A 55644-nucleotide genomic window follows, 5' to 3' on the forward strand; every position below is an offset into this window, starting at 1 on the left:
CGTACTGAATCGACAAACCCCATTCCAGACCCAACCCCTCGGGGGTTGAGTCCGGATAGGAGAGACGGTATCTACCGAAAACGATATGCGCATGGCGTATCAGGTAGCGGTAGGAGCGACTTTAGTCGCGATAACCGACCCCTAAAACAACGCCGCCGCCTTGGCGATGGCGATGTACAGGCCGATCAGGAAGGGCACGCCCACCCCCAGCCAGCACAGCACGCCGCCCAGCCCGAAGCTGCCCCGGGCGGCGGTCTCCGCGTTGGCGGCCACGCCGCTGTCGTGCTGCAGAGCCCGCTCGCGGGCCACTTCCTCCTCGTCCATGTGGTGGTCGTCGTGCACCGGTCGCACCAGGGCGTTGCAGATCAGCCCCACGAACAGCAGCCCGGCCATGATGTACAGGGTGCGGTCATAGACCAGCGCCTGGTCCACGCCGGCTTCCAGCTGGGCGTCGCGCAGGGCGCCGATGATCAGCGGCCCCACCAGGCCGGCGGCGCTCCAGGCGGTCAGCAGCCGGCCATGGATGGCGCCCACCATCTGGGTGCCGAAGATGTCCGCCAGATAGGCGGGCACGGTGGAGAAGCCACCGCCGTACATGCTCAGGATCACGCAGATGGAAATCACGAACAGCCCGGCCATGCCGAGGTGGCCCCAGGTGGGCAGCAGGCTGTAGACGACGATGCCGATCACGAAGAAGCAGAAGTAGGTGTTCTTGCGGCCGATCTTGTCCGACAGCGACGCCCAGAACAGCCGGCCCAGGCTGTTGAACAGGCTGATCAGGCCCACCAGGCCCGCCGCCGCGGCGGCCACCGCCGCCAGTTGCGCCTCGGTGAGCGTGGCGTTGGGGTCGTCCACGCCCACCAGGATGCCGCCGAACACTTCCTGCAGCATCGGGCTGGCCATGGAGATCACCGCGATGCCGGCGGTCACGTTGAGGAACAGCACCGCCCAGATCAGCCAGAACTGTTTGGTCTTCCAGGCTTTGTTCAGGTGCACATGGCCCTGGGTGATCATGGCGTTGCCGTCTTCTTCCTTGGGCTGCCAGCCCTCGGGCTTCCAGCCGTTGGGCGGCACCCGGAAACCGAACGCCCCGCAGCTCATGACGATGGCGTAGATCACGCCCATGGTCATCAGCGTGGGCGCCACGCCGGTGCCGCCGTCGGCGCTGAAGCGCGCCATCAGCCACACCGCCAGGGGCGCGCCGATCATGGCGCCGCCGCCGTAGCCCATGATGGCGAAGCCGGTGGCCATGCCGCGCCGGTCCGGGAACCATTTGATCAGGGTGGAGACCGGGGTGATGTAGCCCAGGCCCTGGCCCACGCCGCCGAGCACGCCGGCGCCCAGATACACCAGCCACAGCTGATGCACCATCACGCCCACGCCGCCGAGGATCATGCCGCCACCCCAGCACAGGGCGGCGATGAAGCCGGCCTTGCGGGGGCCGGCGTGTTCCAGCCAGGCACCCCAGATCGCCGCCGACACACCGAGCATGGCGATGAAGATGCCGAAGGTGTAGGTCACCTGGGTAACGGTCCAGTTGCAGGTGGTGGTGGTGAGCGCCTGCATCAGGCCGATGTCGCCGCAGCTCGCCGGCGGGTTGGCGATCTCGTGGCTCATCGGCAGCCAGAACACCGAAAAGCCGTAGGCCATGCCAATACACAGGTGAATGGCCAGCGCGGCGGTGGGTACCAGCCAGCGGTTGAATTGAGGTCCCGCGATGGTGCGTTCGCGGCTGAGGAATCCGGGTCGGGAAGCGCCGCTGGCGCGTGAGCCTTCTTCGGTAATGCCGTCCATATAACCCTCCTGCTGTTGTTCGTCTTATTTTGGGCCCGAGGGCCACTTATGAATAGGTGAACCTATTTGTTCCGCGTTGCTTCATCGGGGTTTATACCGAACAAAGAAGGCAAGATGAATCACCAGCCGTTGGCAACGCTCCGAAAGTCTTATGACTTCGTCTTCATAAGCTGTCCCGCCCGTTGAGTCGCGCTGACTTATTGTTGTGCACGGGCGTCCTCAAAGCGGCTAACGGTTGTTCTCGCGGTGTTGCCGGGCGGCACGCAACGCTGCAATTCTTCACCCTGTTTTTACAAAGTTTATGTTTCCCATCGGCTGACGGTTTTTCACAATCGAAGCTTGAGCAGTACAAGACGGTTGCCCCGCCGACGCCGCCAATGGCGCGGCTCAGACCGCACGCCGCGCCGTCCGGCGAAGGCCGGGAAGGCCCGGAACGATACTTAACTATTAGCTTATTAAAGCGGCATCAGTAAAAGGTTTTGACTACCGGAAGTGGTTAACAAAAGTGCACCAAACGTTGCAGTCGGTGGTGTTTAGTACGATTTCGGTAGCCCATACTTCGCCGCCCTGATGTGAACGCCTGTACCGGGGCGAATTCGATAATAAAGTGCCGTTGCTCCCGACGGCCTAACGGAGATGTCCAGCATGAAAAACAACAAGATCGTCCAGGGCGCGGCCCTGGCGCTTGTCATGGGAACCGCCGGCAACGCCTTCGCGAGCATGGGGAACATCGGCACCACCTATGGTGTGCTGCCCACCGACGTGGCCTCCGCGCAGGCGCTGTCCATGTTCAACACCAAGGTCTCCTCGGTGTATTACAACCCGGCCTACCTGGCCAAGGACCCGCGGGGTGAGCTCACCATGGGTCTGTTGCACGCCGAGCACGAACTGCGCGTGGACAGCCTGGGCGGCGCGGCGGCACCGATCCGGCGCGGCGACGTGCTACAGGATTCCCCTTCCCAGCACACCCTGATCGGCCTTAAGTCGAACCTCTCCAACCTCACCCGCTTCAACCATCCGCTCTACCTGGGCGTGATGATCGGCATCGAAAAATACGGCGAGGAGATGCTCGCCTTCGAATCGGAAACGTCCCGGGAGGGCCAGTTCTTCGAGTACGGTCGCCAGCCTCTGTTTCTGAGCCTGGGCGGTGCTACCCAGCTGTGGCGGGGCATCGACGTGGGCGCCTCCGCGCGTATCACCCTGCAGTCCGACGCGGAGCTGCGTGCCTACACCAACCTGGCCGGCGAAACCGAATACGAAAAACTGGATGTCTCCGCCAAACCGGAAATCCGGCCCACCCTGAGTGTCACCATGGACCTGGGCGAGACCTTCTGTCCTGACGGCGAGTGCTGGTACGACGGCTTCGAGACCGCGTTCGCGTTCCGTGGCTACTCCAACACCAACACCACCGTGGACGCCAACACCGTGATCCCCGGCGTCATCGACGAACCGGGCCTGTCCCTGGCGGTGACCACCCTGGATTCCTACCAGCCCAATATCTATTCCGCCGGCGTGCTCTACGACACCGGCCGCCTGCGCGTGGGCGCCAGCGTGGAAATGCAGCAGTGGTCCGATCTCGCCGACGAGTTCGACGGTGACACCATCAAGGACCAGGCGGTGGCCAACGACGATGGCGTCGGCATCCTGGAATTTCAGGACATCGTCATCCCGCGCGTCGGCGCCGAATACCAGATCAACAAGAATTTCGCGGTCACCGGCGGTGTCGCCTACAGCGAATCGCCGCTGAAATCCAACGCTTCCCTGAACGTGAACTACCTGGACACCGACAAATGGATCGTCGGCCTGGGGCTGACCGCCAAGTACGAACGCACCCGTTTCTTCTCCTTCCCGGTGCGCTTCGACATCGCCTATCAATACCAGAAGCTGGAGCCGCGTAAGTTCGATCTCTACGACACCCGCTCCTCCAGCTACCCTCAGCCCTATGAAACCGTGGAAGCGGACGGTGATGTGAACGTCATCACCGGCGCCGTGACCCTGAAATTCTGAGGAGGCGGGACATGATCACAAAAAAACTCCTGCTCGCCGGCATGGCACTGACACTGGCAGCCTGCGGCGGCGGTGGCGGCAGCGAACAGAGCGTGGACTTCGACACCTGGGTGGAAGCCGAGGTGTTCTACACCTACCCCTATGAAGGGCAACGCGACGTGGCGCCCCGCGCCCCGGTGGTGGTGCGCTTCTCCGAGCCGGTGGAAGTGGACGCCGGCAACTTTACCCTGGAAGGCCCGGACGGGCCGGTATCGTTCAGCGTGGCCAGCGTCGACGGCGGGCTCAGCGCCGTGCTCACCCCGGATCAACCGCTGGCGCTGAAGAGCGACTACACGTTGACGCTTAACGACATCCGCACCGACAACGGCGAGCCTTCGCTGCCCGGTGACGCACTCAACTTCACCACCCGCCCGGCCCTGCAGGGCCCGTTCGAGTTGCGCAGCAGCGAGGACAGCTTCGAGGTGGTGAGCGTTAACCCGGACGACGCCGAGGTACCTTTCCTGGACTTCTCCTCGGTGAACCTGCGGCTCTCGCAACCGGTGGACCCGGACTCGCTGGTATACGGCCAGACCATTTCCCTGACCCAGAATGGTGAGGTGATTCCCGCCACGCTGCTGGTGGATGGCCGCTACATCACCATCGACCCCACACCACAAAGCGAAGGTGGCGAGGACCCGGTGGAGCCGGTTCAGGCCGGCACTACCCTGACCCTGACGCTGACCAACCAGGTCCGCAACATCAAAGGCCAGGCGCTGCCCGCCTACACCCGGGAGTTCATGCCCCGGGACACCACGCCGCGTTCCATGCTGGCCCAGAAGGCCGACCCGGCGGACACTCAGCTGGGTTGCCTGGACGATGGCGTGCGCACCTCGCCGATCACCGGCGACGCCATCAACTGCGTGCCCCTGGTGGCCAAGCTGCTGGGTGACAACACCGTCTCCAAACAGCAGGGCGATGTGTACGCGGAGCTGGCGTTCGCGCCCAATTTCCCGGACAAGACGCCGCTGCGCATCCCGCGCGGCTCACTGCTCAGCGGCGACCCGCTGGACGTGAACATCGGCGGCGCGGTACCCGCTGGTTTTGATTCCGGCGATGTCACCGTCACCTTTCTGTCCGATGCCAACGGTTACCTGCTGCCGAATCCCTATTCCGATGACGCCGGCGCGCCCAAGCAACTGCGCCTGACCATGGACGTGGCGTTCGACACCAAGACCCAGAAAGCCAACGGCGCCTTCAACCAGAACCTGCTGCAAGTGGAACTGGTGGGCTATGCCTTCACCGACCTGGAAAAAGGCAGCCTGGTGGTGGACGCCGTGGGCATGGTCGAGCCGCGCGTGCTGGGCGTCGAGAACGCCTACGGCATGCTCAGCTTCCACATGGAATCCTACCCGGACCAGGAAAGCGCGCCGGAGCAGCCGCGTAACCTGGATGCGCCGCAGATCGCCACCTGGATGCCCGGTGACGAGCTCGGCAAGCAGCGCCCCGGCGACCCCATCATCCTGACCTTTGATGAACCGCTGGACCCGATGTCCGTGGCGCCGGGTACCGACCTCACGCTCACCGCCGGCGGCGTGGCGGTGCCGTTCGATTATTACCTGGATGGCGTTTCCATCGTCATCAAGCCGGAGCAGCCGCTGGCCTACGGCACCAGCTATGAAATCGGCGTCACCGACGGCATCACCGACACCGCCGGCAATCCGACTCAGCCGTTCACCCGCACCTTCACCATGCCCACCTATGAAGGCAGCGGCCACCCGGCCATCGCCACCACCACCTACCCGGGCTTCCCCTGCGCGGCGGACAAAACCACCTGGGACATCGCCGCCGGCGACCACGGCCAGTGCCGGGGCGGCGAGGGCGACGACGATCACATGCCGGTGATGCCCATGCCCGGCCAGCGGCCCATCGTGGTGCAGTTCTCCCAGACCATGCTGGAAGACAGCATCCAGGTGGGTGAAACCTGCGACACCGGCAGCTTCCGCGTGGAGAAAATCGCCGAGCCCGGCCAGGCCCCCCAGGGCACCGTGGACGGCAACAGCCGCACCCAGTACACCTGCCTGGACACCGTGCCCGGTGAACTGGAATACGCCGGTCGCAAGATCACCTTCACCCCGGACCAGCCCTGGGAAGACGGCGCCACCTACCGCTACGTGCTGATGTCCGAGAACCAGGACTTCAGCGTCGACGACTGCACCAGCGGCGCGGCCATCTGCACCGAGGACAACGGCCCCCTGCAAACCGCCGTGCTGGAAGCCCCGGACGACGATATGGGCGGCCCCAACCTGGAGCTCTACTTCACCGGCGCCCCGGCGGACGACAACGTCTTCCAGGAACTGCGCAACCTGCCGGTGAACGACACCAACCACGACTTCGTGCACCAGGACAGCGAGCCCCAGGCCCAGGAAAACCCGGCCGGCTCCGGCGAATTTCCGCCGCCAGCGAACAGCACCGAACTGTTCGTGAAGGACACCGGCGGGCTGCTGCTACAGGCGCGGGTCGGTTGCGACTACAGCGATGACGATTGCCCGGCGGACAAGTTCATCCACGTCACCGCCGACCTGGACGTGCAGGTGCTCGGCTACGACGCGGACGAGGACGCGGTGAAGGTGAACATCTACCCGACGCTGCTCAAGACCTCCACCGTGGACGTCTACGCGCAGATCCTGCTGGCGATTATCCCGATCAAGGAAACCATCGCCACGGGGCCGCAGATCATGCGTATCCGCTATGAGGACGACGGCAACGGCAACCGCACCCAGCCGGTCACGGGCTGGATTCGCGAAACCCCGGACGGTCCGATTTTCGAGACCAACCTGGACATTTACCTGTCGGCGCCGTACCTGCAGCCCACGGCCGCCGGCTTGCCGCTCTCCCACGACCTCTACAGCTATCCGCTGAGCCTGCATCTGGTCGGTGACGTCACCTTCCTGGAAGACGGCCGCCTGCAGATCGAGCAACGCAATCAGGTCGAGCAGGACGTGGAAGTGGGCATCAGCCTGGACGACGCCGGTGTGCTGCGGGCCGCCAGCATGACCCTCGGCATCCCCGAAGGCGGGGTGTTCCTCAACTACGTCTCCGCGCCGATCAAGAACTGATCGGCCCGGCATCGCGGCTAAAGCCGCTCCTACTTGAGCATGGCACCTTGTAGGAGCGGCTTCAGCCGCGATCATCGCCGGCACCACGCCAACCCACCTTAGGAACCACTTCAGCCGCGACCACTCAGCGCCGCTTCAGGCTCCATCCCCATCCGGCCAGCAGTATCACGGTCAGCACCACCCACCCCAGCACCACCGCCATCACACCGCTTTGCAACGACGGAAAACCACCATACTCAAGACGCACCTGGTGGATCGCCAGCGGCACCGACGCCACCACCACCAGCAACGACACCACCACCGCCGCCCCGGTACCCCGCCAGCGGTGCTTTTCCCGGGCCCGCTCGGAGCGCGCCAGGCGACGCGCATGCATCCAGGTGCCGGTAAGGATCAAACCGCACAGCAGCAGCCCGAACACAAACCACAGCAGCTTCACCGGCAGCCCGGCGAAGTCGCCGAAGTGCAGCGGGTCGGCGGTCTCCGACCAGCGCCAGTAGGCGGGCAGATCGCCGGCGTCCTGGCTGTACAGCGGCGCGCCGCTGCGCGCGTCCAGATAGATCAGGTTGGCGCGCGGCCGCACCAGCAGGTCATCGGCCTCGCCCTCGGCGTAGAAACGGTCCGGCCCGGGGATCACCGTGGTCAGGCGCAGAGCCGGGCGCAGTGCCCGTGCCCGGTCCACCAGCGCCGCCACCGACAGCGGCGGCCGTGACGGATCGCTGTCGGGTTCGGCAATACGGTGGGCCGCCATTGCCGTGGGCCCGGCGTAGGCGAACAGACCGTCGCCCATATCCAGGCGCGCCCGCTCCACGCCATACCACAGGCCGGTGACGCCGATGATCAGCACGAACCACAGGCTCCACAGCCCCACGAATTTGTGCAGCTCGCTCCACAGGCCCGGCCCGCGCCGCCAGCGCAACGAAAAGAAGCGCCGCCACCAGCGCCGGTAGAACAGCAGCCCGGCCACCAGCGACACCAGCAGCGTCACCGCCAGCGCCGCCACCAGATAGGTGCCCCATTGCGTGGGAATATAGAAGCTGCGGTGAAACTCCCGGAAGAAGCGCTGCACCGTGAACGGGCTCGCCTCGCCCTGCACCTGGCCGGTGGCCGGCGTGATGAACAGCAGGCGCCGTCCGCCATCGGGCCGCTGGATCATCGCCTGGGCGGCGCGGTGGTCATTGAGCGGCGCGCGCAGCCCCAGCAGCCGGGTGTCCGGGGCGTGGGCGTGCACGCCGGCCTCCCAGGCCGCCCAGTTGTCGGGACCCGGCGCCGGCTGCGCCCGGGCGGCGGGCGTGGCCAGCCAGTCCAGTTCATGGGCGATCACCGCGAAGGTGCCGCTCCAGCACAGTATGAATAGCAGTAAACCGGTGATCACGCCGGTGAAGCTGTGCACCCGGAATGCTGTTCGCGCCAGGGAAGCCACCGATCAGAATTCCAGTTTGACCCCGCCGAACACGGTGCGCGGGTTGCCCACCGAGATCCGGTAGGAGCCGCCGGAGGCACTGTAGTATTCCTCGTCGGCGAGGTTCTTCACGCCCACATCAAAGCGCAGCCGTTCCCGCTGGCTGAGCGGCAGGTAATACCAGGCGCCCACATCCAGCACCGTGTAGCCGTCCATCTCGAAGCTGCCGGCGCTGTCGCCATAGCGATCGCCGGCGTAGGAGACGCCGCCGCCCAGGCCCAGCCCCCGCAGCGGTCGCGCGGCGGTCTGGAATTCGTAGCTGGCCCACAGGCTGGCGGTGGTGGTGGGCACATTGGCCGGGCGGTTGCCGTCATCGTCGTCATTGGTGACCTGCTCGGCGTCCACCACGCCCACGGCGGCGCGCAGGTTGAAGCCGTCCACCGGGTTGGACACCAGCGAGACCTCCGCGCCCTGGGAGGTCTGGCCGCCGTTCAGCACCGGCTCGCCATTCTCGAACTGCACCACGTTGTCTTCTTCCAGATCGAACAGCGACACGGTCAGGAAGTGGCGGTCATCGAGCAGGTGCCACTTGGCGCCCACTTCGTACTGGCGGCCTTCCCGAGGGTCCGCCTCGGCCACCCGGGTCTGGCCGATAAAGATGCTCTGCGGCTCGAAGGTGTCCGCGTAATTGAAGTACAGATTGAGATCCCGGGTCACCGACCACATCAGCCCCAGCCCCTTGGTGAGCTTGTTCTGGTCGCCGGATCGGGCGTCGGTGACGCCGCCGGCGAGCAGATCACGGCGGTGAAAGTCGGTTTCGAACACCTCGTAACGCAGCCCCAGGGTGGCGGTGAGCGAGGGCAGCAGGGCCACATCCGCCAGCGCGAACACGCCTTGGGATTGCACCTCGGTATCGAAATAGAGGCCGTTTTGCGGGGTGCCGATGTCGTTGACCAGATCGAAGGAATCGGGATCGTTCACCGTGCCCCCGGTTTGCAGCGCGCCGGTGTAGTTCTCCCACTCATGGGTTTCGCGGCGGTATTCCACCCCGGCGGCCAGGTCCACCGGCAGGGTGGTGGGCAGCGAGCCGATCAGCTGCGAGCGCAGAAACACGGAACGCCGCTCCCGGTTCTCGTTGCTGCCCATGCGCCGGGTCAGCACGCCGCTGTCGGACACGTTGACCACCTCGGCGCGCACATCGTCACCGCCCTCGCGGGAATAAAACAGGGTGCTGTCCAGATCCCAGCCGCTGCCACCCAGCGGCAGCAGGTTGTCGATCTGCACCAGCTGGTAGTGCTCGTCACGCTCGTTTTTCACGTTGCCGTCGTAGCGGGCGTCCCGGTCCACGTCGGCCACCCGCCGGCGGTCGCCACCGACCGGCACCGTCACCAGGCCCCGGTCGATCTCGCGCTGGTCCTCGGAATACTCATGGTTCACCGACAGGCGGAAGCCGGACGGCGTTTGCCACAGCAACGAGGACGACAGGAATTTGCGGTCCACATTGGTATCTCGGAAGGTCTCGCTGTCTTCCAGTGAGCCGGTAACGCGGTAGGCAAAGGTGTCGCTGCCGGCCACCGGGCCGGTGGTGTCGGCGGTGAAGCGGCGCTGGCCGTGCTCGTCGAAGGCGGTGGAGAGCGAACCCTGACGCTGGAACGAGGGCTGCTTGGTCTGGATGTTGATCAGCCCGCTGGGCGCCATGCGGCCGATGTCCGCCACCGGGCCCTTGAGAATCTGGATGCTGTCCACGGTGGCCGGGTCGATGCGGCTGTCGGTGACGAACGGCACGCCGTTGCGGTAGAAGTTGTCGTTGCGCGCGAAACCGCGCACCACGGCGTGCTCCCGGGTGCCGCCGTAGCCGTCGCTGACGGTCACGTTGGGGGCCAGGCGGAACACCTCGGCCAGCTCCCGGGACTGCTGGTCCAGCAGCAACTGCTCGGGAATCACGTCCAGGCTGCGCGGCACGTCCGCCACGTCCTTGGGCAGACGCAGGGCGCTGTCCGCGTAGCGGCTTTCGTAGCGGCTCTGGGCGGTGCCGGTCACCGCCACCGGCGCCAGGGTGTGGCCCTCGCCCACGGGCTCCAGGGTGAGCCCGCCGTCGTCGGTGAGCCGGTAGCGCAGGCCGCTGCCTTCAAGCAGTTGCTCCAGGCCCGCCGGCACCGTGTAGCGGCCGCGCAGGCCGGGGCTTTGCTTGCCCCGGGTCAGTTCGCCGTCGGCGGACAGCAGCAGCCCGGCCTCGCCGGCGAAGCGGGACAATACCGTGCTCAGCGGCCCCGCCTCGATGGCGTAATCACGGGCCTGGGTTTGCGGGGCCGAGGTTTGCGCGGCGGCGGTCTGCGCCTGCAACGGCGAGGCAAGCAGCAAGGCACCCAGCAGGGGCCAGGAGCGGGACAATGGACGTAGCGCCATGGGGCGATCCTTTTTTCCGGATTCGTATGAAAGGGTTCAAGGACCCAGCCCCGTGAAACCAAAAAAGGGGAACCACAACACCAACATTTATTTGTAGGAGCGACCGGGCGGCGTACCGCTTCAGTCGCGATCCCCCATTATCCAGCCGTCAGCCGGCCCGGGACACCGACACCCACCAGGGCGTCAGAAAGGCCACGTCCACCGGCAGCGCCTCCGGCAGGGAGCGCAGCACCCGGTCGGTGTCCGCCAGGGGGAAGCTGCCCACCAGGCGCAGATCGGCGGCGTCCGGGTCGCAATGAATGACACCGCGCCGGTAGCGGGACAGTTCCTCCAGAAATTCCCCCAGGGGCCGGTCGTCGGCGATCAGCATGCCGCGCTCCCAGCCGGCGCCGCCGTGGCCGGCCAGTGGCGTGGCCGCCGCGCAATGCCGGGCGTCGAAGTGGCGCTGCTGGCCGGCGGCCACCACGGCACCGCGCCCCGGCGCGTCGGCGGGGGCCAGGGCCACCCGACCGGACCACACCGCCACCCGGGTGCCGGTGTCGGTGAGGCGCACGCCGAAACGGGTGCCCAGGGGACGCGCCGCCCCGGCGGCGGTGAGCACCGTGAACGGGCGCGGGTCGGCGGCGGTTTCGATCAGCACCTCCCCGGCCAGCAGGCGCAGGCGGCGGTGGTCGGCGCTGTAATCCAGGTCCACGGCGGTGTCCGTGTTGAGCCACAGGCGGCCGCCATCCGGCAGGGGCTGCTCGCGGATCTCGCCCACGGTGGTGCGCAGATCCGCCCGCCAGAGCGGCGCCCGGGACCAGGCCAGGCCACCGCTGGCGGCGAGCACCGCCAGCCCGGCGCCGCCCTTGAGAAAGCGGCGCCGGCTCCGGCCCGCCGCCGACAATGCACGGCGGGCGGGCGCGGCGGGCAGGGCGCCCAGGCGCCGGTCCAGATCCGCCAGACGCCGCCAGGCGCGCCGGTGGCTCTCGCTGGCCGCCAACCAGGCCCGCCAGCGCTGGCGCTCGGCCTCGGACACCGGCTCGTCGCCGAGGGTGGCGAACCACTCCGCCGCCTCGGCCAGTACCTCGTCGGGCAGGGCCGGGTCGCTCCCGCTCACCGCCCGTCGCCCCGGTTGTCCAGGCGCAGATACTGCAGCGTGGCCCGGGCCATGTACTTCTTCACCATGCGCTCGGAGATGCCCAGCCGCTCGCCGATCTCGGCATAGCGCAAACGATCCAGCCGCGACATCAGAAATACCCGCCGGGCCTTGTCCGGCAAAGAGACCAGGAAGGCGTCCACCTCATAGAGGGTTTCCATCACCAGGTGGTGCTCCTCGGGGGACGGCGCCAGCGCTTCCGGCCGCTGGCGCAGCGCCTCCAGGTAAGCCTGTTCGATATCCCGGCGGCGCCAATGGTTGGCCAGCAAGCCCCGGGCAATGCGCCCCAGATAGGCGCGCGGGTGGGTCAGCCCCAACGGATCCTGATCGCGGCTGAGCAGCCGCAGAAAGGTATCCTGGGCCAGGTCGGCGGCGGTTTCGCTGCAACCGGAACGGCTGCGCAACAGATTGTGCAACCAGCGGTGATGGTCCCGGTAAAGGGCATCCAAGGCATCCCGTTGGCGGGATTGGGCGGGCCGCATGGCGTCACGCTCCCGGAGCAGGAAAATAAAGGGCGAACTGTGGCGGCGGGCAGTATAAACGAGAACTATTCGCGAATGAACGCCGGCGCAAGAACAAGCAGGAAACCCGCCGGCGGAGGCGACCGCCCGGTCAGTCCCCGCCTAGGCGCCGTGGCCCGCGTCCGTTATCCTTCACCCCTGACAATCAATGGGTCGGATTCGGCGCCCCGCCGCCCCGGCCCACGGACCTGGAGCCCGCATTCCCATGGGTCATCGCACACCCCTTTATGACGCCCATCTCGCCGCCGGTGCCAAGATGGTGGACTTCGGCGGCTGGGACATGCCCATCCACTATGGCTCCCAGCTCGAAGAGCACCACACCGTGCGCCAGAGCGCCGGTATGTTCGATGTCTCCCACATGACCGTGGTGGACGTGGCCGGCAACGACAGCCGCGCCTACCTGCGCCACCTGCTCGCCAACGACATCGACAAGGTGGGCGAGGGCCGTGCCCTCTACACCTGCATGCTCAACGAGCGCGGCGGCGTGGTGGACGACCTGATCGTCTATAAAGGCGCCGACCAGTTCCGCCTGGTGGTCAACTGCGCCACCCGCGACAAGGACCTGGACTGGATGGAAGGCCAGGCCGGCGGCTACGCCGTGGACATCCGCGAACGCCCGGACCTGGCCATGATCGCCGTGCAGGGCCCCGAGGCCCGCGCCATCCTCGAACAGCAGCTCTGCGACGCCGCCGGCAAGGCGGTCCGCGAGATGCCGTTCTTCGGCTTCGAGACCGTCGGCGAATGGCTGATCGCCCGCACCGGCTACACCGGCGAGGACGGCGCCGAGATCATCCTGCCCGGCGGCAAGGCCCCGGAGCTCTGGCAGCGCCTGCTCGACGCCGGCGTGAGGCCCATCGGCCTGGGCGCCCGCGACACCCTGCGCCTGGAAGCCGGCCTCAACCTCTACGGCAATGACATGGACGACGACATCACCCCCTGGGAAGCCAACCTGGGCTGGACCGTCGCCCTGGACGACGCCGAGCGGGACTTCGTCGGCCGCCGCGCTCTGGAACGGCACAAAGAACGGGACCATCCGGTCATGCGCGGCCTGGTGCTCCAGGACAAAGGCGTGCTGCGCCCCCACCAGACCGTGCACACGCACTCTGATAACGGGGAGGGCAAAGGCGAGACCACCAGCGGCACCTTCTCGCCCACCCTGGGCCAGGCCATCGCGCTGGCGCGCCTGCCCGCCGGCACCACCGGCACCGTGGAGGTGGAGATACGCAACAAGCGATTGGTGGCTCAAGTGGTAAAGCCGCCGTTTGTGAAAAAAGGCCAGAGTTCTTATAAACCCGTGTGAACACGCTTGCACGCACCACGCTTTTGGGCGTGCCAGCGTGAACGTGCCAGCGCGCAAGCGTCTTTAAAGGAGAAAACAATGAGCGAGATTCCTGCCGAACTGCGCTACCGCGATAGCCACGAATGGGTCCGCGTCGAGGACGACGTGGCCGTGGTGGGCATCACCGACCATGCCCAGGACGCCATGGGTGATCTGGTCTTCGTGGAAATGCCCGAAGTGGGCGTGGTGTTCGCCGCCGGCGACGAAGCGGGCGTGGTCGAATCCGTGAAAGCCGCCTCCGACATCTACGCCCCGGTCTCCGGCGAAGTCATCGCCATCAACGAGGCCCTGGAAGACGAGCCCGAGCTGGTCAACAACGAACCCTACGCCGGCGGCTGGCTGTTCAAGATTAAAATGGCCGACAGCGGCGAGCTGAAAGAAATGCTCACCGCCGACCAGTACCAGGAACAGATCGACAGCGAATAGACGCGGCTTGGGCCGCGTCGCCTGACGCTGGACGCCTGACGCCGGACGCAAACACCGCTGTCCTGAGCGTCTGGCGTCCGGCGTCAAGCGTCCGGCCCGTCATTAACCGTCGTGACCATTCCGTTTACCACCTAATCATCCGGTAACGCCTCCCATGCCCTACATCCCCCATACCGAAGACGACGTTCGCGCGATGCTCGACGCCATCGGCGCCGACAGCATCGAGGACCTGTTCGATGAAATCCCCGCCCACCTGAAAGCCGGCCACGGCCTCGACGCCCTGCCCGAAGGGCGCGGCGAAATGGAAGTGACCCGCCTGATGGCCGAGCGCGCCGAACAGGACCGCTTCGCCCTCAGCTTTATCGGCGGCGGCGCCTACGCGCACCACATCCCGGCGGCGGTATGGGAAATCGCGACGCGGGGCGAGTACTACACCGCCTACACGCCGTACCAGGCGGAAGCCAGCCAGGGCACCCTGCAGGTGATCTACGAATACCAGACCCTGATCGCCCGCCTCACCGGCATGGACGTCTCCAACGCCTCGGTCTACGACGGCGCCTCCGGCCTGGCCGAAGCGGTACTCATGAGCCTGCGCGCCAACCGCAAATCCAAGAGCCGCAAAGTGCTGGTGCCGGAGGCGCTTAACCCGCGCTACCGCAGCGCCTGCGACGCCATCGTCCGCAACCAGGACGTGGAGCTGGTGTCCGTGCCGTTCTGCGGCGACGCCGGCCAGACCCTGGTGGACGGCCTCAAGGAACACGAAGGCCAGGACTTTGCCGCCCTGGTGATCAGCCAGCCCAACTACTTCGGCAGCCTGGAAGACGTGGAGGCCCTCACCGACTGGGCCCACGCCAACGGCATGCTGGTGATCGCCGTGGTCAACCCGACTTCCCTGGCGCTGCTCACGCCCCCGGGCGAGTGGGGCGCTGAGGGCGCCGACATCGTGGTCGGCGAAGGCCAGCCCCTGGGCATCCCGCTCAGCTCCGGCGGCCCTTATTTCGGCTTCATGGCCTGCACCCAGAAACACGTGCGCCAAATGCCCGGCCGCATCATCGGCCGCACCATCGACATGGAAGGCAAGCAGGGCTTCACCCTCACCCTGCAAGCCCGCGAGCAGCACATCCGCCGCTCCAAGGCCACCAGTAACATCTGCACCAACCAGGGCCTGGCCATGACCGCCGCCACCATCTACACCTCGCTGCTCGGCCCCGACGGCCTCGCCAGCGTCGCCGGCCACTGCCACGCCAACACCCAGAAACTGGCGGACAAACTCACCGCCATCGACGGCGTCGAACGCGCCTTCACCGCCCCGGTGTTCCACGAAGTGGCCCTCACGCTGCCGCAAGACGCCGACACCGTGCTCGCCCGCCTGGCGGAAAAAGACATCCTCGGCGGCCTCAGCCTCGCCAAGGACTACTCCATGAAGAACGCCATCCTGGTGAACGCCACCGAAGTCCATACGGAAGGCGATCTCGACCTGTTTGCAGCGGCCCTTAAGGAGGTGCTGGCATGAGCAACGAAACCACGCTGATCTTCCAACACTCCCGCCCCGGCCGCAGCGCCACCGCGCAAGCGCCCAAGCCCGTGAGTGAAGACCAACTGTCCGCGATCCCGGCCAGCCTGCGCCGCAAAAACAAACCCGGCCTGCCGGAAGTGGGCGAGCTGGAAGTAGTGCGCCACTACACCAACCTGTCGACCAAGAACTTCGCCATCGACAAGCAGTTCTACCCGCTCGGCTCCTGCACCATGAAATACAACCCGCGCGGCGCCAACCGCGCCGCCATGCTGCCCGGCTTCCTCAACCGGCACCCGCTCGCCCCGGCCAGCCACAGCCAGGGCTACCTGGCCTGCATGTACGAACTGCAGAACTTCCTCAAGGAAGTCACCGGCATGAAAGGCGTGTCGCTGGCCCCCATGGCCGGCGCCCAGGGTGAATTCGCCGGCGTCGCCATGATCCGCGCCTACCACGAAGCGCGCGGCGACGACGCCCGCACCGAAATCCTGATCCCCGAAGCCGCCCACGGCACCAACCCGGCCACCGCCGTCATGTGCGGCTACAAGGTCCGCGAAGTCCCCGTCGGCAAAAACGGCGACGTGGACCTGGAAGCCCTCAAAGAAGCCTGCGGCCCGCAAACCGCCGGCCTGATGATGACCAACCCGTCCACCTGCGGCGTCTTTGAACGGCAAATCGAAGCCATCGCCAAAACCGTCCACGACGCCGGCGGCCTGCTCTACTACGACGGCGCCAACCTCAACGCCATCCTCGGCAAGGTCCGCCCCGGCGACATGGGCTTCGACGTCATCCACATGAACCTGCACAAAACCTTCGCCACCCCCCACGGCGGCGGCGGCCCCGGCGCCGGCCCGGTGGGCGTCTCCCAGCGCCTGCTGGACTACCTGCCCACCCCCATGGCGGGCCAGGACGAAGAAAGTGGTGACTACCACTGGATCGACACCGACACCCTGCCCACCAGCATCGGCCACCTCAGCGCCTTCATGGGCAACGCCGGAGTCCTCCTGCGCGCCTACTTCTACGCCATGGTCCTCGGCCGCGAAGGCATGATCCGCGTCGGCGAATACTCCACCCTCGCCGCCAACTACCTGCTCAAGCGCCTCGAAGCCATCGGCTGCCAGGCCGCCTACCCCGAGCGCCGCGCCAGCCACGAATTCATCCTCACCTTCGCCAAACTGGCCAAGGACCAACACGTCACCGCCCTCGACATCGCCAAACGCCTGCTCGACTACAACCAGCACGCCCCCACCATCTACTTCCCGCTGCTGGTGCCCGAATGCTTCCTGATCGAGCCCACCGAAACCGAAACCAAGGAAGCCATGGACGACTTCGTCGACGCCATGGCCAAAATCCTGGAAGAAGCCAACACCAACCCCGAGACCGTCACCGAAGCCCCGTTCACCCAGCCCGTGCGCCGGCTGGACGATGTGAAAGCGGCGAAGGAGTTGGATTTGGTTTGGAGTGATGACTGACGGTGCTTTAAGCGTTAGTTAGTCGTTACTATTTGAAGGGGGCCTTATCTGGCCCCTTTTTTGTGTTTGCGCGACAAGCTATTGCTTGTAACCCAGGAGTTTGCGCCGCGCTGGCTGTGGCCGTATAACAATAAGCGGCCAAGCATGGCCATACAGCAATTACACCTAACAAGAAGTTAGCTTTGTAGGCTAACTTGGCTTCTGGATACCATAAAAAATCAGGGATCGCCCTATAACAGGCAGCCAAATATGGATGTTGAATTGAGAATTGCCGACAAGACGAAGCAGTCTTTTGTGCTAAAGACCTCGGAGGAGGTGCGCTCATTTCTGGAGGCTGAGCGCCGATTCTGGACTGAAAAAAGAGAACAGCTTGGCAATAAGCTCGACAAGCCGCTGGCATCAGTTCCGGAACAGGTGGCGGCTTTTCTAGATAAAGTAAGCTCCTTAGAAAAGGCGGAGCTCGCAGAGCCTGGGAAGTACAATATCGGCCAGCTCAGGCAGGGGTTTGGGAGAGAAAAGAATGACTTTATAGGCTGGATGGCGCAAAACTGGGTATACCGAGGCGCCGCCTTTGTCGAGGCTATGCTAGCCGCCTACGAATACTCCCAGACATCAGGGAATACCTTTCGTGATTCGATAGTCAGTGATCTCGCTCAAATGAGAGGGAATCCGCCGAGCTTTGATTCCTTCACCGGCCTTCTGATGGCCTACGAATATCGCTTACAAGACCGGTCACATCTGGTAAGGCGCCGTAAAGCAGAGAAGAAGTCGTTTGAGACGCTAAGAAAAGATCTGGAAGAAGAACGCGACAGACTAGTAGTGGAAATAGCGGAATTTCGCAATGAGATTGACAGCTGGCGAAACGGAACAGAGAGTAGCTTTAAAGAGTGGTTCGACCGGATGCAGAAGCAGACTGCCGATTGGTTCACTCATTACAGGGAAGATTCTATAAAGGCTGTAGCAGCGCATTCGGAGCTATTTAAAAGCATGGCTGACTATGCCGTCGAGCGTAACAAGGAGTTGGAGACGCTTTATCGAGAAAAGCTTCGACTGGAAGCTCCTGCTAAGTATTGGGCGGACCGGGCCGGTGCCCTCGGACGCCAAGGTAAAGGCTGGGCCAGGTTGCTAGTACTTTTTTCTCTGCTGCTATCCGTCGCCGCAGGTGCTTTTTTCTGGGAATGGCTAACGAATAAATCCGAAATTCCATTCGGCCTGCACAGTTTGCAAGGCGTCGCTCTGTTCGGGGCCTCCGCTGCGGCAGCCGTTTTCCTGGTCCGCGTCCTCTCCAGATTGACATTCAGCTCCTATCATCTACAGCGTGACGCAGAGGAAAGAGAGCAGCTCTCCCACCTTTATCTGTCCTTAATCAACGAAGGGGCTCTGGATACTAAGTCCAGAGACATCGTTCTCCAGGCTCTTTTCAGCCGCTCAGATTCTGGTCTGCTCGGCGGTGACCATGGGCCCACGATGCCCAGCCCCGCAGATGTCATTGCGGGTGTCTCCAGGGTAAAAAATTGATATTTTTCAGTAAGTTAAATGCCAGCCGCCTCATGCAAGGTTGTCAACTTAAGGTTGACAACCTGTCGTTGATATCGCACCATGTCAAGCACGACTCCCCCCTCGCAGGGTCATTAAGTTGGCTGCTGCTTGGGGCGGGAAAACCGCCTTCTGGGCGGTTTTCTCATTTCTGGGGCACCGAATTTTACCGGAGCCCCGCTGCATGAAAACCATTATCTATGTAGACGGCTACAACCTATTCTACGGCTGCCTAAAACATAGCAAGGATAAATGGCTGGACATTCAGAAGCTGTTATTCGAGCGCATTGTTCGCGTCCAAGACCCCGGCTCCGAGCTTGTTTGCATCAAATATTTTACTGCTAGTATCCGGGCCAAAATTGCCACGCACGGGCAAGACGCCGTGACTGCCCAGCAGTCATACCATCGAGCTTTGGAAGCGCTGTACCCTTCCACAGTGGAAATCATCAAAGGTTATTACAGTCTGGAAAAGGCTTGCCTGCTTGAATATAGGCAGCCACCTGATAAGTCCCGCCGAGTCGCTGTATGGCGTCTTGAGGAAAAGGAAACGGACGTCAATATGGCTTTGGAAGCCTATCGTGACGGCCTCAAAGCTGGCGTTGATCAGCTGGTGTTTGTTTCGAATGACACAGACTTGGCTCCCGTTGTGAAAGCCCTGAAAGAGGACCTCGGCGGACGGCTCCAATTGGGTGTTATTTTTCCTATCAGGGACCCAAAGTCATTCAATGGGCATCGCCCGGGAAATAAGAGCCTCAGCAAGTTTGCAGACTGGACTCGGCATCACATTACCGATGTTGAGCTTTCGCAATCACACCTTCCCGACCAGATACCGACAAGAAAGAAGCCAATCAAGAAGCCGGATTACTGGTAGATCACCCAGTTTGCCAAGCTGCCCATCCGGACCGCCGCACCAGCTACGAATTCATCCTCACCTTCGCCAAACTGGCCAAGGACCAACACGTCACCGCCCTCGACATCGCCAAGCGCCTGCTCGACTACAATCAGCACGCCCCCACCATCTACTTCCTGCTGCTGGTGCCCCAGTGCTTCCTCATTGAGCCCACCGAAACCAAGAAAGTTATGGGCGACTTCGTTGCCGCCATGGCCAAGATCCCGGAAGAGGCCAACACCAACCCGGATACCGTCACCGGAGCGCCGTTCACCCAGCCCGTGCGCCGACTGGACGGTGTGAAGGCGGCGATTTGGTTTGGGGTGAGTGATGGTGGGGTTTTAAGGGTTAGTTAGTCGTTACTATTTAAAAGCGAGCTTATCTGGCCCTTTTTGTGGTTAAGCGACAAGCGAACACAAGTGTTGACTATGATGCCTGACACGTTCTAAAAAGTGGTTGCTGTTCTGTGAAGATATTCGGCACATATCACTAAAATTGGGAGGTTCGACATGGCGGTTAAGCACATATACGAAGAAGGCAAAGTCCACAAAGGGCAAAAGGGCGGAAAGACAGGATGCGGTGAAGACACGACCAAACATCCAAGTCACTGGGTGAATACCGCTGAAAAGGTGAACTGCCAGAAAAATGGGTGCAAGAACTGATGTAACTGAGCTTATGATTTTGGCACATCGTCACGAATGAGGGTGTTGTGTAAACGGAACCAGTTATGGCTAGGAATACGAGAACCACGGGTGGGAAGGCCGCTTCAAGTGCTTCAAAGACATTAACCGGTAAGGGCACAGGCTCGAAATCTAAGACTTCGTCTGGCAGCGCTTTATCGCAAAAAGGCACTCCGAATAGGCAAACCGGTACCAAGGCCGCAAAAGCGGCATCAGCAGTGCTCAGAGATGGGCGTACGTCAAAGGCGACCAAATCGGCGGCAGGCAGCGCACTTTCTCAAACTCCAAGCAAGTCTAAGCCTAAAGGCACTGGGAAAAAATAAATTGGTTACTGCTTTTGTCGGGGCAAGGCGCTGTGAGAGCCAGAATCCGGTAGTTTTGGAGGTGTTGTATGACTTCTTGGGAAGAGGCTGATCATCTTTGTCAAAATTGCAGTTGAGTCGTACCTCTGCTAGAGCTAATCTTGCCCCACTTTAATAATTCGTACCATAGCATAAGAAGCCGCTTCTTCTTCCATAGGCGCGATTGAGTAATAGGCGTGAGCTTGGCTCACGCTATAGGTTATGCAGCACACGGTGCTGGGTTAAATACCTGAAAAGATAAAAAGGTGGGATAATGAAGCGGTTTTTTATAATAATGCTGTCGCTGATGGTCATGTCGGCATGTAGTAGCTCGAACAAACATTCTGATGCTTTAACCCTTGCGTATCTTGACGCAAAGATCTATCCAGGATCAGCTATTAAGTGCCAGGTCAGGTTTGTAAGTGATCAGGAAGTGGTTGGATGTAACGCGATGTCGTTAAAAGAAACGGTAGCCTACATCTTTACCTTTACAACAACGGAACCTTCTACGCCTTGAATGGCATAGCCAGACAGATAGCTGAGGCAAATTTCCACGGTCGCCGAGATATACAGCTGGCCGACTTGCCGTTGCCAAAATCTCTGGATATCCAGGAAATTATGTCTGAATTCGAATCGCGTTTAAACGAGGCGAATTTCAGGTCCCGCGTTTCTGTTTTTTGCAATCACATCACTTGATGTAGCGCGCGCTGGCTCTACGATAGTCCTCGGCCGCCAAGGCATGATCCGCGTCGGCGAATACTCCACCCTCGCCGTCAACTACCTGCTCAAGCGCCTCGAAGCCATCGGCTGCCAGGCCGCCTACCCCGAGCGCCGCGCCAGCCACGAATTCATCCTCACCTTCGCCAAACTGGCCGAGGACCGCCACGTCACCGCGCTCGACATCGCCAAGCGCCTGCTCGACTACAACCAGCACACCCCCACCATCGGCTTCCCTCTGCTGGTGCCCGAATGCTTCCTCATCGAGCCCACCGAAACCAACGAAGCCATGGACGACTTCGTCGGCGCCATGGCCAAGCTAGTGGAAGAGGCCAAGGCCAACCCTGAGACCATCCAGAGGCGCCGGTTACCCAGCCCGTACGCCGACCGAATGAGGTCAAGACGTAGAGGGATTGGATGCAGTTTGAAGCAAGTACTATTGATGGTTTAGGGTCTATTTAGATATTACCTCCTAGCCCCTTGGTGGCTCTTCTTTCTAGGGGCTGATCGGTAAGTATCGTTAGCCATTGAATCGATAAGAAGATAACCTTTAAAATTGTTTTTACGTAATGTCCTGAAAGGGAATCGAGATACTGGGGGTGGGCCATTAGCCGAACAGAAGAGGAAAGACTCGAGTCAAAAAGGATGTTTGATTCGTTGAGGGACGAGTTGCTAAAGAGGGATTTGTCTAACACTGAGAACTACGATAGAGCGATTTTAACGTTGTCCTCCAGCTGTTTGGCGCTATCTATTTCGGCCATTCAATTGATTGTACCGTTAGATGGTGCGCTCCATCTTTGTCTATTGAAGATTAGCTGGATATTGCTAACCATTAGTGTGCTAAGTTCCCTTTTTGCATATTTTATCGGAAATAAAGCTATAAATGCACAGATAAAAAATGCGAGAGAATATTATATAGAAGAAAATGATGGGGCCTTTGATCGCAGAAATGTATATGCAACCATGAATAGTTGGGCCAATGCAATAACTGGATTGGCGTTTTCTTTTTCGATAATATTGATTGTAACCTTCGTCATCCTCAACGTGCAGAGGTAGTGGAAATGAATGATGAAAGCAGTAAAGGAAAGAACGTGTCGGGCGGTCTGATACGTAAGAGTGCCAATGTTCCTTCAATGGAAAGAATTCCGAGAGACATAGGGAAAGCAGGAAATAGCGCTAACATTCCCACAATGGAAAAAGTACCTAAGGCTCCTAGTTCCCCGCCTAAGGAACCGGACAAAAAAGGCTAGCAGGGCAACTATTCTCCGGTCTTTGGGGAATAGCACAATGAACTGAAGTTGTCTTCTACGTGCCTGCTTTTGCACGGTGATGCTCGCCCGTGAATGGGGATACGCGTCGGCGAATACTCCACCCTCGCCGCCAACTACCTGCTCAAGCGCCTCGAAGCCATCGGCTGCCAGGCCGCCTACCCCGGGCGCCGTGCTAGCCACGAATTCATCCTCACCTTCGCCAAACTGGCCAAGGACAACCACGTCACCGCACTCGACATCGCCAAGCGCCTGCTCGACTATAACCAGCACGCCCCAACCATCTACTTCCCGCTGCTGGTGCCCGAATGCTTCCTGATCGAGCCCACCGAAACCAAGGAAGCCATGGACGACTTTGTCGACGCCATGGCCAAAACCCTGGAAGAAGCGAACACCAACCCGGAAACCGTCACCGAAGCGCCGTTCACCGGCCCGCGCGCCAGCTGGATGAGGTGAAGGCGGCGAAGAAGTTGGATTTGATTTGGAGTGAGTGATGGTGCCGCCCTGGCAGTTAGTTAGTCGTTACTATTTGAAGGGGCCTTTTGTGGCCCTTTTTTGTGTTTGCGCGACAAGCGGATACAAATGTTGACTTGTGAAGTCGGTCACGTTTTTATTCGTGATAAAGCCCAGCACACTGAGCTCATTTGGGGTGTGAGAGAAAGGGGGTAAACCGGAAATTTTGTACCAGCTTGATCTGCCGTGATTAAAAAATTGGGAGGGGGTTCAAATTGAAGATAGCATCTGTGCTTTTGGTTATCATTTTTCTGAGCGGCTGCACGACTGTGAAATATAATGGTTCACCGATGGCCGTAAAAAACGTTGATTACCCTCCTGTGGAGCAAGAGGTTACAGCATACGTTGGGGATCATATGGTCGAAAAGGGCGTTATATATGAAGAGCAGGTACTATATGTAAAACAGCGTGTTGACGGCTTCCTTTACGACATCCCCAGCAATAATTACCCACAAGTAGGGTTCGATAGTAAGCAGGATTTCTTTTCAGCGGTCGGCGTCATCAGAGGTGCGCTATCGGACCCTATTGAAGCTTTGGCCATAAAGAAACAAGGCCATAGCAAACTATGTGTTATTACTACATTGGGTAGCCGTGCTTGTTATGATGCTGACTATGAGAGGCATGGGCGAGTTTCGGAAACAAAAAATAGTTTTCAGCAGACACTGATATACAGCGGTCGCGTAGGAAGCAAGATAAATATCGGATACCGAGAGTTTAGCAATAACACCGCTAGGCCCGCATTCAATAACGAGGTTGAGTATGACCTTTCGGCGTCAAGGGTAATAGGCTACAAGGGAGCGCAAATAGAAGTTTTGAATGCTGACAATAGCAGCATTACCTATAAGCTGATAAGAAATTTCCCGAATAGATAACTAAAAATGAAAATTTAAAAAGGGGGCGCCATGAAAACAATATATAACCCAGATATCATACAAGAGTTCGCTGATAGGTTGTATGCCAGAGCTAATAGTGTAACTCGGTCTTACACTGCACTCGGGGTTATATTGCTGGGTTTCGCTGGGTTCGCAACTGGTCAGCTTGTTTTTGCGGCTGTCGGCGGGATTATTGGTGGCGCGGTCGGTTACGCCTATGGGAAAGAAAAGGCCTTCGCGCATAAACTTCAAGCCCAGACAGCGCTTTGCCAAGTGCAGATAGAGAAGAACTTAAGAAAATAAGTCGTTGTGGTGGAAAATGAAAAATCATTGCCCTTTCAGGTTATGGGTAGCCCATCCATTGGAAGATATGCCATATTCTAGTGACCTACACATTAGACGTGCGAGATATAAGATAGAGAGATAAACGTCACATGTCGCAAAGGTCGCCGACCGGAAAGTCGGTGGCAAATGTAAGGCGTCGATACGCGCAGTCTTGCCGCACCGCCTGATCGGAACGGCGCCCGGATATATGTCGGGGGATATACGACAAACGTCGGTGAATAAACTGTTATGCTTTTGGGGAAGAATAGTGGATAACCATGACGAACAAGCCGCTTACGAAGCTCGTCTCCGTCGTCGCTTGGAATTGCTTAAGCAAGAATTAGAAGCGGGGAAGATCAAGTTTGCTGAGGGCTTGGGCGTAGTTGAAAGTCTCCAAAAAATTCGAACAAATCCTGACGGCAGTATTGACCTAGAAACGGTAGATGGAAGTGTTCGTTCACTGGCGCTTGCTGCTGAATTCATGCATGACAGGAAGGAACTAAAAGAAGCGGTTCCTCTCCCTGAAATTCAGGAGGCTTACTTCAGTTTCATAGATCAGAATTTTGGACGCTACTTCCAGGTCATGAAGGAGCGTGATCTGACTCCGCACGATGCGGGGATGGCGCTTTCCCAGAATGCGGAAACGATAGCCGGTTTGATTGAAAATCTGCCTCAGTTTTTGGAGGTTATTGAAGAGTTCTGGTCGCAGTGCGGGGATGCGGCGCACGCCCATATGGAAGACATGCATGGTTGTCTGAAAGGGGTATTCGGAGGTGATCTGTTTCCGTCGCCATACGAAAACCTAGCATCGAAGTGCGGCCTTTATACCGATACTTTGATCCTGCCATGTCCCTTTCTCAGGACCAAATTGATCTTTAGCAGGGCCTCAGATCAGAAAAGGGCCTACTACATGATCAAGCACGCCATGAACTTACTTCAATACAAGGAATTGGCTTGCGCGGATCTGTCGCCGCCCATAGTCGTGGTGCTTCCAGATATGGCCGTTCTTCAAGAGGACGAGCAACGGTTTTTTGCGAAACTTGGGCAACAAGATGCGCTTATTCATTCGTCCAAGATTTTTGGCAGATCCTTTGAATCATTCGAAGAGTTGATGGAGTTCGCTGGTTCGCTGCCGTCGTTTGATTTGGTCGAAAAAGCGGTAGTTGATCCCAGTCGTGTACTATTTGACTCGGAAGTGTCTGGTGGACTCAAAGAACAGCTTTCCAAGGCGTCGGGCGGGTTCTCTGGTCTACTTGGCACAGATCACTGCGGCGCCATCGTTGCATCTAACGCTGCTGGTCGAATGGCTACATGCAACGAATTACTAATCAAAGCAAGACGTTTACAAGGCACTCCGGTTATTGATGCACCTACCTCATGGCAATACTTTGGCTGGAAACTGGAGTATGACGCAGAGCGCGTTGAGGGTAATGATCCGAAAGAAGCCCTTCATGTATTAAGAGGCCTCCAGCATCTCGCTGAAAACGAGATGACCTGGTTGGGAAATGTTCCACCGGAAGCGCTTGTGGCAATTCGCAAAGATGGTGCGCTGGCGGAGATTCGACAAATCATCGGACAAGGTGTGCAGGAACTTGCTGAGGCTAATCCGAATAACTTTCATCGGACAAGTGATCAAATTTTTGAAAACTTCCATGCTGCGTTCGATCTACACAAGAGGAATGTTGATGAATTGCGTAGCAAAGGCTGGAAGTTTGCCGGAAGCGATATTGGGTCTTGGTTTGTGGTGGGTTCCCTCGCGGTCGCCGCAACGGCAACCGGAATTCCCGCTTGGGGTCTTGCCGCCATCGCTGCCGACCAGCTTTTAGATGCGCCGAAGCTCCGAGATATTCCAAAATCCATTAGAGATCTTGCGGAGGAAAACAACAGAGTGAAACGCTCGCCAGTTGGGATGCTTTTTAAGCTTAGTCATGCAAAGGCATAACAACACGTTGCAGGTGACGTTTGACTCGCTGCCCACTTTTGCTGCCGCAAAAGCGGCCATCGTCTCAAACGCACCTGAACGTGGACGTTATGACCTTGCGAGCTACGATCAGAAAGGAGTGTGATTTTGGCTAGAGACTGGGAAAGTTCGTTCTCATTCTGGGCACAGTCGCCCAGCAAAACGGAACAAGAGCGTTGTGAGCGGGTGATTCGAGCCATAACTGCCGCCGTAAATGGTAGTCAGAAGCTACAAGCCAGAAAAATTCTCGTCTTTACCCAAGGCTCGTTTCGCAACCGGGTAAATGTGAGAAAAGAGAGCGATGTAGACGTTGGCGTAATGCTCTACGAATATTTTATTGCCCAGTACCCGGAAGGGAAGAGGGATACAGATTTTGGAAACTACGATGCAGGATACTCATTCTCTCAGTTTAAAGACGAGCTCGAAGGAGCCTTGGTAAATCACTTCGGACGCGCTTCGGTAAAAAGGGGGAATAAAGCATTTGACATTAAGGCCACTCAGTCTCAAGTGGAAGCTGATGCCGTACCACTCTTTGAGTTCCGACAATACTGGAGCAGCGGGGACTATCGTGCAGGGGTTGTACTCTTTCCTGACAAAGGGGGTGGAAGAATTGAGAATTACCCCGAGCGATTGGTTGATTACTGGCCGCCGACACCACTGCACTACGAGAACGGTGTTTCGAAGAACAGCGCCACTGGCCATCGGTACAAAGGCTTGGTGCGGATACTCAAGAAGCTGCGCATCGAGTTGGAGGATGGTGGACATCAAATTGCCACATCTACCCCAGGCTACCTATTGGAGTGCCTTGCTTGGAATTCGCCTGACTGGTGCTTTGCTCACGAGCTTTGGGTCGATCGAGTCCAATCAGTCTTGGGGTTTCTATGGCAGCAGACCAGATCGAAGGAGTTGTCTGATCATTGGTGCGAGGTCGATGGAATAAAATACCTTTTCCACCCTTCGCAACCCTGGACAAGAGAGCAGGCGCATCAACTCATCAATGACATTTGGGATTATGTTGGTGTGAAGCCGCTATGACTATTCAAAGACTGCACATTACCGCCTTTCTAGCTATTGCTGCGGTGATTTGGCTCGCGGTTCTGTGGCTCCAAGGAACTCCAGTTTCTTGGGATCATGCAAGGCCATTTAGCATTGTAGTAAGTGGGCTTGTGGCTGTCGGCCTACTTTTTGAGTTCTGGTTATGGCGGAATCGGCTTTTTCATGGATGGTTCTTTGCACGCCCTGATTTGAGGGGAACATGGAAAGTAGTGATTCAATCTAGCTATGTTCGTCCGGAGACCAATGAGAGAGTTGCACCAATTGAGTGCTACATGGGGGTGACACAAACTTTGTCAAAGCTGAACATGCACCTCATGACGCCAGAGTCAGAGTCGTGGCTCATCGCTGACCATGTGCGTCCTTCTCCGAGCGGCAATGGCTATCAAATCATCGGGGTTTATACCAATGAGCCGAATGTTCATTTACGGCATGAACGAATTAGTGAGATGCATCAGGGCGCAATGATAGTGGAAACACATGGGTCAAGCGTTCAGCCAAGAACGCTAACTGCGAAGTATTGGACTGATCGCAAGACTAACGGAACAATGGAGTTTAACAATAGGAAGCCTGAGGTCTACACGCGGTTTGTAGACGCGGACGATGCTTTCAGTAGCGAGTAGCAATTTCATGTTTCATAGAGACAGATGTCATAACAATCCGAGCCTGAGCGACAAAAGTATATCGTCATGCCTTTTGCAAAAGTCGCAAAAGGCACGCCAACATAATTTCGCGCCGGATCAGGGGCGTTATATGGCAGTTGTGCGCGCGGTGTAAAACGACCCATGGGAAGAGATCTCACCCTTTATCCAGCGGAAGCCACTAAGCAAGATTTGCGAGATCATCTTGTTCAGCTTGGGTTCAAGAAATGTGATCATTGGTGGGATTGGCCCCAGGGTACGTTGAATTTCAGTTGGTTTGATGAGATCGATTTTCGTTCCATTGATGGCGTTTCTGCCGACGTTTATCCAGTGTCGGGAGATGAGTTAGAAATCTGTGGTAATCCCTGGGCGCTGCATGTAAGAAATCTCTACAGCGCAAGTTGGCATGACGTAAAAATGCTCAATGATGTCCTCAGGTCTGCGCGCCGGAAGTTCGGCGGAACCATCAGGGGCGATTACGGCACAAATCGCTATGCCCCTCTATGGGACGATACCAGCACGCCACTTAGTCGCGGTCTCTCTGCTGTCGTTCAGCACGTTGAGCAGAAAATCGCAGCAGTGCGGCACGCATTGCCAGATCCGACATTTAACAACCCAAATGTTGCCAACGGGAAGGCTGGAGAATTCATTGAATTCACCAACAGCCTTGATCCAAGCCGAGTGATCTACAACGGCTTAGTCCCATTTGCGGTGGCGGTCTTCGAGTATTTTTTCTCAAGAGCATTTCAGGTTCTTCTACGCTATGACGACACAGCACAAGCAACGATGCTGTCACATCAACAGAAAATAGCTTTTGAAGACGTTCTCGAAATAAAAAATGGCAGTAAGACAGTCGAGATGCTGATCGCCGAGAGCTATACATTTCAAAACTTAGATCAGCTAAACAAAGCTTATAAAGCTTGGCTTGGTCTTGATGTACGCGCGCTGCTCTACAAGAGGAGGAAGATTGGAGCTTCTATTGGCTACCTCGAGAACCGGGTTGCCGAAATAATTCAATACAGGCACGGGGTAATTCATCATCTTGCCATAGATAGGTCGCTGAAAAAAGCCGACTATCTTCATATTCTGAAGGCCATTGAGTTGGCAATATCAGAATTCATCCGCCACGTAGAGAAACGCTATGGGATCCAGATTGAACGTCGGTGATCTGCCATATAACAAATCGCTGCAGGGGACGTTTGATCCGCCGCCCATTTTTTCTGCTGCAAAAGCGGTCGTCGCCTCAAACGCACCTGAGCCAAACGTTATATCATACCCCGTGTTTATCAAAGCACAGGAGGCCCCGGCCGATGACCGGGGCGCGGTTCTCATCTAGTATGATCCCGAATAATTGATAGCCGACCATTTTCAACGGATACCGACACAGGCGTATCGATGTTGAACCCGGCCTGCTCCAGCCAGGTACCTTTGAGAAGAAGGAAGGGCGTGATGCGGTTGCCGCTATAGGGTTCACTTTTCAGAGTGTAATCCCAGTGACCTTTGCGGACTTTCAGCTTGCGCTGTTTCATGGTGTTGCTCCTTGTGCTTATTTCGAATTAAAAGCAATGGTGGTCAGGAGGTTCGAAACAGCCACAAGAACTGCTCTGGGTATTTCCCGAAGGTGTTGTATTCCCCAGACCTCCCGACCCTTACAGGCCGGTTTTCAGGTACAAAAATACCGCGGTTGGTTCGGGTTGCGGTGAGGCCCGCTTGTGGGAGTTTCGACGCTCCTTGTGCAAAGTGTAGTTCTGTTTGCGCTACTGTCAATATGTCCAGTGCGCAACAGCGGCGATGACGCACTTTTCCTACACACTTTTAATCTATTGCTTACCTGGGCACGGCGATTGGTTTCGTTACGCGCGCAGCTCCTCGCTTTCGCCACCAGACCATCACCCCCGTCACGCTCAACACGATCACCGCCAAGCCCAACACCGTCGCAACAACCCGATATCCCACCCCACCCACCGCCGCGATATGCAGGCTGGTCAGCCAGGTCGTCACCGTATTCCCCGCCGCCTCCCCGGTGGGCAGGTAGTGGCCCAGCAGGGCGCCGTCCGTGGCGTCCACGTATACCCAGGTCTCCCCGAACCGCTCGTTCACGTCGCTGCTGGTGCGCGCCATCAGTTTGAGGGCGTTTTTGTGCGGGGTGTAGGCGAAGCGTTCCAGGGCGTGAATGGTGAGGTCGCGGTCTTTGGCCAGGGCTTCCAGGTGTTGGCGGGCGGCGTGGTAGCCGGGTTCCCAGCCGATGGGCGGTTGTGGGCTGGGGTTGGCCCGGGTGGGTACGGTGGTGAGCGGGTCTTCCTGAAAGCTGAGGAACAAGCCGGTGGTGGGGCGGTAGATTTGGTCGTAGAGGGTGAGGGCGACGCCGCTCCAGGCGAAGACGAGCAGCAGGGCCCAGGGCCAGAGGCCACCGGCGCGGTGCAGGTCGAAGGTGCGTTTGTGGCCGCCGGCGCGCCAGCGGATTTGCCAGGCTTTGGCCCAGCGTTTCCAGAAGCGGCGGGGGCGGTGCCGAGCGTCGCGGCGGCGTGCTGGTGGGAGGGTGAGCCAGGCGCCGACGAAGCCGTCCAGGGTCCAGAGCAGGGCGATGAGGCCGAAGATCCAGGTGCCAATAGTGCCCAGGGCCAGGGAGTGGTGCAGACGGTAGACGAAGGGCATCAGGTTGCTGGCGCCCTGGCTGAGGTCGCCCCACAGGCGGCCGCCGAGGATCTGGCCGGTGTAGGGGTTCACGAACACTTCGTCGATGGGCAGCGCGGGCGCGCCCGGTTTGGCGCTGAGGAAAAACCGCAGCGGGCTGTGGGCGTCCGGGGGCGCGAGCATCATCCAGTGGACGTGGGCGTCCGGGTAGGCGGCGTCCACCTGGTCGCGCAGGGCGAAGGGCGAGAGCGGTTCGCTGTGCGCCGCCGGGGGCTCGACCTGCAGCCACTGTGGGTTGATCAGGGCGTCCAGTTCGTAATACCACACCAGCAGGGCGCCGGTGAGGCCGGCGATGATCAGGAAGCCCGCCATCACCAGCCCCACGTAGCGGTGCAGTTGCACCAGCCGTTGGCGCATCCTCATTCAGCGCGCCCCCTTAAAACAGGTACTTCATGCGCGCCAGGTAGGTGCGGCCTTCTTCGCGGATCACGCCGTCGAACGAGCCGGGGGAGAAGATCTCCTCGTCGGTGACGTTGTTGAGCAGCAGGTCCAGTTGCAGGGCGTCGGTGACGGCGTAGTAGGCGCCCAGGTCCACCCGGGTGTAGGCCGGCAGGGTGACGCTGTTGTCCGCGTTGGCGGGGCGTTCGTCCACGTAGGCGACGGTGCCGCCCAGGCTCAGGCCGGTGACGGCGTTGAGGTAGTAGCGGCTTTGCAGGGCGGCGGTGTGCAGGGGCACGTTGACGAAGCGGTTGCCTTCCAGGGTGGGGTCGTCGGTGCGCAGCACTTCGGTGTCGGTGTAGCCGTAGCCGGCGCTCAGGTAGAGGTTGGCGGTGGCGTAGCCGTCCACGGTGAGCTCGGCGCCTTGGGAGCGGGCGCGGCCCTGGGCGACCAGGAAGCCGGCGTTGAGCGGGTCGCTGATCGGCATGTTGTCTTTTTCGATGACGAAGCCGGCGGCGTTGATGTTGAGGCGGCCGGCGGTGACGCGCACGCCCGCTTCGTACTGCACGCTTTCTTCCGCGTCCAGGGGCTGGCGGCCGGAGGTGGTGCCCTGCTGGGGCACGAAGGCTTCGTTGCGGCTGGCGTAGAGCGAGGTGCTGTCGATGAGGTCGTAGACCAGGCCGAGCTGGGTGGTCCAGGCGGTTTCACCGAGTTCGGCGCGGGTGACGGCGTCGCCGGCCATGAAGTCGGTGGTTTTCTGGGATTGCTCCGCGTCGGTGTAGCGCAGGCCGGCGAGCAGGGTCCACTTTTCGGCGAAGGCAATGCGGTCCTGGACGAAGCCGGCGAGGATGCGGTCGGTTTGGGTGAAGCCGCGGTCGCGGGCTTTCGTGCTGAGGTCCATGGGGCCGTAGACCGGGTCGTACAGGTCGACCGGGTCCACCAGGTACACCTGGGTGGGGCGGGTGGTGTCGGAGTCGCGGAAGTTCACGCCGGCGATAAAACGGTGGGTCTGGCCGGCCAGGGTGGCTTCGCCGCTCAGGTCGAGGATCACTTCGTGGTCGGTTTGTTTGGCGTCGTCGCTGGCGAAGATGATGCGGTTGAGGGTGCGGAAGTCCGCGCCCAGGCCGAACGGGGCGTATTCCTGCCACTCCGCGTTGTTGCGGGTGTAGGCGTAGCTCAGGCGGGCGTCGATGGTGTCGGTAAGCGCCTGGGTGAGGCGGGCGTTCAGGTAGACGGAGTCCCGCTCGGTGGTGGCGTCTTTCCAGGCCACGTTGAAGTCGTCGCTGTAGTCGCCGTTGGGGTTGGGCTCGATGGCGCCTTCAGCCGGCGCGCCGCCGGGCAGGGCGGTCCATTCGTTGCGCGAGTAGCTGCCTTCCACGGTGAGGTTGGTGGTGTCGGTGAGGTCCACGGTGACGTTGGGCGCCACGAACAGGCGCTCGTAGCCCCAGTAGTCCATGGAGGCGTTGCTGTCCTGGTGGGCCAGGTTGAGGCGCGCGCGCACCCGGTCATTGAGCGGGCCGGTCACGTCCAGGGTGGCGCGGTGGTAATCGTAGCGGCCGTACTCGGCGCCCACTTCCGCCTGGTAGTAATCCAGCGGTTGCTTGGTGACCACGTTGATGGTGCCGCCCGGTTCCATCTGGCCGTACAGCACCGAGGCCGGGCCCTTGAGGATTTCCAGGCGCTCCACGTTGGCCAGGTCCGTGGGGTGGTCGGTTTGCCGGAAGCCCAGGCCGTTGACGGACTGCTCCGCGTTGAAGCCGCGGATCAGGAAGTCGTCGGCGAACATGTCGCGGCCGGAGCCGGACCGGTTGGCGCTGGGGGTGAGGCGCACGATGTCGCCCACGGTATTGGCCTGGGCCAGCTCGAAGTTTTCCCGGTCGTAGACGCTCACGCTTTGCGGGATGGCTTCCACCGTGTCGTTTTTCTGGCGGCCGTACACGGAGACGGCGTCCAGCGTATTGCTCTCGCTGGTTTCCTTCGGCGCCGCTTCCAGCCGGTAGCCATTCTCCACCCGCACGGCGATGACGCCGCTGCCGGCCAGCAGGGCGCGCAGGGCTTGCGCCGGCGTGTAGTCGCCGCTCAGCGCCGGCGCCTGCTTACCCTCCAGCAGGGAGGCGTCGCCGCCGATGGCCAGCCCGGTCTGCCGGGCCAGGTCGATCACCGCCTGGTCCAGGGGCTGGGCGGGCAGGTTTATGGTTTGCGTGGTCGCGGACTGCGCCCGGGCCGGCTGGGCAAGCAGCGGCGCGGTGAGCAGCGGGGTCAGCAAGCCAAGCAGCAACAGCGCCTTCGGCGCCGTCGTCGCGGTGTTCGGTTTTTGTGAGCGAATCATGGGGGCTCCAGCATGGATGCGCGGTGTCTTTACCTATGAAGACAAAGCAGCGGAGCCAATCGGGCAGTGGTGGCGGCAAATTTTTTTGGCTTCGAGGTGGCACCGGAAGCGAACTGTAGGAGCGGCTTTAGCCGCGATAGGGTTTCGCTCCGGATGGCTTTATAGCGGCTGAAGCCGCTCCTACAGGGTTTGCCGTATTTCCACGGTGGTGGTTACGGCGACGGGCGGCGGACAGTGACGTACCAGGGCGTGAGGTAGCGCACCTCCAGGTTGAGGGTGTCGGCGAGCAGGGCCAGGGCGGCGTCGCTGTCGTCGGCGGGGAGCACGCCGGTGAAGCGGGGCGCGTCCGGGGCGTCGAGGGCGTCGTCCAGGGTCAGCAGGCCGGGGCGGTGGCGGGCCAGGCGCTCGACCACTTCCGTGAGCGGCGCCTTGCTGAAGGCCAGGCGGCCGTCGGCCCAGTCCGGGCGTTGGCGCGGGGTTTCGGCGCGGGCGATGACGCCTTGGCGGTTCAGGTCTGCCTGCTGGCCGGCTGTGAGTTTGAGTTCGTCGCCGCCGTCCCGGGGGGTCACCGCCACGGTGGATTCCTGTACCGCCACCCGGGTGAAGCCGTGTTCCTGCCGCACGCTGTATTCGGTGCCCAGGGCGGTGGCGGTGAGGTCGCGGGTAGTGACCTGGAAGGGGCGGTCCGGGGCCTTGGCGACGGTGGCCAGCAGCTCGCCGCGCACCAGCTCCACGGTGCGGGTGGTGCCGCTGTAGTCCAGGTCGATGGCGCTGCCGCTGTTGAGCACCACCTGGCTGCCGTCGGGCAGGGTGAGGGTGCGGATCTCCCCGGCGGCGGTGCGGTAGTCGGCGCTCCAGTAGGCCCAGGGCAGTTGCGCGCCGGCCAGTACCAGCAGCAGCACGGCGCCGAGACCGGTGGCTTGCCGCCGGCGCCGGCGGCGTCGTTCCGCGGTGGCGTCGGTGGCTCGCCACATCCGTTGGATCTGTTCCAGCACCTGGCGGCGGCGCGGGTCCTTGGCCTGCCAGGTGTCGCACTCCGCTTGCAGGCGGGCGTGTTCGTCGGCGCCGGCGGTTTGCAGGGCGACCACCCATTCGGCGGCCTGCTGGCGGATGCGGTTCAGCTCGGACATGGGTCCGCCAGGCTGTCGTAGAGCCGCGCGTGGCAGTGGGCGAAGGCCTTGGCCAGGTACTGTTTGACGCTGCTTTCGGACACCGACAGCCGGCGGGCGATCTGCCGATACGTCAGGCCCTCCAGGCGCGCCATCAGAAACGCCCGGCGCGGCTTCTCCGGCAGCTCGTCCACCAGCAGTCGGAGCACCGTCACCAGCAGATTGTGGGCGGCGGCGATCTCCGCCGGGCCTCGATCGTCCCGGGTCTCCACCAGAATCGCCACCTGGCGCAGCGCTTCCTCTTCCACCTGCTTGCGGTGGTGGCGATTGATCATCAGCCGGCTGGCGATGACCATGAGATAGGCGCGCGGGTCCCGCAGCGCTTCCAGTGACTGCTCGCCCAGAATCAGCCGCAGGAAGGTGTCCTGGCTCAGGTCCGCCGCGTCCTGCGGGCAGCGCAGCCGCCCCTGCAGCCAATGCGTCAACCAGCCATGATGCGTCGCATACAGCTCGCCCAGCTCCCGCTGGGAGCCGGGCAACAGCGGCTGAGTGTCGGTGGCGGCGCCGGACATAGAGACTGAGGTCACAGCTATAATTGAGAGTGATTATCAATTAAAGGGTAAAAGGGCGCAACTCGTGCTGCTCACGATTCCCGAAAAATGAGCATGACGAGGCGGACCTGCTCAAAATCGCCCGTTTTTGAGCAGGTCGTCCCGCTGCCGGAGTGTGCTAAGCTTGGAAAATATCTGCCCAGTCGGAGGAAATACTTTGGAGATTCAATCGGTTACGGCCTCGGTGCCGGCGGACCTTGAGCTGACGGGCGCCCAAAAACAAGAGCTGGATCGGCGCCTGGTGGCCTTCGAGATAGACCAGGACGAAGGAGCGTTATGGTCCAGCGTTAAGGCGCGTATTCTTCAATGATTGGACAATGAAACATAATGGATCGTCGAGGAAACGATCAGCATCCGGACGTGGGCGGCGCCTGCTTTCTGCCGTGCTCGTCGTCGTGGTGTTCTTCGCCGGGCTGGCGATTCTCGCCCCCGCCCCTGAATGGCGATGGTTTGTTGGCTTTTACATGCTGATGAGCGCGCTCGGTTTTTCACTGTACGGCCTGGATAAGCGGGCCTCTACGCGTGGCGGCTGGCGTACGTCGGAGGCTCGGCTGCACCTGGTCGAGCTGCTGGGCGGTTGGCCCGGCGCCTTGCTGGCACAACGGGTGTTTCGGCACAAGACCCGCAAGACGTCTTTCCAACTGATGTTCTACGCCGCGGTGGCGGCCAACCTCATAGTGCTGTGGTGGCTGCTCTTTGCGGGCAACCTGTAAGGATCACTTACAGGTTCGCAGTGAGGCTAGATGCCGACCTTTACCCGGCCCGGCTCTCGTCCACGTCATCCTTAAGCCAGGCCTTGATCAGGGACTGATAAGGCATATCCCGCTTGTTGGCCTCGATCTTGATGCGATCAAGCAGCGCTTCGGGTAAACGGAGCGAAATCGTCTTCGTTGACGGCTTCAGCTTCGGAAAAGAAGCGGACTTGGCCTGGCTCCAGTCCACGTAGTCAGAGGAGTCGTGGGTTTCCCAGAAGGTCCGTTCCTCGGCTTCGGTTTTGAACTCAGGCGTCTTTTTTCGTTTGCTCATAAACAGCCCTCTCTTTGCGGTGCATGTCGCGAGCGGAAATCACCCGAATCAGCGTGCCGCTTTGTCTCAGTGTGAACGTTATGTGCAAGAGTCTTCCATCATCCGTCTTACCAAGGGCGTGAAAACGGGCTTCGGCTTGACTGTGCTTGGCATCCTCCAACAGCAGAAGCGGCTCGTTGAAGAAGACTTCTTCCGCCTCGGACTGGCCGACACCATGCTTCTCCGCGTTTTTGCGGGAGTTGCCTTCGTCCCAGTTGAAGCCTGTAACGTGCGCCCAATCGATCATTTTTGTATATTATCATCGTATACAAAGGCGTCAATGACACGAGGATGATCCTTCCTGATCCCTGTAAGGATCACCGATAGGTTTGCCATGAGTGTTGCCACCGTTCGTCTTCAGGCAGAGGTTGAGCAGCATCTGGAAGCCATCGCGAGCCGCCTTCAGCGTAGCAAAGGCTGGGTGATTAACCAGGCGCTCTCGGAGTACATCGAGAAACAGCAGCTTGAGCGAGCGCCTTGCCCGACTTTCCGCGAATGGGCTCGCCCGTGGCGTTGGCCCCGGACCCGGATTCCATTCGCGATATCGTTTTTGGCCGCTACGTGGTTCGTTATTCGGTCCATGCCAGCGCCATTATTGTCCTGAGGGTGTGGCACGGCCCACCCCATGGCACGGCTATTGCTTAAGGTCGTGTCCTTTGACCTTTCCCGGGAGTCAGCGTGACTGAACATCGCACCACCATGAACGACCGCGTGGACGCCGTCCGGCGCAAGCTGGATGTGGACGTCTGCAGCCTTTACCTGGCCCGCCCGGACCAGCAAACCCTGGAGATCGTCGCCACCAGCGGCCTGAACCAGAGCGTGATCGGCAAGCAGCTGGGTTACGCCCAGGGCCTCACCGGCAAGGTGGCCCGCACCCGCCAGCCCGTGGTCGCCCGGGTGATTCAGGACCACGCCGACTATTTCCACGTGGAAGGCTCCGGCGAGGAGCGTTTCAAGAGCTACCTGGGCATCCCCCTGGAGCACGGCGACCAATTGCGGGGCGTGCTGGTGGTGCAGACCGAGTGCACCAAGACTTTTTTCCGCCGGGACATCCAGGAGGTGCACAGCGCTGGCCGGGATGTGCTGGATGGTCTGACGGAACTGGCCAGCACCCCGCACTGAAACGTCCCCTCTTCTTATTCCCGTAGGAGCGACCGGGCGGCTTACCGCTTCGGTCGCGATCATAGGCGATGGGTCGCCCCCGCGGGATGGCGGCAGGGTGAGGAGATGTCAGGCCGCGGTGGGTTGCACGATCACTTCATCCACATTGACGTCATCCGGTTGTGAGATGGCGTAGGCAATGGCGTTGGCGATGGCCGTGGGTTTCAATGCCACTTTGCGGAAGTCTTCCAACCATGCCTTGGTGTCGGCATCGGTGGTGGTGCGGGCCAGTTCGCTTTCCACCACGCCGGGGGAAATGGTGGTCACCCTGATCTTCTTGGTTTCCATTCGCAGGCCATCGGAGATGGCGCGGACGGCGAATTTGGTGCCGCAGTAGACCGCGGCGGTGGGGAAGACGTTATGGGCCGCGATCGAGGCGGTGTTGATAATGTGTCCGCCTCGCTCTTCCATGGTGGGCAGGACTGCCTGGATGCCGTTCAGTACCCCTTTGATATTCACATCAATCATTCGGTCCCACTCGTCCGCTTTCAGGGCCGCCATGGGTGCCAGTGGCATCAGGCCTGCGTTATTGACCAGCACATCAACGGGGCCGAACTCCGCGCTGGCATCGGCCACGACCCGTTGAAAGTCCTCCCGGGAGGTGACGTCCAGAGTGTAGGCCTTGGCAGTGCCGCCATTTTGCTTGATTCTCCGTGCCAGGGCCTCAAGGCGTTCCGTCCGGCGTGCGCCCAGAAGCACGGTATGGCCGGCCAGGGCCAGAGTAAGGGCGGTGGCTTCACCAATGCCGCTGCTGGCGCCGGTGATCAAAATGACTTTTAATTTACGCTGTTCCATGACAAGGCTCCTTGAAGGGCGGTTTAACCGGGGCGGTGAAGGGCCCCTGTTCAAGGCTTGTCATATTAGTTGGCGGGGTGGTGGGAAACGATACATGAAAATCGTCTATTATTGCCCGATTGTCCGAGGTGTGCGGGCGGAAGAGTAATCGGTTGGGAACGGTGAGCACAACAAAGGTGAGCGTAACATTGAAAAAGACACTGGTGCGTCTGGTCGAGCGCGCCGCGACGGAAGAGGGATTCAACCCGACACCGATCCCCAATGTGTCCTGCTACCGGATTTCCCGGCCCAACACCCAAATGCCGGCGGTATACCAGCCTTGCCTGTGCGTCATAGTGCAGGGCCGCAAGAACGTGATGCTCGGCAAGCAGCGTGTCTCGTACGGTGAGTTGGAGTTTCTGGTGGCTTCGGTGCACCTGCCGGTGATTGGCATTGTGGAGGAGGCTACGGAAGAGCGCCCCTATTTCGTGATCCAGATCGATATTGATGGGCAGCGAATCTCCGAGCTGCTCCCGCTTATGCCGTCATCCGCTGTCGCTCATAAGCAGTCCGGGAACGCTCTGTTCATCGGTCAGGTGGATCGTGCCATGGGCGACAGCTTGCTGCGCCTGCTGGGATTGATCGAGGTGCCCGAGGATATTCCCGTGCTGGGTGAGTTTCTGGTGCGCGAGATGCATTACCGCATGTTACGCAGCGAGCACGGCCCTCGGATCGCGCAGATATCCCTCACCGGTACACCGACACAGCGAATCTCCACGATCATAGAGAAACTGCGCAGGGACTATCATCGGCCGATATCCGTGGAAGAACTGGCGCGCCTGGCCGGGATGAGCGTTTCCACTTTTCATGTGCATTTCAAAGCCGTCACCAGTATGAGCCCGCTGCAGTTCCAGAAATCCGTCAGGCTGGTGGAGGCACGTAGCCTGATGCTGTCCCGACAATTGGACGCCGCAAGCACCGCCTATCGAGTGGGGTACGAGAGCCCCTCCCAGTTCAGTCGGGAATACGCCCGCATGTTTGGCAACCCTCCAGTGAGGGACATCGCGCGAATGCGGCGGAGTAACACTACGAACGACCAGGAGAGCGGAGGTGTTGGTGGCATATGAAAATGGATGCCTTCATCGGTTCGATCGGAGAGTCCCAATGTTTGGTGAATCGAAAAAGAACAGCGTGACGCTGCGGGAAGAGCGCCGCCCGGGCGACTACCGTTTCCTCGGTGTCACACGCCAGAAGAACGGCGACCTGGTCTTCGAGGGCCAGGACCTGGGCCAGGGCGTCCGCGACGCCTTCGGCTGCGCCGAGTACGAGTGGCGCTGGACCATCAAGGCACAGGATGTGGAGCCGCTGCGCCAGGCGCTTGGCCACCGTGGCGATCCTCTTGCACTACTCAAGAAACATTTCAGCGGCGACGCCGCGTCTGGTCTCCAGGGCTTTCTTGAGGAGCATGGGATTCCGTTCGAATCCTACAGCCGCATTGGTGATTAGGTCCTTGCAAGGCCGGCTTGAGGCCGTTGATTCGGGTTGTCAAAATCCGGCGCGTATCCTTGCCACTGACAGGAGAAAGCCTGATGGAAATTGATGAGGAGAAAGTCGATCAGGCCGTTCTGGCGTTGCTGCATCTGACGCTGCACGACGGTGACCGAGCCTGGAAGTCCTTTGATTGGGATGCCATGAACAGGCTTCATGAAAAGGGCTTGATTTGTAATCCGGTCGGGAAAGCGAAATCAGTCTTGCTGACCGAGGAAGGTTTGAAGGAATCGGAGCGGCGTTTTCGGGAGCTGTTTGGCCGGGACGGATAGGCAAGTGACATCCGAGGTCAATAAGAGTACATTTTAATGTACGTAATTATGTACGGGAAAGTGCCATGCCGCGAGTCCGAGTTGATGAAGACATCCGCCCTCTGTCCGAATTCCGGGCTGGGGTGGCCACCTTTGTGAGACACATCCACGAGACCCGGCGCCCCATGGTGCTCACCCAGCGCGGGCGTGGCGTGGCGGTGTTGGTGGACGTTCATGAGTATGAGCGAATGCAGGAGCGCTTGGAGGTGCTGGAGGAGGTCTATAAGGCGGAGGAGCAGATCGCCGCGGGGGACGGGATTCCCCATCGGGATGCGAAGGCCAGGATCAAGGGCCGATTGTCGAAATGAACATCGTCTGGTCGCCGCTGGCCCTTGAGCGTGTCGAGGACATTGCTCTGTACATCGCCGAGGATAACCCCGGTGCGGCGGATGGCTGGGTGGATGACATCTTCGCCGTCGTGGAACGGCTTGCGGCGTTCCCCGAGAGTGGCCGAATCGTGCCCGAGGTGGGAGCCCGGCGTATCCGTGAAGTGATCGTCGGCCAGTATCGAGTCATTTATAGCGTGAAAGACCGCATCGATGTATTGACGGTGCGGCGGAGCAGCCAGCTTCTGCGCTCCGATGAAATCCACGACGGCGATCCGTAGCCTTCATCGTCTCCCAAGACGCCCACCGGCAAAATCTGGATAATGGCGCCCAGCCAGGCCCCCGCGCCACATTCGCCAACCGGTAGTCTCCCAATGGAAATCAAGGTCAACTTCCTCGACAACCTCCGCCTGGAGGCCAGATTCGACGACTTCACCGTGGTCACCGACCAGCCGATTCGCTACAAGGGCGACGGTTCGGCGCCCAGCCCGTTCGATTATTTCCTGGCGTCGTCGGCGTTGTGCGCGGCCTATTTCGTGCGGGTGTACTGCAAGGCGCGGGACATTCCCACGGAGAACATCCGGCTGTCGCAGAACAACATCGTCGACCCGGAGAACCGCTACAACCAGATTTTCCGCATCCAGGTGGAGTTGCCGGAGGATATTTCCGACAAGGACCGGCAGGGCATTCTGCGTTCCATCGACCGCTGCACGGTGAAGAAGGTGGTGCAGACCGGGCCGGATTTCCAGATCGAGACCGTGGAGAACCTGGACGAGGACGCCCAGGCGCTGCTGGGCACCGACCTGGATGATGGCGCGCGCACCTTTATCGAGGGCAAGGACCGGCCGCTGGAGGAGACCATCGCCACCATGAGCCGGGCGCTGGAAGCGCTGGGCATGAAGATCGAGATCGCTTCCTGGCGCAACATCGTGCCGCACGTGTGGTCGCTGCACATCCGCGACGCCGCCTCGCCGATGTGCTTCACCAACGGCAAGGGCGCCACCAAGGAGAGCGCCCTGTGCTCCGCCCTGGGCGAGTTCATCGAGCGGCTGAACTGCAACTTCTTCTACAACGATCAGTTCTTCGGCGAGGAGATCGCCAACGCCGACTTCGTGCATTACCCCAACGAACAATGGTTCCAGCCCGGCCCCGAGGATGAACTGCCGGCGGAGATCCTGGACGACCATTGCCGGGCGATCTACGACCCGGACGGCGAGCTGCGTGGTTCGAACCTGATCGACACCAACTCCGGTCGGGTGGACCGTGGCATCTGCTCGCTGCCGTTCGAGCGCCGTTCCGACGGCGAGACCGTGTGGTTCCCCTCCAACCTGATCGAAAACCTGTTCCTCAGCAACGGCATGAGCGCCGGCAACACCCTGGCCGAGGCCAAGGTGCAATGCCTGTCCGAGATCTTCGAGCGGGCGGTGAAAAAGCAGATCATCGAGGAAGAGCTGGCGCTGCCGGACGTGCCGAAAGAAGTGCTGGCCAAGTACCCCAAGCTGGTGGAAGGCGTCGAGGCGCTGGAGGCCCAGGGCTTCCCGGTGCTGGTCAAGGACGCTTCCCTGGGCGGGCAATTCCCGGTGGCCTGCGTGGCGCTGATGAACCCGCGCACCGGTGGCGTGTTCGTGTCGTTCGGGGCTCACCCGAGCATGGCGGTGGCCCTGGAGCGCAGCCTGACCGAGCTGCTGCAGGGCCGCAGTTTCGAGGGGCTCAACGATTTCCCGCCGCCCACCTTCAACAGCCTGGCGGTGACCGAGCCGAACAACTTCGTGGAGCACTTCATCGACTCCAGCGGCCTGGTGTCCTGGCGGTTCTTCAGCGCCAAGGCGGACGTGGAATTTCACGAATGGGATTTTTCCGGCGGCTCTTCACAAAATACGCAGGAAGAAGCGGAGCGCCTGTTCGGCATCCTCGAGGACCTGGGCAAGGAGGTCTACACCGCCTCTTACCACGAGCTGGGCGCGCCGGCCTGCCGCATCCTGGTGCCAGGCTATTCCGAGGTCTACCCGGTGGAGGACCTGGTCTGGGACAACACCAACAAGGCGTTGGATTACCGCGAGGACATCCTCAACCTGCACCGCCTGGACGATGACCAGCTCGCCGCCCTGTCGGAGCATCTGGAAGAAAGCCAGATCGACGACTACACCGACATCATCACCCTGATCGGCATCGAGTTCGACGAGAACACGGTCTGGGGCCAGCTCACCGTGCTGGAGCTGAAACTGCTCATCGACCTGGCCCTGGGCCGCCACGACGAGGCCCTGGAACGCACCGAGGCGTTCCTGCAGTTCAATGACAACACGGTGGAGCGCAACCTGTTCTACCGGGCGGTCAGCGCGGTGCTGGAAATCACCCTGGACAGCGAGCTGGACCTGGACGATTACCTGACCAGCCTGCGCCGCATGTATGGCGCGGAAACCATGGACGATGTGGTCGGCGCCGTGAAGGGCACCGTCCGCTTCCCGGGGCTCACTCCCACCAACATGCAGCTCGAGGGACTGGACCGCCACCAGCGCCTGATCGAGAGCTACAAAAAACTCCACGCCGCCCGCGCGGCGGCGGCGCGCTGACCGGCGGCGTCACGGGAATCGCCCGATCTAGACCTGGGCCTTGAACACCCCGCTGCCCCGGGCGCAGAGCTTGCCGTCGGCGAACACCCGCGCCTCGGCGAAGTTCAGCGTGCGCCCGGTGCGGGTCACTGCTCCCCGCACCTCCAGCCACTGACCCACCCGGGCGGTGCCGAGGAAATCCATACTCAGGTTCACCGTTACCAGGCCTTTGATGCCGCCGAGCGCGCCGGCGCAGCTCAGCCCCATGGCGTTGTCGCAGAGCGTGGAGATCAAGCCGCCGTGGACGAAGCCCCGGCTGTTGGCGTGGGCGTCTCCGGCGTGCAGGCCCAGGCTGAGGCCCTCTTCATGGGGGCGTTGATAAATCGGTTCCCAGGGGGCGGTGAACCCGCTTTTGCGCGGGTGGGGCCGAAAGCCTTCGGGGACGGTATCCATGATGACGCTCCAACAATTTAATGTAGACCAGTCTATATAATTATCATGGACGGTCAATCTTCAGCCAGCAGGCACCGGTCGTCCTCAGTGGCTCGGGGTGATCAAGTGGGCGAGCTGGTTGCAGGCCTCGTGGATTGGTGCCGGGCTGCGCGCCACCCGCGCCTGGATCAGAGAGCCCTCCAGGGCGGAAACGGTCAGCGAGGCCAGCGCCTGTGTCGCTGCCGAGGAGGCGTCGTCCGGCGCGATGATCGCCGCCAGGGTTCGCCGCCAGCGGTCATAGGCTTCCTCGGCGGCGACGGTGATAAGCGCGGATTGGGGCGTCACTTCCAGCACCGTGGTGGCCAGGGGGCAGCCGTCGCGGTAGTCGGAGTCCGCCAGCCAGCCGGCCAGCAGGGCGCCGTAGGCACGCAGGGTGTCGCCGGGGGAGCCGTGGGCCAGGGCGAGCCGTTCCAGGGTGCCGGTGACCAGTTCGCCGGCGTGGCGGATGGCCGCCGCGCCCAGTTCTTCCTTGCCGCCCGGGAAGTAATGGTAGAACGACCCCTTGGGCGCCGCCGCCTCCTTCAAAATGTCGTTGATGCCGGTGGCGGCATAGCCCTGTTGGCGGAACAGGCGTGCGGCGGTGTATATCAGATTGTCCCGGTGCTTGGGGCGGGCTCCCATGACGCACTCCATCGAAAAGCAGTAGACCGGTCTGTATGGTGACACAATCCGGCCTTTGCGGAGGCCCTTTCCTGTTTATGAGTGTGGCGATCATGCAACAGCACGACGATTTTCACCTTTGGAAAACCGACCTGTTGGGGGCGTTGCTGCTCTATGGCGGTTTTGCCTTTGCTCTGGTGCCGGCCTTTCTGCACCGCTCCTTTCCGCTGGGGATTCTGATCGGCACGCTGCTGGTGGGCAGTTTCTTCCTGCGCAACGTGAAGGATCACTTCGGCTTCTTCCAGTTGCCGAAGTACGCGGTGGTGATCAATTGCTATGTGGGCGGGCTGATCATTTCCGCCATCTGGTACGGCTTGTCCCAGGGCATGCTCAACTAACCCCTCATTTCGCAGGAGCGACTTCAGCCGCGATCCGGCGCTTGGATCGGCGGCACGGCCATCGCGGCTAAAGCCGCTCCTACCTTCCCGGGCGGTGCCACCATGTCCTTGTAGGAGCGACTTCAGTCGCGAACCGGCGTTTGGATCGGCGGTACGGCTATCGCGGCTAAAGCCGCTCCTACATTCCCGGGCGGTGCCACCATGTCCTTGTAGGAACGACTTCAGTCGCGATCCGGCGCCTGGGTCGGCGACACGGCCCATCGCGGCTAAAGCCGCTCCTACGGGGGGGTGTTTTCCTTTTGTTGTTCCAGCCGGCTCAGGCGCTGGTCCATGGCGCGCAGCAGCTCGAGCATTTCCTGGCGTTCGTCGTGGGCGCGCTGGTTGGCCTGGTCCCGTTCTTCCTTTTGCTCCAGGTCGTGCACCTCCTGGGTGGCGTTGACGATGATGGCGATGAACAGGTTCAGCACCATGAAGCTGGAGATCAGGATGAAGGGCACGAAGAACAGCCAGGCGTGGGGGTATTGCTCCATCACCGGCCGGGCCACGCCCATGGACCAGCTTTCCAGGGTCATGATCTGGAACAGGGTGTAGATGCTGGCGCCCAGGGTGCCGAACCAGTCCGGGAAGGCGTCGCCGAACAGCTCCGTGCCCATCACCCCGAAGATGTAGAACATCATCAGCAGCAGGGCGGCGGTCCAGCCGATGCCGGGCAGGGAGTGCATCAGCGATTCCACCAGCATGCGCAGGCGCTTGATGGTGGAAAGCAGCCGCAGCACCCGCAGAATGCGCAGGCTGCGCAGAATCGCCAGGGGGCCGGCGGCCGGCGCCAGGGAAACGGCGACGATGACGAAGTCGAACAGGTTCCAGCCGGAGCGGAAGAAGCGCGGGCCGAAGGCCGCCAGCTTGGCGACGATCTCCACCACGAACACGGCGAGGATCAGGCTGTTGAGCAAGGCGAGCAGTTCGCCGGCCACGTCCATGGCCCGCCGGGAGGTCTCCAGCCCCAGCACCACGGCGTTGAGAATGATCAGGCCGGTGATGAAGTGCCGTACCGCCGGCGATTCCACCCAGTGGCCCAGCCGGGCCCGCCAACCGTCGATTGTCAGTGTCGTCATGCCTTGTTCCGTCGTGCCGGATGATTGTCGGCGCGCAGTATACCGATCACTGCCCGCCGGCGCTCCCGGAGCGCTCCTCTCCATGGGGCATTAACTGTTATGTTGATGGCTTGATCATCCGCGCGATCTGGTACGGCCTGTCGCGGTGGATGTTGAACTGAGGCACGGAAGGGAAATGTCTATGTGGCGTGTTGTCGTGGTGATGCTGTTGGGCTGGTCGTCATCCGTGATGGCGGCGGAGGCGGAGCCGGCGGAGTCCTTCCGGCTGTCTAACGCCTGTCTGGAGTCCGCACGGGCGGCCACCGAGGATGAGACCGGCATGCCGGTGGTGTACATCCGCCTGGATGACCACGGTGGTGCGTTGCTCCATGAGTTCACCCGTTCCCGGGTGGGTAGAAAGATGCGTTTGATTGACGGTGAGGGCCAGCCGCTCATGGAGAGCGCTCCCTATATTCAGTCTCCGCTGAATAAAGGCCTGATGCTGACCGGGTTTGATTCCGACGCCCAGGCCAGGGACGCGGTTCAGCGGATCAAGCACGGCCAGGGTGAGTGCGGGCCCTTGTAATAAAAGTTCTCTGATTATGTCCGTCAATACGTCAACAAGGAGCCACTGACAAAAGCTATCGGTTTGTTCGATTGCCTGTATTTGCCCGATAGGCAGCGCCGGAGTACATCTATAAGCACCGGGCCGTAAGGCCGGCAGAATAATCGCAGGCGTGTTTTTTTCAGGGAGAACGACCATGACCGAGAGCAAATGCCCTTTTCACAACACCGCGGGTGGTGGCACCACCAATCAGGATTGGTGGCCCAACCAGCTGCGCATCGACATCCTTCACCAGCATGCGCCGGTGACCAGCCCCATGGACGAGGACTTCGATTACGCGGAGGCCTTCAAGAGCCTGGATCTGGCGGCGCTGAAGAAAGACCTCACCGCCCTGATGACCGATTCCCAGGAGTGGTGGCCGGCGGACTTCGGCCATTATGGCCCGCTGTTCATCCGCATGGCCTGGCACAGCGCCGGCACCTACCGGCTGGGCGATGGGCGCGGCGGCGCCGGCACCGGCACCCAGCGGTTCGCGCCGCTCAACAGTTGGCCGGACAACGTCAACCTGGACAAGGCCCGGCGGCTGCTGTGGCCGATCAAGCAGAAGTACGGCAACAAGATTTCCTGGGCCGATCTGATCGTGCTGGCCGGTAACGTGGCGCTGGAATCCATGGGCTTCGAGACCTTCGGCTTCGCCGGCGGCCGCGAGGACCTCTACGAACCCGAAACCGACATCTACTGGGGTGACGAAGGCGACTGGCTCGGCACCGACAAGCGCTACTCCGGCGACCGTGACCTGGAGGACCCGCTGGGTGCCACCACCATGGGCCTGATCTACGTGAACCCGGAAGGCCCGGAGGGCGAGCCGGACCCGCTGAAGGCGGCCCACGATATCCGCGAAACCTTCGCGCGCATGGCCATGAACGACGAGGAAACCGTGGCCCTGATCGCCGGCGGCCACACCTTCGGCAAGACCCACGGCGCCGGCGACCCGGGCCTGATCGGGCCGGAGCCGGAAGCGGCGCCCATCGAATCCATGGGCCTGGGCTGGCACAGCCGCCATGGCAGCGGCTTCGGTGACGACACCATCACCGGCGGCCCGGAAGTGACCTGGACGCAACAGCCGACGCAATGGACCAACCTGTTTTTCGAGAACCTGTTCGGCCACGAATGGGAGCTGGAGAAGAGCCCGGCCGGTGCTTACCAGTGGGTGGCCAAGGACGCGCAGGCGGACATCCCCTACGCCCATGACAAGAGCAAGAAGCGCAAGCCCACCATGCTCACCACCGACCTGTCGCTGCGCTTCGATCCGGTCTACGAAAAAATTTCCCGGCGCTTTTACGAGAACCCGGCGGAATTCGCCGATGCCTTCGCCCGCGCCTGGTACAAGCTCACCCATCGGGACATGGGCCCCATCGAGCGCTACCTGGGCCCGGAAGTGCCGAGCGAAGAACTGATCTGGCAGGACCCGGTGCCCAAGGTGGACCACGCCCTGATCGACGACCAGGACATCGCCGCCCTCAAGGCAAGGATTCTGGACAGCGGCCTGTCGATCCCGGATCTGGTGAAAGCCGCCTGGGCGTCCGCCTCCAGCTATCGCGGTTCGGACATGCGCGGCGGTTCCAACGGCGCCCGGGTGCGGCTGGCGCCCCAGAAGGACTGGGCGGTGAACGACCCCAACAACCTGGACAAGGTGCTGAAGACCCTGGAAGGAATCCAGGGTGAGTTCAACGGCGCCGCCTCCGGTGGCAAGAAGGTGTCGCTGGCGGACCTGATCGTGCTGGCCGGCGCGGCGGCGGTGGAGAAAGCGGCGGCGAACGGCGGCCACAAGGTGATCGTGCCGTTCACCCCGGGCCGCACCGATGCTTCCCTGGAGCAGACCGACGTGGACTCCTTCCGCTACCTGGAGCCGTTCGTGGACGCGGTGCGCAACTACCGAAAGGCCAAGGCCACGGTGGACGCGGAGCACCTGATGATCGACCGCGCCCAGCTGCTCACCGTCACCGCCCCGGAGCTGACCGTGCTGGTGGGCGGCATGCGCGCCCTCAACGGCAATTACGACGGTTCCGAGCACGGGGTCTTCACCGACCGCCCGGAAACGCTCAGCAACGACTTCTTCAAGACCGTCGTGGACATGAGCATCGCCTGGGCGCCGGTGTCCGAGGACGACGACTACCTGTTCGAGGGCCGCGACCGGTCCACCGGCAAGCTCAAGTGGACCGCCACCCGGCTCGACCTGATCTTCGGCGCCAACTCCCAGCTCCGTGCCCTCTCCGAGGTGTACGGCGCCGACGACGCCGAAGCCAAGTTCGTGAAGGACTTCGTGGCCGCCTGGGCCAAGGTCATGGACCTGGGCCGGTTCGACCGATAAGAAAGTGATATGGATGAGGGCGAGGAGCCGATCCTCGCCCGCTTTCTAAAGAAGAGTATTTAGTGTAATTGGGGAGGAGGTGCTAATCGATAAGTGTCGCGGAAAAAACTTGAGTATCACAAAGGCTTTTGGAGCAGCCTTCCGCATGGATGGGGTAAGTTCCTGGTTGATCCTTTACCCAGCTCGACGACTATCGATCAGTATTGATTCATGCGTTCCTTGCCCTGTGTGAGTGCGTAAAATACTGAGAACACAGCTTCCCGGGTCCCTTGCAGCTTCGGTGCTGGAGTTAAACCAAGCTTGGCCGGCGCCGTGGAAACGGTAGGCTGCACGCATTAGAAAAACAGCATTGATTCCAGCAGTGGCGGTGCTGTTTGCATCCTGCCATCTAAGGTATTGATCCCCCACCTCAATGTCTTGAGGCGATATTGATCCTGAACTGTTTTTTTTGTCGATTGGGCTGATCTCACAACTTACTGAATATACTACATCGTCGGAGTATATTATTTTTGAGGCCTCACCGGGTTCTATTGGTTTGCCGCCGTAAAAGGCACATGCCCTAACGTCCAGGTTGCGTGCCTCTGGAGACCTCCATATGAGTTCGAGTCTTCCATTTTCTATAACTCTGAAGCGACGCTTGGCGTATATTTCGTTTTTTCCGTCTTTCAGGTAGTACTCTCGCTCAAGGATTATACCTTCTTCATCCGGCCATCTTGATTCGCCGATGATAGTCGCATTTGTCACAATATCTGGATCAAGGGGGGTGGATAGGGGGCCGTCTTCGGGAGGGGAGGCCGACCAAGCAGAGGTTGATGTTACTATTAAGACTGCCGAAATAATCCTTATCATGATGTTCTCCTTTTTATTTGCCCATAATCGATATAGCATGAATTATTAAGTCAAGCAAGTTGTCTTTTTTGTGTCAGAATTATTGATCTTTAGTGGCATGCGCGCCCTCAACGCCAACTACGATGGCGCCGAGCACGGCGTCTTCACCGACCGCCCGGAAACGCTCAGCAACGACTTCTTCAAAACCGTCGTGGACATGAGCATCGCCTGGGCGCCGGTGTCCGACGACGCCGAAGCCAAGTTCGTGAAGGACTTCGTGGCCGCCTGGGCCAAGGTCATGGGCCTGGGCCGGTTCTGATCCATCCCTGGCGGGACCCCGAGGGTGACATCACCCCGGGGCCCCGCCTCTTTCTTGATTCAATGTAATCTTCATGAGACATTAAAGTGGTTAATGACTCATGAAGATTACATTATGCCTGCTCCTTATCGCCCCTCTCCGGCGGTCCGCCGAGCCTTGCGGAAACTGGGCGAGGATATCCGCGAAGCGCGCCTGCGCCGTAACCTGTCCATGGAAATCGTGGCCGAGCGTGCCGCGACTTCCCGCGCCACCCTGACCCGTTTGGAGAAGGGGGACACGGCGGTGAGCGTCGCGATTCTGGCCGGTGTGCTGCAGGCGCTGGGCATGCTGCCCCGGCTGGCGGACCTGGCCGACAGCGCCGAGGACCCCCAAGGGCTTGAGATCAGCCGGGAATCGCTGCGCCAGCGGGCCTCATCGCCGCGCCCGAGGGGTGACAAGGATGAGTAACGTCGAGGTGTTTCTGGATTGGCGGCGCCGGAATCATCGCGTGGGGTTGCTGCGCCGTCATGCCAGCCGGGGCCGCGAAACGGTGACCTTCGAGTACGCGCCGGAGTGGCTGGCGGCGGACGACCGCTTTTCCATGGACCCGGCGTTGCCGGTGGGGCCGGGCCTGTTCCGCCCGCCGGCCGGCGCGGAAATGTTCGGCACCCTGGGCGATTCCGCACCGGACACTTGGGGCCGCATGTTGATGCGCCGCCGCGAACGGCGCGCGGCGGAACGGGAAGGCCGGGCGGTACGTACCCTTCACGAGACCGACTTTCTCCTCGGTGTCTCGGACCTGACGCGGCTTGGCGCGCTGCGCTTTCGGTGGGAAGGGGAGGAGGTTTTTCAGGCACCGCAGTCCAGGGGGGTGCCGGACCTCCTCGCGCTGGGGGATTTGCTCGGGGCTTCGCAGCGGATCGTTCGCGGTGACGAGACCGATGAAGACCTGCGCATGATCTTCGCGCCAGGCTCTTCGCTGGGGGGCGCCCGCCCCAAGGCGTCGGTGGTCGATCAGCACGGCCGGCTGGCGATCGCCAAATTCCCTAAGGAAACCGACGAATATTCCCTGGAACGCTGGGAAGCCATCGCCCTGGACCTCGCGGCGCGGGCGGGGATCCGCGCGGCCGACCACGAATTGCATGAAGTGGCCGGGCGGCCTGTGTTGTTGTCCCGCCGATTCGACCGCGACGGCGATGAGCGGATTCCTTTCCTGTCGGCCATGTCGATGACCGAGCACCGGGATGGTGAACGGGGCAGCTATCTGGAGATCGTCGATGCCCTTGCCGAGCAAGGGGCGAGCGCCCGCGAGGATCGCCAGGAACTGTTCCGGCGAGTGGCGTTTTCCATCCTGGTTTCCAACGTGGACGATCATCTGCGCAATCACGGATTCTTGTGGCAAGGCATGGCCGGCTGGTCCCTGTCGCCGGCCTATGACCTCAACCCCACGCCTCAGGATATGAAAGCCCGCGTATTGGCCACCAACATCGATCTGGATGACGGCACCTGCTCCATCGAACTGCTGCGCTCCGTGGCGGACGAATTTTCCCTCAAACCGGCGGAAGCGGATGCGTGCATTCGGGAAGTGGCCAAAGCCTGTAAGGGGTGGCGTGATGCGGCGAGAAAGCGGGGCGCTCCCGCTGCTGAAATCAAGCGCATGGAAAGCGCCTTCGAACATGAGGACCTGGCCACTGCCAGCCGTTTGTAGAAGCGGTGTTACGAGACCCAGGGGTTGATCAAGGGAATGCCAAGAGGCTCGAAGTCCTTGGTGTTGCGGGTGGCCAGGGTGGCGCCGTGGGTGTGGCAGATGGCGGCGATCTGGCCGTCGGCCATGCTTACCGGGGTGCCGTTGCGTTCGGCGTTGGCGATTTTCTGCGCGTAGTGGCTGGCGGCGAGGGCGTCGAAGGTGAGCAGGCGCCCGCTGAATTCCTGGTCGAACAGCTCGGCGGCCAGCATCGCCAGGGTGCGTTGCCGGCGGCCGGCGGGCAGCCGCTCGATGCCGTACAGGATCTCCGCCACGGTGATGCTGGTGGTGGCCACATCCCGGGCCGGTTGCCGGTCCAGCCAGTGCACCACCACCGGGTTCGGCGCCGGGCGCATCAGCTCGGAGAGCACATTGGTGTCGAGGACGATCATCAATCCAGGTCCGCCGGACGCGGCGGGTCGCGGCGCTCGGGCAGCTCCAGCTCCTGGCCGTCGTAGGCGGCGAAGCGGTCACGGATGCGGCTGCCCAGGCCCTGTTCCGGCGCCGGCTCGCTGAGGGCCCGGCGCAGGATCCGGCGCACTTCCTCTTCCATGGAATGGCCGTGGCGGGCGGCTTCCAGCCGCAGGCGCTGTTTCAGGTCGTCATCGAGATTGCGGACGGTCAGGGTGCTCATCGGCGTTCTCCTCAATGGATGACAGCAATGCTAGCACTGCTGTCATCCGGAGGAAAGCCACCACTTGCCGGCCCTCAGGCCCGCGCCGGCTCCGGTGGCGTGGCGCCGCCGGGCAGCGCCAGCCGCAGGTTGTTCAGCCAGGTGGTGCCGAACTGCCGCCACAGGGGCGCGGAGTTGTAGGGCAGGCCGTAGCGGTCCGCCAGGGCTTTCACCCGGGGCGCCACCTCCGGGTAGCGGTTGCTGCACAGGTCCGGGAACAGATGGTGCTCGATCTGATGGCTCAGGTTGCCGGACATCACATGGAACAGCGGGCCGCCGGTGATGTTGGCGGAGCCCAGCAGCTGGCGCAGGTACCACTGACCACGGGATTCCCCTTCGGTCTGCTCCTGGGTGAAGTGATAAACGCCGGCGGGGAAATGCCCGCAGAAGATGATCACGAACGCCCAGATATTGCGCATGATGTTGGCCACGAAGTTGGCGCCGGCCACCAGCAGGAACACGGTCAGCGGCGATTCCGGCACCACCAGGGAAATCGGCAGCGCCACCAGGGCGGCCAGGCCCGGCCACATGATGTAGTCCTTGCGCACCTGGCCCCACACCTTGCGGCCGATGTGCTTCATCAGCGGCAGGATCTCCTTGGGCTTTTTCTTGCGCTCGGCCACGTCGATCAGCGCCTGCTCGTGCAGCGCCACGCCTTCCTCGAACAGCAGCATCAGCAGCACGAAGTACACCGGCTGCAACAGGTAGGCGGGCTTCCAGGGTTGGTGCGGGGTTACGCGCATGATGCCGTAGCCCACGTCCAGATCCTTCTCCAGCACATTGGTCCAGGTGTGGTGCACCACATTGTGGGAGTGCATCCAGCGGTCCGACGGGCTCATGGTGTCCCACTCCCAGGTGTTGGACTGGATCTCCGGGTCCTTCATCCAGTCCCATTGGGCGTGCAGCACATTGTGGGCGATTTCCATGTTCTCCAGGATCTTGGCCAGGCCCAGCAGGCTCACGCCCAGGGCCATGACGATCAGCGTGGACGGCCAGCCCGCCAGGGCGTGGCCCCAGGCCGGCAGCAGGAACAGACTGGCGTAGATCACCAGCCGGCCCACCAGGGCCATGGCGCGCTGGGTGCGGATCAGCCGCAGGATGTAGAGCCGGTCCTTCTCGCCCCGGGATTCCAGGGTCTCGTGGTAGATGGCGTCCATCTCGCGACCAAACTCGTCGATCTGTTCGTCGGTGAGGTCCACCGGCAAGGGGCGTTTCGTGCTCATGCCGTTCTCCCTAAAGTGCCAGTTCGCAGTCCCCGGCGGCCGCGCACACGCACACCTGCACGATGGCGCCGGGTTCGTTGATGAAGTCGCCGCTGCGCAGGTCGCGCACGCAGCCGGATGTGAGGGTGGTGTTGCAGGTATGGCAGATGCCCATGCGGCAGCCGTGCGGCGGGTTGAGCCCGGCGTCCTCGGCCACGCGCAGCAGGTTGGTCTCGCCGTCCGCGTCCACGTCCAGGTTGCTGCCGGCGAAGCGCACCTTACCGCCCACGGCGTCGTCGGGAATCGGTGCGAAGTCGGCGCGGAAACGCTCGATGTGCAGCCGCCCGGCGAGCCCGGCGTTTTCCCAGGTTTGCTCCAGGGCGGCCAGCAACGCCGGTGGGCCGCAGGCGTAGCAGTCCCGCTCGCGCCAGTCCGGGCAGAGACGTTCAAGCTGCGCCTCGGTGAAATGGTTCTGGTCCTCGGGGGCGTGGCGGGTGTGCACCTCGTGCAGGTGGTAGTGCGGCTGCGCCTGATCCAGCCGGCGCAGCTCGCGGCCGAAGATGGTGTCGAACTCATGGGGCGCGTAATGGATGTGCACGGTATCCGGCAGTCGCTCCTGGGCGATCAGGCTGCGCACCATGCTCATGGCGGGGGTGATGCCGCTGCCGGCGGTGATGAACAACGGCTGCACCGGCGAGGCGTCGGGCAGATAGAACTCGCCCTGGGGCAGCCCCACCGGAATGAAATCGCCCACCTTCAGATTACGGACGATGTGGTGGGACAGCCGCCCACCGTCGATCTTCTTGACGGTAATAGTGAAGCAGCCATCGTCGCGCTCCGGCGGCGATGAGATGGTATAAGTGCGGGTGTAGTGGCGGCCGTCCACCGGAATGCCCACGCGAATATGCTGGCCCGGTCGGTGCAGCCGCCAGTTGGCGCCGGGCTTCAGGGTCACGGTGCGGGCATCGCGGGTCTCGTCCCACACGTCCACCACCCGGGCGTGCATGCGGTGGGTGGTCCAAAGCGGGTTCACCAGCTCCACGTAGTGGGAGGTGCGCAGCGGGAACGCGAACATATCACTGATCGCGGACAGCCGCGTCAGCCAGCGCCTGGGTGCCTTGCTTTCCGGTACCGGGGTCGTCATGCCTGCCTCCTGATTCCCTTATTATGCTAATCAGCCATGCTTTGTGTACAGGTGTTCACGGTAACGACAAAGCCGCCGTTTGGGAAGACGGCAATTTTGTTCAACGGTGCCGCCGCGCCCATCGCTCCGGCGTGAAGGTCAATTCCCGGTAAATTCGGTAGTGCTACGGAAGAGGCCGCCGGTCCCACCTCCTAGTATCGAAATAACCTTCGATCAAAAAGGAGAACAACATGGCGACCGGCTATCTGTGGGATACCCTCTACGGTTGGATGGACACCGGCACCGGCGGCCTTACCAGCGCCAATCTGGCGGCAAGGGTGCAGCCCATCAGCCATCACCTGGCGCACCCGGACACCAAGCGCCGCTTTCACGAGCTGGTCCGGGCCTCCGGCCAGTTCCAGTCGTTGACCCCGGTGAACGCCCGCCCGGCCCGGGACAAGGACATCCTGCGCGTCCACACCGCCGGCCATCTGGAGCGGATGCGCGAGCTCAGCGCGCGGGAAACCGGCGGTGACGCCGGCGACGGCGTCACCCATCTCGGTAATGGTGGTCTGGAGATCGCGCTGCTGGCCGCCGGCGGCGCCATCGAGATGGCCAAGAGCGTGGTCGGCGGCGAGATCGACAACGGCTACGCGCTGGTGAACCCGCCGGGGCACCATGCCCCGCGTGACGCGGCCATGGGCTTCTGCATTTTCAACAACAGTTCGGTGGCGGCGGCCTACGCCCGGCATGAGTTGGGGTTGGAGCGCGTGGCGATCGTGGATTGGGATGTGCACCACGGCAACGGCACCCAGGACATCTGGTGGGAAGACCCGTCGGTACTGACCCTGTCACTGCACCAGCACCTCTGCTTCCCACCGGAATCCGGCTACCTGCATGAACGGGGTGGCGGGGCCGGGCAGGGCTACAACCTGAATGTGCCGATGCCCCCGGGCTGCGGCAATGGCGCCTATCTGCACGCCATGGACACCGTGGTGCTGCCGGCGCTGCGGGCCTACCGCCCCCAGTTGATCATCGTCGGTTGCGGGTTCGATGCCAGCATCATGGACCCGCTGGCCCGGATGATGGTGACCTCGGAAGGGTTCCGAAGCATGACCCGGCGCATCCGGGAGGCCGCCGGCGACCTCTGCGCGGGGCGCCTGATGTTCATCCAGGAAGGCGGTTACAGCCCGCACTATGTGCCGTTCTGCGGCCTGGCGGTGCTGCAGGAACTGGCCGGTGAGGGCGGGTTGGAAGATCCTTACCTGGAGTTTCTTTCCGGCATGGGCGGCGCCGAGCTGCTTGATGAGCAGCGTGCCCGCATCGAGGAAGCGGTGCCCTTGATCGACGCCTTGCGTTGAGCGCCGTCAGTGCCCCAGACCGGGCACGGACGCCAGGATCAATCCCCGTGCATCGGGCACGAACCAGTTGTTGGCCGCCGCCTGGGCCGACAACTGGGCGCGCCTTTGCACGCCCAGCCGCCGCAGCAGGGAAGCC

Annotated in this window: 55 protein-coding genes and 1 pseudogene (1 of these 56 only partly in view); 34 read left to right on the forward strand and 22 right to left on the reverse strand. The window is 61.3% G+C overall.

From position 1 onward, the window contains the following. Positions 1 to 141: 141 nt before the first annotated feature. Positions 142 to 1794 (reverse strand): OFA family MFS transporter, encoded by a 1653-nt coding sequence (locus ACLD02_RS17910; RefSeq protein ID WP_410299323.1) that lies wholly within the window; start codon positions 1792 to 1794, stop codon positions 142 to 144. Positions 1795 to 2439: 645 nt separating this feature from the next. Between ACLD02_RS17910 and ACLD02_RS17915 the strand changes: the two genes are divergently transcribed. Together ACLD02_RS17915 and ACLD02_RS17920 are read left to right on the forward strand one after the other, a co-directional pair. Then, positions 2440 to 3801, forward strand: a complete 1362-nt coding sequence (locus tag ACLD02_RS17915) for an outer membrane protein transport protein (protein ID WP_203105577.1) — start codon at positions 2440 to 2442, stop codon at positions 3799 to 3801. 11 nt (positions 3802 to 3812) lie between these two features. Then, positions 3813 to 6896, forward strand: coding sequence for an Ig-like domain-containing protein (locus tag ACLD02_RS17920; protein ID WP_410299324.1), 3084 nt, complete (start codon positions 3813 to 3815; stop codon positions 6894 to 6896). Between the two features lie 124 nt (positions 6897 to 7020). On the opposite strand, the gene ACLD02_RS17925 is transcribed toward ACLD02_RS17920, so the two are convergent. The 4 genes from ACLD02_RS17925 to ACLD02_RS17940 form a co-directional block, all read right to left on the reverse strand. Next, positions 7021 to 8316, reverse strand: coding sequence for a PepSY-associated TM helix domain-containing protein (locus ACLD02_RS17925; RefSeq protein ID WP_410299325.1), 1296 nt, complete (start codon positions 8314 to 8316; stop codon positions 7021 to 7023). A gap of 3 nt (positions 8317 to 8319) precedes the next feature. Next, a complete protein-coding gene (locus tag ACLD02_RS17930) occupies positions 8320 to 10701 on the reverse strand; it encodes a TonB-dependent siderophore receptor (protein WP_410299326.1) in 2382 nt (793 codons plus the stop codon). 148 nt (positions 10702 to 10849) lie between these two features. Beyond that, positions 10850 to 11800, reverse strand: a complete 951-nt coding sequence (locus ACLD02_RS17935) for a FecR domain-containing protein (RefSeq protein WP_410299327.1) — start codon at positions 11798 to 11800, stop codon at positions 10850 to 10852. Beyond that, on the reverse strand, positions 11797 to 12321 hold the full coding sequence (locus ACLD02_RS17940) for a sigma-70 family RNA polymerase sigma factor (RefSeq protein ID WP_410299328.1): 525 nt from the start codon (positions 12319 to 12321) through the stop codon (positions 11797 to 11799). The genes ACLD02_RS17935 and ACLD02_RS17940 overlap by 4 nt, the downstream gene beginning before the upstream one ends. 244 nt (positions 12322 to 12565) lie before the next feature. Here ACLD02_RS17940 and gcvT point away from each other — a divergent pair, with 244 nt between their 5' ends. The 16 genes and pseudogenes from gcvT (at position 12566) to ACLD02_RS18020 (ending at position 29071) form a co-directional block, all read left to right on the forward strand. Beyond that, on the forward strand, positions 12566 to 13660 hold the full coding sequence (gene gcvT / locus ACLD02_RS17945) for a glycine cleavage system aminomethyltransferase GcvT (RefSeq protein ID WP_410299329.1): 1095 nt from the start codon (positions 12566 to 12568) through the stop codon (positions 13658 to 13660). A 78-nt stretch (positions 13661 to 13738) separates the two neighbouring features. Further along, positions 13739 to 14125 carry a glycine cleavage system protein GcvH gene (gene gcvH, locus ACLD02_RS17950; RefSeq protein ID WP_203105584.1) on the forward strand — a complete coding sequence of 129 codons (387 nt, stop codon included), beginning with the start codon at positions 13739 to 13741 and terminating at the stop codon, positions 14123 to 14125. Between the two features lie 154 nt (positions 14126 to 14279). After that, positions 14280 to 15638 carry an aminomethyl-transferring glycine dehydrogenase subunit GcvPA gene (gcvPA, locus tag ACLD02_RS17955; RefSeq protein ID WP_410299330.1) on the forward strand — a complete coding sequence of 453 codons (1359 nt, stop codon included), beginning with the start codon at positions 14280 to 14282 and terminating at the stop codon, positions 15636 to 15638. Further along, positions 15635 to 17110 (forward strand): aminomethyl-transferring glycine dehydrogenase subunit GcvPB, encoded by a 1476-nt coding sequence (gene gcvPB / locus ACLD02_RS17960; protein WP_410299331.1) that lies wholly within the window; start codon positions 15635 to 15637, stop codon positions 17108 to 17110. Before gcvPA ends, gcvPB begins: the two co-directional genes overlap by 4 nt. A gap of 249 nt (positions 17111 to 17359) precedes the next feature. Then, positions 17360 to 18628: a DUF6161 domain-containing protein gene (locus ACLD02_RS17965; RefSeq protein ID WP_410299332.1), complete on the forward strand. Its 1269-nt coding sequence runs from the start codon at positions 17360 to 17362 to the stop codon at positions 18626 to 18628. A 202-nt stretch (positions 18629 to 18830) separates the two neighbouring features. Beyond that, positions 18831 to 19517 (forward strand): NYN domain-containing protein, encoded by a 687-nt coding sequence (locus ACLD02_RS17970; protein WP_410299333.1) that lies wholly within the window; start codon positions 18831 to 18833, stop codon positions 19515 to 19517. 71 nt (positions 19518 to 19588) lie between these two features. Then, positions 19589 to 19717: pseudogene (locus tag ACLD02_RS17975) on the forward strand (hypothetical protein); the annotation flags it as partial. Positions 19718 to 19726: 9 nt separating this feature from the next. Continuing rightward, a complete protein-coding gene (locus ACLD02_RS17980; protein ID WP_238401132.1) occupies positions 19727 to 19891 on the forward strand; it encodes a hypothetical protein in 165 nt (54 codons plus the stop codon). A gap of 1404 nt (positions 19892 to 21295) precedes the next feature. Beyond that, positions 21296 to 21724 (forward strand): hypothetical protein, encoded by a 429-nt coding sequence (locus ACLD02_RS17985; protein WP_410299334.1) that lies wholly within the window; start codon positions 21296 to 21298, stop codon positions 21722 to 21724. A gap of 892 nt (positions 21725 to 22616) precedes the next feature. Further along, positions 22617 to 22997 carry a hypothetical protein gene (locus ACLD02_RS17990; protein WP_410299335.1) on the forward strand — a complete coding sequence of 127 codons (381 nt, stop codon included), beginning with the start codon at positions 22617 to 22619 and terminating at the stop codon, positions 22995 to 22997. 272 nt (positions 22998 to 23269) lie between these two features. Continuing rightward, positions 23270 to 23926 carry a hypothetical protein gene (locus ACLD02_RS17995; RefSeq protein WP_203105589.1) on the forward strand — a complete coding sequence of 219 codons (657 nt, stop codon included), beginning with the start codon at positions 23270 to 23272 and terminating at the stop codon, positions 23924 to 23926. 30 nt (positions 23927 to 23956) lie between these two features. Then, positions 23957 to 24229 carry a hypothetical protein gene (locus ACLD02_RS18000; RefSeq protein WP_410299336.1) on the forward strand — a complete coding sequence of 91 codons (273 nt, stop codon included), beginning with the start codon at positions 23957 to 23959 and terminating at the stop codon, positions 24227 to 24229. Between the two features lie 289 nt (positions 24230 to 24518). After that, complete coding sequence (locus tag ACLD02_RS18005; protein ID WP_203105591.1) at positions 24519 to 26192, forward strand: hypothetical protein; 1674 nt, start codon at positions 24519 to 24521, stop codon at positions 26190 to 26192. A gap of 126 nt (positions 26193 to 26318) precedes the next feature. After that, entirely contained in the window at positions 26319 to 27245 is a 927-nt protein-coding gene (locus ACLD02_RS18010) for a nucleotidyltransferase (RefSeq protein WP_203105592.1), read from the forward strand. Next, positions 27242 to 27886 carry a hypothetical protein gene (locus ACLD02_RS18015; protein WP_203105593.1) on the forward strand — a complete coding sequence of 215 codons (645 nt, stop codon included), beginning with the start codon at positions 27242 to 27244 and terminating at the stop codon, positions 27884 to 27886. Before ACLD02_RS18010 ends, ACLD02_RS18015 begins: the two co-directional genes overlap by 4 nt. Positions 27887 to 28048: 162 nt before the next feature. After that, positions 28049 to 29071, forward strand: coding sequence for a hypothetical protein (locus ACLD02_RS18020; RefSeq protein ID WP_410299337.1), 1023 nt, complete (start codon positions 28049 to 28051; stop codon positions 29069 to 29071). A gap of 161 nt (positions 29072 to 29232) precedes the next feature. On the opposite strand, the gene ACLD02_RS18025 is transcribed toward ACLD02_RS18020, so the two are convergent. From ACLD02_RS18025 to ACLD02_RS18045, 5 genes are all read right to left on the reverse strand, one after another. Further along, positions 29233 to 29433: a SymE family type I addiction module toxin gene (locus ACLD02_RS18025; RefSeq protein ID WP_203105595.1), complete on the reverse strand. Its 201-nt coding sequence runs from the start codon at positions 29431 to 29433 to the stop codon at positions 29233 to 29235. 298 nt (positions 29434 to 29731) lie between these two features. Continuing rightward, entirely contained in the window at positions 29732 to 30961 is a 1230-nt protein-coding gene (locus tag ACLD02_RS18030; protein ID WP_410299338.1) for a PepSY-associated TM helix domain-containing protein, read from the reverse strand. A 13-nt stretch (positions 30962 to 30974) separates the two neighbouring features. After that, positions 30975 to 33305: a TonB-dependent siderophore receptor gene (locus ACLD02_RS18035; protein ID WP_410299339.1), complete on the reverse strand. Its 2331-nt coding sequence runs from the start codon at positions 33303 to 33305 to the stop codon at positions 30975 to 30977. A gap of 212 nt (positions 33306 to 33517) precedes the next feature. Beyond that, the gene (locus tag ACLD02_RS18040; protein WP_410299340.1) at positions 33518 to 34435 is read right to left on the reverse strand and encodes a FecR family protein; all 918 of its coding nucleotides are present in this window, start codon (positions 34433 to 34435) and stop codon (positions 33518 to 33520) included. Further along, entirely contained in the window at positions 34423 to 34986 is a 564-nt protein-coding gene (locus ACLD02_RS18045; protein ID WP_410299341.1) for a sigma-70 family RNA polymerase sigma factor, read from the reverse strand. The genes ACLD02_RS18040 and ACLD02_RS18045 overlap by 13 nt, the downstream gene beginning before the upstream one ends. Positions 34987 to 35342: 356 nt before the next feature. Here ACLD02_RS18045 and ACLD02_RS18050 point away from each other — a divergent pair, with 356 nt between their 5' ends. Continuing rightward, complete coding sequence (locus ACLD02_RS18050) at positions 35343 to 35738, forward strand: DUF1294 domain-containing protein (RefSeq protein WP_238401135.1); 396 nt, start codon at positions 35343 to 35345, stop codon at positions 35736 to 35738. 40 nt (positions 35739 to 35778) lie between these two features. On the opposite strand, the gene ACLD02_RS18055 is transcribed toward ACLD02_RS18050, so the two are convergent. Together ACLD02_RS18055 and ACLD02_RS18060 are read right to left on the reverse strand one after the other, a co-directional pair. Then, on the reverse strand, positions 35779 to 36051 hold the full coding sequence (locus ACLD02_RS18055; RefSeq protein ID WP_203105600.1) for a BrnA antitoxin family protein: 273 nt from the start codon (positions 36049 to 36051) through the stop codon (positions 35779 to 35781). Beyond that, positions 36026 to 36337, reverse strand: coding sequence for a BrnT family toxin (locus ACLD02_RS18060; RefSeq protein ID WP_203105601.1), 312 nt, complete (start codon positions 36335 to 36337; stop codon positions 36026 to 36028). The genes ACLD02_RS18055 and ACLD02_RS18060 overlap by 26 nt, the downstream gene beginning before the upstream one ends. 248 nt (positions 36338 to 36585) lie before the next feature. On the opposite strand from ACLD02_RS18060, the gene ACLD02_RS18065 reads away from it, so the two are divergent. Continuing rightward, entirely contained in the window at positions 36586 to 36735 is a 150-nt protein-coding gene (locus tag ACLD02_RS18065) for a type II toxin-antitoxin system RelE/ParE family toxin (protein ID WP_203105602.1), read from the forward strand. A 33-nt stretch (positions 36736 to 36768) separates the two neighbouring features. Continuing rightward, positions 36769 to 37212: a GAF domain-containing protein gene (locus tag ACLD02_RS18070; RefSeq protein ID WP_338015242.1), complete on the forward strand. Its 444-nt coding sequence runs from the start codon at positions 36769 to 36771 to the stop codon at positions 37210 to 37212. 108 nt (positions 37213 to 37320) lie between these two features. Here ACLD02_RS18070 and ACLD02_RS18075 read toward each other — a convergent pair whose 3' ends face one another. Next, on the reverse strand, positions 37321 to 38046 hold the full coding sequence (locus ACLD02_RS18075) for an SDR family oxidoreductase (RefSeq protein WP_203105603.1): 726 nt from the start codon (positions 38044 to 38046) through the stop codon (positions 37321 to 37323). A gap of 188 nt (positions 38047 to 38234) precedes the next feature. Here ACLD02_RS18075 and ACLD02_RS18080 point away from each other — a divergent pair, with 188 nt between their 5' ends. From ACLD02_RS18080 to ACLD02_RS18105, 6 genes are all read left to right on the forward strand, one after another. After that, positions 38235 to 39152: an AraC family transcriptional regulator N-terminal domain-containing protein gene (locus tag ACLD02_RS18080; protein ID WP_410299342.1), complete on the forward strand. Its 918-nt coding sequence runs from the start codon at positions 38235 to 38237 to the stop codon at positions 39150 to 39152. A 37-nt stretch (positions 39153 to 39189) separates the two neighbouring features. Further along, a complete protein-coding gene (locus tag ACLD02_RS18085) occupies positions 39190 to 39531 on the forward strand; it encodes a hypothetical protein (protein ID WP_410299343.1) in 342 nt (113 codons plus the stop codon). An 83-nt stretch (positions 39532 to 39614) separates the two neighbouring features. Beyond that, entirely contained in the window at positions 39615 to 39845 is a 231-nt protein-coding gene (locus tag ACLD02_RS18090) for a DUF6429 family protein (protein ID WP_203105606.1), read from the forward strand. Positions 39846 to 39910: 65 nt separating this feature from the next. Continuing rightward, positions 39911 to 40192, forward strand: a complete 282-nt coding sequence (locus ACLD02_RS18095; protein ID WP_203105607.1) for a type II toxin-antitoxin system Phd/YefM family antitoxin — start codon at positions 39911 to 39913, stop codon at positions 40190 to 40192. Further along, complete coding sequence (locus tag ACLD02_RS18100) at positions 40189 to 40491, forward strand: type II toxin-antitoxin system RelE/ParE family toxin (protein ID WP_410299344.1); 303 nt, start codon at positions 40189 to 40191, stop codon at positions 40489 to 40491. The genes ACLD02_RS18095 and ACLD02_RS18100 overlap by 4 nt, the downstream gene beginning before the upstream one ends. A 93-nt stretch (positions 40492 to 40584) precedes the next feature. Then, entirely contained in the window at positions 40585 to 42780 is a 2196-nt protein-coding gene (locus tag ACLD02_RS18105; RefSeq protein WP_410299345.1) for an OsmC domain/YcaO domain-containing protein, read from the forward strand. Positions 42781 to 42807: 27 nt separating this feature from the next. On the opposite strand, the gene ACLD02_RS18110 is transcribed toward ACLD02_RS18105, so the two are convergent. Together ACLD02_RS18110 and ACLD02_RS18115 are read right to left on the reverse strand one after the other, a co-directional pair. Then, positions 42808 to 43212, reverse strand: a complete 405-nt coding sequence (locus ACLD02_RS18110) for a PaaI family thioesterase (protein WP_410299346.1) — start codon at positions 43210 to 43212, stop codon at positions 42808 to 42810. Positions 43213 to 43296: 84 nt separating this feature from the next. Next, the gene (locus ACLD02_RS18115) at positions 43297 to 43872 is read right to left on the reverse strand and encodes a TetR/AcrR family transcriptional regulator (protein ID WP_410299347.1); all 576 of its coding nucleotides are present in this window, start codon (positions 43870 to 43872) and stop codon (positions 43297 to 43299) included. A 92-nt stretch (positions 43873 to 43964) separates the two neighbouring features. Between ACLD02_RS18115 and ACLD02_RS18120 the strand changes: the two genes are divergently transcribed. Then, the gene (locus tag ACLD02_RS18120) at positions 43965 to 44249 is read left to right on the forward strand and encodes a hypothetical protein (RefSeq protein WP_194297080.1); all 285 of its coding nucleotides are present in this window, start codon (positions 43965 to 43967) and stop codon (positions 44247 to 44249) included. Positions 44250 to 44527: 278 nt separating this feature from the next. On the opposite strand, the gene ACLD02_RS18125 is transcribed toward ACLD02_RS18120, so the two are convergent. Next, positions 44528 to 45364 (reverse strand): ion transporter, encoded by an 837-nt coding sequence (locus tag ACLD02_RS18125; protein ID WP_410299348.1) that lies wholly within the window; start codon positions 45362 to 45364, stop codon positions 44528 to 44530. Positions 45365 to 45545: 181 nt separating this feature from the next. Here ACLD02_RS18125 and ACLD02_RS18130 point away from each other — a divergent pair, with 181 nt between their 5' ends. Both ACLD02_RS18130 and katG read left to right on the forward strand, forming a co-directional pair. Then, a complete protein-coding gene (locus tag ACLD02_RS18130) occupies positions 45546 to 45929 on the forward strand; it encodes a SecDF P1 head subdomain-containing protein (RefSeq protein ID WP_410299349.1) in 384 nt (127 codons plus the stop codon). Between the two features lie 175 nt (positions 45930 to 46104). Beyond that, complete coding sequence (katG, locus tag ACLD02_RS18135; RefSeq protein ID WP_410299350.1) at positions 46105 to 48279, forward strand: catalase/peroxidase HPI; 2175 nt, start codon at positions 46105 to 46107, stop codon at positions 48277 to 48279. A gap of 174 nt (positions 48280 to 48453) precedes the next feature. Here katG and ACLD02_RS18140 read toward each other — a convergent pair whose 3' ends face one another. Then, the gene (locus tag ACLD02_RS18140; RefSeq protein WP_410299351.1) at positions 48454 to 49128 is read right to left on the reverse strand and encodes a hypothetical protein; all 675 of its coding nucleotides are present in this window, start codon (positions 49126 to 49128) and stop codon (positions 48454 to 48456) included. Positions 49129 to 49225: 97 nt separating this feature from the next. On the opposite strand from ACLD02_RS18140, the gene ACLD02_RS18145 reads away from it, so the two are divergent. From ACLD02_RS18145 to ACLD02_RS18155, 3 genes are all read left to right on the forward strand, one after another. Next, positions 49226 to 49426, forward strand: coding sequence for a hypothetical protein (locus ACLD02_RS18145; RefSeq protein ID WP_410299352.1), 201 nt, complete (start codon positions 49226 to 49228; stop codon positions 49424 to 49426). A gap of 156 nt (positions 49427 to 49582) precedes the next feature. Continuing rightward, positions 49583 to 49873, forward strand: coding sequence for a helix-turn-helix domain-containing protein (locus ACLD02_RS18150; protein WP_410299353.1), 291 nt, complete (start codon positions 49583 to 49585; stop codon positions 49871 to 49873). Next, entirely contained in the window at positions 49866 to 51113 is a 1248-nt protein-coding gene (locus ACLD02_RS18155; protein WP_410299354.1) for a type II toxin-antitoxin system HipA family toxin, read from the forward strand. The genes ACLD02_RS18150 and ACLD02_RS18155 overlap by 8 nt, the downstream gene beginning before the upstream one ends. Positions 51114 to 51121: 8 nt before the next feature. Here ACLD02_RS18155 and ACLD02_RS18160 read toward each other — a convergent pair whose 3' ends face one another. The 4 genes from ACLD02_RS18160 to ACLD02_RS18175 all read right to left on the reverse strand — a co-directional run bounded on the left by ACLD02_RS18160 (position 51122) and on the right by ACLD02_RS18175 (position 54168). Next, positions 51122 to 51541: a type II toxin-antitoxin system VapC family toxin gene (locus ACLD02_RS18160; RefSeq protein ID WP_410299355.1), complete on the reverse strand. Its 420-nt coding sequence runs from the start codon at positions 51539 to 51541 to the stop codon at positions 51122 to 51124. Further along, positions 51541 to 51783 carry a FitA-like ribbon-helix-helix domain-containing protein gene (locus ACLD02_RS18165; protein ID WP_161385719.1) on the reverse strand — a complete coding sequence of 81 codons (243 nt, stop codon included), beginning with the start codon at positions 51781 to 51783 and terminating at the stop codon, positions 51541 to 51543. Before ACLD02_RS18165 ends, ACLD02_RS18160 begins: the two co-directional genes overlap by 1 nt. Positions 51784 to 51857: 74 nt before the next feature. Continuing rightward, the gene (locus ACLD02_RS18170; RefSeq protein WP_410299356.1) at positions 51858 to 53045 is read right to left on the reverse strand and encodes a fatty acid desaturase family protein; all 1188 of its coding nucleotides are present in this window, start codon (positions 53043 to 53045) and stop codon (positions 51858 to 51860) included. A gap of 10 nt (positions 53046 to 53055) precedes the next feature. Beyond that, positions 53056 to 54168: a ferredoxin reductase gene (locus ACLD02_RS18175; protein ID WP_410299357.1), complete on the reverse strand. Its 1113-nt coding sequence runs from the start codon at positions 54166 to 54168 to the stop codon at positions 53056 to 53058. A gap of 230 nt (positions 54169 to 54398) precedes the next feature. Between ACLD02_RS18175 and ACLD02_RS18180 the strand changes: the two genes are divergently transcribed. Next, positions 54399 to 55508, forward strand: a complete 1110-nt coding sequence (locus ACLD02_RS18180; protein ID WP_410299358.1) for a class II histone deacetylase — start codon at positions 54399 to 54401, stop codon at positions 55506 to 55508. A 6-nt stretch (positions 55509 to 55514) separates the two neighbouring features. Here ACLD02_RS18180 and ACLD02_RS18185 read toward each other — a convergent pair whose 3' ends face one another. Beyond that, positions 55515 to 55644, reverse strand: the final stretch of a protein-coding gene (locus ACLD02_RS18185; RefSeq protein ID WP_410299359.1) for a helix-turn-helix transcriptional regulator. The gene runs 842 nt beyond the window's last position; only the last 130 of its 972 coding nucleotides appear in the window; its start codon lies off the right edge, out of view; its stop codon occupies positions 55515 to 55517.

It is taken from the genome of Alloalcanivorax sp. C16-2 (genome assembly GCF_046507615.1).
GTDB lineage: Bacteria > Pseudomonadota > Gammaproteobacteria > Pseudomonadales > Alcanivoracaceae > Alloalcanivorax > Alloalcanivorax marinus_A.

Excerpts from the sequence above, each read along its gene's own strand:
- ACLD02_RS17990 (WP_410299335.1), top strand. The coding sequence starts at position 22,617 with ATGGGGATACGCGTCGGCGAATACTCCACCCTCGCCGCCAACTACCTG.
- ACLD02_RS17930 (WP_410299326.1), bottom strand. The coding sequence starts at position 10,701 with ATGGCGCTACGTCCATTGTCCCGCTCCTGGCCCCTGCTGGGTGCCTTG.
- ACLD02_RS18175 (WP_410299357.1), bottom strand. The coding sequence starts at position 54,168 with ATGACGACCCCGGTACCGGAAAGCAAGGCACCCAGGCGCTGGCTGACG.
- ACLD02_RS18140 (WP_410299351.1), bottom strand. The coding sequence starts at position 49,128 with ATGATAAGGATTATTTCGGCAGTCTTAATAGTAACATCAACCTCTGCT.
- ACLD02_RS17910 (WP_410299323.1), bottom strand. The coding sequence starts at position 1,794 with ATGGACGGCATTACCGAAGAAGGCTCACGCGCCAGCGGCGCTTCCCGA.
- ACLD02_RS18030 (WP_410299338.1), bottom strand. The coding sequence starts at position 30,961 with ATGAGGATGCGCCAACGGCTGGTGCAACTGCACCGCTACGTGGGGCTG.
- ACLD02_RS17980 (WP_238401132.1), top strand. The coding sequence starts at position 19,727 with ATGGGCGACTTCGTTGCCGCCATGGCCAAGATCCCGGAAGAGGCCAAC.
- ACLD02_RS18110 (WP_410299346.1), bottom strand. The coding sequence starts at position 43,212 with ATGGATACCGTCCCCGAAGGCTTTCGGCCCCACCCGCGCAAAAGCGGG.
- ACLD02_RS18100 (WP_410299344.1), top strand. The coding sequence starts at position 40,189 with ATGAACATCGTCTGGTCGCCGCTGGCCCTTGAGCGTGTCGAGGACATT.
- katG (WP_410299350.1), top strand. The coding sequence starts at position 46,105 with ATGACCGAGAGCAAATGCCCTTTTCACAACACCGCGGGTGGTGGCACC.
- ACLD02_RS18020 (WP_410299337.1), top strand. The coding sequence starts at position 28,049 with ATGGGAAGAGATCTCACCCTTTATCCAGCGGAAGCCACTAAGCAAGAT.
- ACLD02_RS18120 (WP_194297080.1), top strand. The coding sequence starts at position 43,965 with ATGCAACAGCACGACGATTTTCACCTTTGGAAAACCGACCTGTTGGGG.
- ACLD02_RS18040 (WP_410299340.1), bottom strand. The coding sequence starts at position 34,435 with ATGTCCGAGCTGAACCGCATCCGCCAGCAGGCCGCCGAATGGGTGGTC.
- gcvT (WP_410299329.1), top strand. The coding sequence starts at position 12,566 with ATGGGTCATCGCACACCCCTTTATGACGCCCATCTCGCCGCCGGTGCC.
- gcvPB (WP_410299331.1), top strand. The coding sequence starts at position 15,635 with ATGAGCAACGAAACCACGCTGATCTTCCAACACTCCCGCCCCGGCCGC.
- ACLD02_RS17985 (WP_410299334.1), top strand. The coding sequence starts at position 21,296 with ATGATCCGCGTCGGCGAATACTCCACCCTCGCCGTCAACTACCTGCTC.
- gcvPA (WP_410299330.1), top strand. The coding sequence starts at position 14,280 with ATGCCCTACATCCCCCATACCGAAGACGACGTTCGCGCGATGCTCGAC.
- ACLD02_RS18095 (WP_203105607.1), top strand. The coding sequence starts at position 39,911 with ATGCCGCGAGTCCGAGTTGATGAAGACATCCGCCCTCTGTCCGAATTC.
- ACLD02_RS18035 (WP_410299339.1), bottom strand. The coding sequence starts at position 33,305 with ATGATTCGCTCACAAAAACCGAACACCGCGACGACGGCGCCGAAGGCG.
- ACLD02_RS18060 (WP_203105601.1), bottom strand. The coding sequence starts at position 36,337 with ATGATCGATTGGGCGCACGTTACAGGCTTCAACTGGGACGAAGGCAAC.
- ACLD02_RS17970 (WP_410299333.1), top strand. The coding sequence starts at position 18,831 with ATGAAAACCATTATCTATGTAGACGGCTACAACCTATTCTACGGCTGC.
- gcvH (WP_203105584.1), top strand. The coding sequence starts at position 13,739 with ATGAGCGAGATTCCTGCCGAACTGCGCTACCGCGATAGCCACGAATGG.
- ACLD02_RS18170 (WP_410299356.1), bottom strand. The coding sequence starts at position 53,045 with ATGAGCACGAAACGCCCCTTGCCGGTGGACCTCACCGACGAACAGATC.
- ACLD02_RS18155 (WP_410299354.1), top strand. The coding sequence starts at position 49,866 with ATGAGTAACGTCGAGGTGTTTCTGGATTGGCGGCGCCGGAATCATCGC.
- ACLD02_RS18075 (WP_203105603.1), bottom strand. The coding sequence starts at position 38,046 with ATGGAACAGCGTAAATTAAAAGTCATTTTGATCACCGGCGCCAGCAGC.
- ACLD02_RS18025 (WP_203105595.1), bottom strand. The coding sequence starts at position 29,433 with ATGAAACAGCGCAAGCTGAAAGTCCGCAAAGGTCACTGGGATTACACT.
- ACLD02_RS18015 (WP_203105593.1), top strand. The coding sequence starts at position 27,242 with ATGACTATTCAAAGACTGCACATTACCGCCTTTCTAGCTATTGCTGCG.
- ACLD02_RS18055 (WP_203105600.1), bottom strand. The coding sequence starts at position 36,051 with ATGAGCAAACGAAAAAAGACGCCTGAGTTCAAAACCGAAGCCGAGGAA.
- ACLD02_RS18160 (WP_410299355.1), bottom strand. The coding sequence starts at position 51,541 with ATGATCGTCCTCGACACCAATGTGCTCTCCGAGCTGATGCGCCCGGCG.
- ACLD02_RS18145 (WP_410299352.1), top strand. The coding sequence starts at position 49,226 with ATGCGCGCCCTCAACGCCAACTACGATGGCGCCGAGCACGGCGTCTTC.
- ACLD02_RS18115 (WP_410299347.1), bottom strand. The coding sequence starts at position 43,872 with ATGGGAGCCCGCCCCAAGCACCGGGACAATCTGATATACACCGCCGCA.
- ACLD02_RS18065 (WP_203105602.1), top strand. The coding sequence starts at position 36,586 with ATGGGCTCGCCCGTGGCGTTGGCCCCGGACCCGGATTCCATTCGCGAT.
- ACLD02_RS17915 (WP_203105577.1), top strand. The coding sequence starts at position 2,440 with ATGAAAAACAACAAGATCGTCCAGGGCGCGGCCCTGGCGCTTGTCATG.
- ACLD02_RS18180 (WP_410299358.1), top strand. The coding sequence starts at position 54,399 with ATGGCGACCGGCTATCTGTGGGATACCCTCTACGGTTGGATGGACACC.
- ACLD02_RS18130 (WP_410299349.1), top strand. The coding sequence starts at position 45,546 with ATGTGGCGTGTTGTCGTGGTGATGCTGTTGGGCTGGTCGTCATCCGTG.
- ACLD02_RS17940 (WP_410299328.1), bottom strand. The coding sequence starts at position 12,321 with ATGCGGCCCGCCCAATCCCGCCAACGGGATGCCTTGGATGCCCTTTAC.
- ACLD02_RS18000 (WP_410299336.1), top strand. The coding sequence starts at position 23,957 with ATGAAAACAATATATAACCCAGATATCATACAAGAGTTCGCTGATAGG.
- ACLD02_RS18045 (WP_410299341.1), bottom strand. The coding sequence starts at position 34,986 with ATGTCCGGCGCCGCCACCGACACTCAGCCGCTGTTGCCCGGCTCCCAG.
- ACLD02_RS18125 (WP_410299348.1), bottom strand. The coding sequence starts at position 45,364 with ATGACGACACTGACAATCGACGGTTGGCGGGCCCGGCTGGGCCACTGG.
- ACLD02_RS18085 (WP_410299343.1), top strand. The coding sequence starts at position 39,190 with ATGTTTGGTGAATCGAAAAAGAACAGCGTGACGCTGCGGGAAGAGCGC.
- ACLD02_RS18105 (WP_410299345.1), top strand. The coding sequence starts at position 40,585 with ATGGAAATCAAGGTCAACTTCCTCGACAACCTCCGCCTGGAGGCCAGA.
- ACLD02_RS18050 (WP_238401135.1), top strand. The coding sequence starts at position 35,343 with ATGAAACATAATGGATCGTCGAGGAAACGATCAGCATCCGGACGTGGG.
- ACLD02_RS18090 (WP_203105606.1), top strand. The coding sequence starts at position 39,615 with ATGGAAATTGATGAGGAGAAAGTCGATCAGGCCGTTCTGGCGTTGCTG.
- ACLD02_RS17965 (WP_410299332.1), top strand. The coding sequence starts at position 17,360 with ATGGATGTTGAATTGAGAATTGCCGACAAGACGAAGCAGTCTTTTGTG.
- ACLD02_RS17920 (WP_410299324.1), top strand. The coding sequence starts at position 3,813 with ATGATCACAAAAAAACTCCTGCTCGCCGGCATGGCACTGACACTGGCA.
- ACLD02_RS18165 (WP_161385719.1), bottom strand. The coding sequence starts at position 51,783 with ATGAGCACCCTGACCGTCCGCAATCTCGATGACGACCTGAAACAGCGC.